Origin of the sequence: Marinobacter santoriniensis NKSG1 (assembly GCF_000347775.1) — a bacterium.
Taxonomy (GTDB): domain Bacteria; phylum Pseudomonadota; class Gammaproteobacteria; order Pseudomonadales; family Oleiphilaceae; genus Marinobacter; species Marinobacter santoriniensis.
The window spans coordinates 288358-344766 of the sequence record NZ_APAT01000013.1 but is presented as its reverse complement, the minus strand read 5'-3'; the positions used below and the strand labels follow the sequence as shown (position 1 = coordinate 344766).

Below are 56409 nucleotides of genomic sequence, written 5' to 3'. Positions count from 1 at the left end.
ATTTCCCTCGATTTTGTTCCTCCAGAACTCAGGCCTTGTCTTCGGCCATTTGAACAATCGACATTGATGGCCATGCCAAAAACATCCGTTGATCAAAATCACCGCTAGATGTTTGGGTAATACTATATCTGGCGAGCCGGGTAGATCCTTCCGGTGTAGCCTGAATCGATACCCGCGAGCGTGCAGCCTCTGTCTGATAACTATCTCTGGCTTGGTATTCTTTCCCTTGATGCCAGACATCATTCTTGAACGTGTTTTCGAATCGACTGTATCGGTCATACTGCAATTGAGACCTGGAAAAATAAGTGTTACCTGGTATGCTAGCTGCCAACAAGATTTTGGCGAAGCATCAATGACTGACACTATCAGAATAATCGACCTTTTTGCGGGCCCGGGAGGCCTCGGAGAAGGGTTTTCGGCCTACCAATCCGAAACTGGCTCCTTCCCCTTCAAAATCGTCGCCTCTGTTGAAAAAGAAGAGAGTGCGCACAAGACGCTAACACTCAGGGCCTTCTATCGTCAGTTTCGCGGCCGAAAGGTTCCAGATGCTTATTACGAATACCTGAGGACCAATGAAAAGGTCAGTGCTGAAGAGTTCTTCTCCGAGGAATACCCGGAGGAATGGGCAGCGGCAAAACAAGAGACGTTGGGTGGTCCCAAAGCTCTGGGTAGCAAAGATCACAAACAGATATTCTCTGAAATTGAGCGCGCCATCGAAGGACATGACGGGCCTAAAGTTGTTATTGGAGGCCCACCATGCCAAGCCTACTCCCTAGTTGGTCGTGCCCGAAACAAAGGGATCAAGGGCTACATCCCAGAAAAGGACGATCGTCATTTCCTGTACGAGGAATACCTAAAGGTTCTGGACTTGGTGCAGCCCGACATTTTCGTCATGGAGAATGTGAAAGGACTGCTTACTGCCAAGGTGAATGGTGAGTCAATCTTCGACAAAATCCGAAAAGACCTATTGTGTCCTGCCCGCGCCGTTAAAAGCGATCGAGAGGAAATAGAATACGAACTACTCCCGCTGGCCTCTCCTCTCGAAGACCTGGGGGGACTGGGACATTTCCAAAATAAGGATTTTGTCATTCGTGCGGAAGATTTTGGGATTCCTCAAGCTCGTCACAGGGTGATTCTGCTGGGTGTTCGCAAGAATCTAAGAAAGAGCAATATTCAAGGAGAGTTACTGGCTAATTGGAGAAATGATACACACATCACCCCAAGTCAAGTTCTAGCCGACCTCCCAAGGCTTCGAAGCGGCTTAACAAGATGTAAGCCAAACGATTTCAACTCCTGGCGTGATAATCTATATAACGGGCTGTCAAAGGTATATGGCGCCTTATCGTTTTCTCAAGCAGCCCAAGATCTTGCCCAACGAGCCTATGAATCTGCCTCCAGAGACCCTGGGCAAGGCGGACGATTTGTACCGCTCTCCAGCGGTCTTGCGTCACAAATGCCTCGCTGGTTAAAAGACTGGTACAAAGATGATGCAATTAACGGCGTTATAAACCACGAGGCAAGGAACCATATGCCCGAAGATCTGCATCGATATCTGTATGCAAGTTGCTATGCTGCAGCCAAAGATGGCACCTCACCACGCTCTCGTGATTACCCTGAAAATTTGGCACCCAAACACAAGAACTGGACTACCGGAAACTTTACCGACCGCTTCAAGGTACAGGCAGAGAACCGAGTCGCCAGCACGGTAACCAGCCACATCTCAAAGGATGGTCATTACTTCATTCATTATGATCCGAGTCAGTGCAGAAGTTTAACTGTAAGAGAGGCGGCCAGAATTCAGACTTTTCCTGACAACTATTTCTTTGAAGGCAACAGGACTGAGCAATACGTTCAGGTTGGCAATGCGGTACCCCCGCTGCTCGCGAATCATATTGCCAAAGTTGTTTTCTCTCTGCTGAATCAGAAAAAAATGAAGAATACCTGAGCTCCGAATTAAAACCCCTTTCAATTGGGAGCTCAGCTAGCTCATATCACCTCTTAACCAGAGAAACCTTCGTCTTTTAATTTATGTAGCGCAGCAAGCGCCACCGCACATTGACGCTCAGACGGCATCTTTCTGGGAATTGCGGAGCAGGTTTCCAATACCCCGAGCTCTTTAGGGCTCAAGAGCGCTCGCTCACGAGCCCAATCCCGTGCAGCTTTCCAAAACTGACTACCCAGCGTGTGAACTTCAATCTCCGCGTTCACACTATGATCCAATGCAGCCTCAGATTTTGCTTCTCTTGCCCTGCTTTTGGCAGATTCTAAGGAAATGGTCACCCGATCAGTTTTTCCCGGATAAACAACATCTTTTTCAGAGAGCCATTTCCAGCATATCTCTTTCTTAGCCCATTCACTGGCATTTCGAACTCCCGCAGGTGGGCTATTAATAACAAGTTGGGCAACCTCTCCGGCTGCCAAAAGCATCGATTTCAGTTCGGGAGCGATAGATTGATTCCTCCACACTAGGTCAAGATCAATAACTTTCCCTTTTTGCGAGGCATCGTAAACGACTTTTGCAATACCATATGTCACGATATTCGCCCTATACCCTCCCTCATACCATTCAGCACCGGAAACTAATCTCTCCATCGTTCTAAAAACAATGTTCTTTGCGACCAGTCGCTTGTACCAGAGTTCATCGAATATAGAGCCATCCTTGCCCCATTGCCTTCCAATATTCTTCGCAAACTCGGCGAAATTCTTCTGCGCTCCTCGACTTACAATATGAGGAAGGCATTCGAAGGTGTTTTCATATTTTGCTAGATCCGTTTTGGTGAAGAATTGCCCTCGAGGGTATTCAGCATCAAATTTTTTCCTCTCGGCTGGCGTCCGTCTTCCTCTCTCATCTGCGAACTGACCACGGGCACGTTCGTAAAACCACTTCGTCTCACGGTAGCCATCCTCTCCCGCTGGTGCCAGTAACCGTCTGGAGTACTCTTCTATACGAATATGGAATGGGTGGTTCGCAAAGAAATCTGCAGCATTAACTTTATTCTGGCTATTTGCGTACTCTGAAATTCGAGGTACAACCTCCTCTGATTGACTACGGGGTACAATAGTCAACTTCATTTGTACATGAATTTGATCTAACTGTTCTTCAAACAACTTTTTTGCCGCATGTAAAGATGCGGTGGTCTGACCGCCATTCACGATTTGTAGATTATCTGCACGCACTAGCTCCAAACCAGATTCTACCTGCTTTATTGCAATTCCATCTGCTGTTGCACTCAAACCGTTGTTATATGAAAAAAACATATGCGGTTCATCGCGAATCGTATTTCTGATGCCTTGGTTTACCTTTCCCCTGGCCTGCAGAAAACTCCGGACATTTGCTTCTAAGAGCCTGGGTCCCCATTTCTCATAAATCCCGGCAAGCTGCTTTCCAGGAATGACAGCTAAGTAGCTCTCAAGAGCTCCATCTCCTGCGGACGCTTTCAAGAGAGGTATTCCTCCCCCAAAGTCCTGCTCAAAATCGATCTGAAGATTAGCTCGCGCCTGCCCCTGATCCATAAATTGTTTGAGCCGCTTAAGATCCCAAACACTTAACGTGATTGGCTTGCCATCAATTGGGTCAAGAGGCTCCGCATCAGACCTAGCACTGAAGTTGCCATTCGTCGCAACTACCAGCTTGACCTTCTCAATCATGTTCCAACGAGTCGAAATAAGGTCAGCCAATCCAAAACCAGGACTTGTCTCTTCCAGCTGGCTTTTGAAGTCTGGCTTCATACTGGATACAAGAAACCGGAAAAGTCGATTCTGCAATCGCTCCACATGCGGTCTGTTCAACACCCGAATCTCTTCACTCAGACCAAAATCACAGATGATTAAGGTTAAGACGCCAGAATTATCACTAGGATCTCCACCGTAGCCATCTACCTGCATCTGATGAACTGAATATTTACCCTCATAATATGCTCGATCTGCCTCATCGACTTCACCCGCTTCAGATAGCAAATCAGCTACTTTCTCAAAAAAGGCTTCTGCCGTTACTAATCCCATTGCATCCGCATCACCTTGAATATCAGCAATGAGTTGATGGTGAAATTCGAGTAGTTCAGTCATTACGAGGACCATCCTTGATTACTTTGATTAAGTCGACGTTGGTTTCGAAACTCGAGCAAGCCTCAAGAGATAATGAATACCTTACCATCCCGACACCAACAGGAAGTGGCACAGCAACCCGCGGGAACCCCTCGACAACCTCAAAGGTTTGGGACTCTCCGAGATGCCAACGTCTCTCCGAATAATCATTTTCCGGATCGTATCCAGTTGTGAAGATCGCATCTTCCCACTGGTCGAACACACTTATCGAATCTTCAAAATGTGTAGCAGTAAGTTTTACATGATCATGCAAAGTCAGCCCGTCCGGCGAAATTGCAGACGAAATATTAAATACTTTAAGAAACAGTCTGCAGCCTTCTACATCGGCTAGTTGCTCTTCGGATGAGATCGAAACATATGGTTTTGCCGCAACCCTACGTGCCTTAATTTCGATGCAACATCCAATAAATTCAAAGTCCTTCGACGATTTTGATGGGCCTTTCCACGCCTCTATTGCAGAATCAGCACCTAGTCCGACCGCCAACTCTCTAAGAAAAGCTAGTTCTCCCACCAAACCCCGCTGCTCTTCGACGGAAAGGCCTCTTTTACTCCCCCCCCTCAACAAATAGTGCCAACGCTGGGTCCGCTGAACCGATCGAACCAAGGCGTCATCAACATTAGTTGCAGCCTCACCAGCAGCGACCACATCTCTACATAGCGTTTCAAAAATTTCGATCTGACTACGCTCATTCAAAGCAATTACAAACGCCGGCGAAGAACCAGCGTTTCTAAAAGATAGCGTCAGATTTTTTAGTTTTGGTAGCTTTGGAGGCGATAGTGGCAACTGTGGAAGTCTTAGCATCAATCCTGGTGTTCGCTTCTCAAGAACAACCCAAAAGAAGTCAAAGCGGCCAGCCATATTTACCCGTCGCGCTTCATCATTGGCCAGCTTGTTCCAAGGATCAGTTTGCGCTGTCATCATCAGCCTCCTGATCCTCATCCTCATCCTCATCCTCATCGCCAAAGAGTTCTTTATATCTCACGGCATTTACTACATATTCTACGGTCTCCTCTGCTCGAGAAGATCTAGGCAGACTTATTCCCCATCCGATTACAGGTTCGCTTGGTATAAAATCCTGCTGACGTTCGTTTTTTTGCTGCTCCCGTATTTTTGGGCTAACAAGATGGAGTATGAAAAGCCCCCTTTTCCTGACCTCTCGGTAGATCTTGTCGGCAAAGTTCACCTTCCCTTTCCCAGGCTTAGCTCCATTTTTATTCAAGTAACTAGATTCCGCCTCAATGATCTCAGATTTGCTAAGGCCAGCCTTTTCTATTCCTCTTGACGCAAGGCGCATGCCTTTACCGCTAAAGGCCATATAGTGCAGCTTTGGCTCTCCAAAGCTTACTGTTCGTTCTGCCGGTATTATTGGCAAACCTAAACAGTTATCTTCTTCGCCACTTTGTTTGCTCGTCACCAATACATCCCAAAAAGCTAACTCACCTTGTGATCGCGCATTGATGTACTCACGAACTGGGGGGGTATCTGTCGTTACACTTTGGTCCGCATTTCGCCAGCCTGCTAAAAATTGATCAATCTCATTAACAGGAACATCACTGAACAAATACCCCCAATTGTTTTTCTGGTAACCTTTTCCAAGTTCCAACAAACTATCAACAAAAATCTTGGCATTTCTCTTATTTGCATCTATGTCTTTTTTATGAGTACTAACTTTAGCCGTCTCAATAAACTGATTTGATAAACCAACTTTTGTTATTACCTTGGCGCTAGCGCCCATCTTATTTCTTGCAGTAACCAATAGAGATGCGGGATGGCTCCTGACCGCTAGACCAAACATTCTCGGCGTTGCCTTCGCCTGTTCCATAATTTTGAGCTCATCGTGCAGCTCATCTGCCGCTTCAGCAATAAATGCATACCAATCTATTGCTTCCTCCGGCATCCATATCCTGCATAAATCTTCATAACCGTCTCTGTATCCGAACCATCGACCCATCTGCATTAAGGTGTCATACATCATGGTGTTTCGAAGGAACCAGGTTACAGTAAGACCCTCAAGTGTTAGCCCCCGGGATAATGAAAACCCCCCTACCGCGATGACTGTTTGGCCTCTTTCACCGCTGTAAGAATAATCAAGATCATTGGCTCTACTATTGACTTCAACGACCTTCGCTGCCGCGATTGCTTCGAACAGCGCCGCTTGCACGTCTGGCCATTCAAATTCTGTTTCTGAGTACTCCCTTTGCCAAACCTTTTTGAGCTCTGAAAGCTCGGGGTCGGACAAGCCAGAAATACCAAGAGAGGCATTAATCCTCACCGAATCTTTGATGCGATCTAAAGCTTCATGTATTCGGTTTCTTAGCTTGCTTTGTACAGCAGTAAAGCGGCTTGCATTCACTAGCATAGAGCAATGTGCCGACTCGTTCCCTCTCAAATTCCTTATTGTCCGGGATAGCAAAAAGGTTCTCAAAGCTGTCAAAAGAGACCTTGGAAGACTGTCTAGAGCATGATCGATTTTATGTTTAATTGGCAAGATGTCTTCATTATCGCTTATATATCTCAGCCATTTCGGCTCACCATCATCAGGTAAACCATCGATAAATATTTTCGAAGGACCAAAATAATTTGTGGGAGCATCCAAACCGATAATAAAGTCTCTCGGGAAAAGATCCTCATTAAACATCTTGTCATCTTCATCGGGATCTATAAATATATTAGCAAACGGAGTGGCAGTGTATCCCACGTAACAACTCCGATGAAACATGCTCAAAAGATCTCGAATTTGACCATTGATTTTTGTTATTAGCTTTTTACTGTATGCCGTATTTATAGATGCATTATCAGCTTCATCATCAATAAGTAGCATGGGCTGATCAATCATTTCTCGATCACCCCTCGCGCTATTGTCTCTCAGCCAATCTAAAAGGTTTTCCAGTGTTCGGTGATTTTTCTTGATAACCAACACTACAGGAACTTGGTAGGAGCCGATCTCACTTGTATTCGTCGATGCAGTCTCTTTGTTAAAGTCTTTAATCGTATTTGTTAGGCTTACCGGCGTTCTACTGAAATCAAAGTGCCCCACACCAATTTTATGCCTAGCGCCCCCATTTCCTCGTTCTTGGCTGCGCCCTGTGTCGCGGCCAATGAAGCCCTCATCTATTCTCGCCTGGGTTTGATTTCTAAGATTGTTGTGAATTCCCGCAATCACAATAATCAGTCGATATCCCGCATCTGCGGCCTTGCAAATCAACCCAGTGTAGTTTGCCGTTTTTCCACTTTGAACATGTCCAACAACCATGCCCCTACGATCCCAAGGCACCTGCTTTTCGGGATTACCTAACCGACCCAGGATTTTATCGGTAACTTTATCCGTAGCAGTAACGACATCTCTGGGTAGACCATTTTGCAGCAGAAGCTTCTGATATCTTTGCCAATAGAACGGTTCGATCTTGACCTTTGCATCGTCTAGCCAAGGCTCAAATTCGTCTCCATCAACAACGGCTCCCAAACCTGCTTTAATACCCTGCTTCGTTTCTATCTCACGAGCGACTTGCTCCAACGTGTCGGAGTTTAAGCCCGGAGCAACAGCCTTAGCGAGAGCACCAATCAGATCTCGTAGTTCCTCTTCCGTTTTTCGCGGTTGATTGAATAAAGCAGACTCGACAACGTTAACTAGTTGAATATAACTACTGACCGTCATGCTAAACCCTTGTATCAGGAAGATCCGGTTGACCTAGGTAATCTTCGATCAACTTTTTAACCAAATACCAGTTGTCACGTAAAACTGGATGGCTCTGCATTACACCGGGCATAGCGTCAGGCGGGATACCTGAGCCGGCCAATGCCTCCAGCATGGAAGTCACCAATTGTCGAAGATCTGATTCGTCAGCGTGGTCTGCAATCACCGACTCAGCATTGCCGACCAACTCGGCATGCAAAGTCTCAATCGGCAACCCTGATCCAACAATTCTCATACAACGATAGAATCCTTCTCTCAGGTGGTCTGGTAGCTGAGTTGCATATGCTTCAAAAACCGGATGGTCGATGTTTGGACGGAAAAAAACTTGCCCATCTTTCTGAAGCCGGTTCCAAATAGGCTGCTTGGTCTCGTCTACCAGCTGTTGGCCTCGCCGTCGATATGTGCGCTTTGAAGTACCAACAAAATGTTCAACTACTTTTTTCAGACGCTCGCGTACTTGGGGGGGTAACTGGGCCGATGCCTTTTTGACATCAATTTTCCAATCAGAATCCATGGTATTGGGGATATCAACAGCAATCCGGCACAACTTTGTCAGCTCAGTCTGTCGGGCTAGTCCAAGCCAACCTCCGGATATGATGAGCCGATTCTCCCGATAAATATACAGACCTTGGGACTTCAAATGGCCCTCGGGACCTCCCGTTTCGTCCCATTCTTCGCGAGTCATCTTTTTATGGTGTGGCAAGGTATAGCAACGAATTCGCACCTTGCCCTTGCTCAACATCAAGACTTCTTCCGGTAGTTTTTGAGTCGAATGATGTGTAGAAGCCATTGGGTCTATTGGTTTAAGCTCTCTACCATTCAATGAAATGCGTATCTTTGGCTTTTTTCCTTCGAGAAATCGATGAAACACCAATCTCAAATGGCGTTCTGCCAATCGTAGCGCCTCATTCAGGTGTCCAACGCGCTTTGCACGATCGTCTCCATACCCTCCAACCAGACGATCTAGCTTCTCCCACACAACGACTGTCCCATCACCAGACAACAATTCAAGCCCGGGGACAGCCGAATGATCATCCAGCAATTCGAGAGACCAGTCATTGCGCCTAGAAACCCGATCCAGATCCCAGCGCGCACAGGAAGTCCTAGAATCCTTAACAGATATTACTGTGAGTGATCGACACTGGGAGAAGCTGGCGCTTTTCAGACCAAGACCAAAGCGCCCAAGGTCTTCCGAAGATCTTTTGTCTGAAGGGTTTTTTGACCCAAGACGCATAGCTTCGACAAGCTCGGTCTCAGACATACCTGAACCATCATCTGCGATGATAATCGATGGTTCGTCCGCGGTAGTATTTGCAATTAGCTCGACAGAAGTCGAGCCTGCAGAAATTGAATTGTCGATAACATCTGCCAACGCTGTCTCAAGGCTATAACCGAAGTCCCTGTGTCCCTCAATAAGTGAAGCGGCGTACGGAGTTGCATCGACTTCTCGTATGGGCAAGGCCTGCTCTACTTCTCGATCCATATCACTACCTACAACCTATCCATGACTCACTGCGTTTTATCGAGCGGCTCTCCCTACGTGATCAGACCCCATTCAAGCTCTGGCCGCCAACAAAAGATTAGCCTGCGTCGTACTTTTTATTACCTCAATACTGCAAGAGAAAGATACAGTTTCCAAGGTCTTTAACTAATTCGAGCACAGGTTTCACTAATTGACGTCGAAAGGGTTATACCGTGCGCACCTGGATCCACGATGCTCGATTGCCAGCTCTCGAAGAACAATAAGGACAAAATGGTTCCTATGATGCTCTATTCCGTCAAACCAGAGCCCTCATCCGGAATATTTCTATCCTCAGGAACTTGCGGAAGGAGTTCCAGGTAAAGCTCTTCCATGCGGACTTGATCCGTTGATTCCACAAACGCATCGGCGTTCTTGTTGTAATAGGCCAGCGTATACCGCATTCAATGCTTCCTATGCGGGTAATTAACCTGAAGTCCATTTAAACCAGGCTACCAAGCGGACAAGTCGCGGCCAACAAACTTTTGGGTGCTATCCACACCAATCAAGATACAGGGATTAAGCCCCCTGCTCCTTCGATGCCTGAATATCCAAAGGCGGCACCCCGAGGTCCTGCCACTTCTCCGGATGGCAGGTAAACAGCAGTATCTGATGCCGGCTGGCCGCATCAAACAGGATGCGCTTCATGTCTTCCAGGCGGTCGCTGTCACTGTGCACCAGGGTGTCGTCCAGGATGACCAGCGTTGGCCTGCCGGCTTCCCGCAGCAGATCGGCATAGGCCAGGCGGCTGATCAGGCCCATCTGTTCCCGCGCACCAAAACTCAGTTCAGTGATTTGCCCCAGTTCTGTGCCGCGGCTGAATTTGCCAGGCCGTAGCTGTTCGTCCACTTCCAGGGAGGCTTCGGGGAACAGCACCGACAGGTAGTGGTTGAGGTGCTTTTGCAGCGGTGCCTGCAGGCGGCGTGTGAGGGCCTGGCGTTTTTCCGTGAGCAGGGTTAGCAGCAGATCCAGCGCTTGGGCACGGCGGTGCAATTCCTGATAGCGGCGATTGCATTGGTCGAGCTCCGCCTCTTTTTCGTTGAGCTGTTCTTCCAGCCCTTCTGCACCCCAGGCTTCCAGCCTGACTTTGATATCGCGGAGTTCACGGCCGCGATTCTCCTGGGCCTGGCGCAGGTGATTGACCGCATTCTGGTAGCGTTCGATGTCCTGCTTGAGAAAATCCGGGCGGGCTTCGCGGATTTCCCGTTCGCGGCGTTCGAGGCTGGCTTGCAGTTCGGCCTGTTGTTTTTCGAGGTTCGCGAGGTCGGTGTTTATCTGCTGAAGTTGCTGCTGCCGTTCCGGGCTCTGTTCTTCATCCGCCAGCCGCTGCCATTCGGTTTTGGCATTGTCCCGGGCCTGTTTCAGAGTCGACAGCGTTGACTGATGTTCACGCTCATCGGATTCGGCCTTATCCAGTTCGTTGCCCGCCTGAACAAAAGCGGCTTCTGCCTCCTCCAGGGCGGGTACGTTCTCTTTCTGTTCCGGTTCGGGCGTGGCCTGCAATTGGCTTCTGGCTTTCTCCAGTCCGCTTTCCGCCTCGCTTTGTTCGGAGACAAGCTGCTCAATGCCGGCCGGTGCCACAGATTTCAGCAAATCTTCCGCGTGTTTCTGGGCTCTTCCGGCACTTTCAAACGCTGAAAGCCGGTCTTCGGCCTGTTCCACGGATGTCACGCTGAGGGTCTTCAGCTGTTCAGCAAAGCTGTCCTCAAGGGTTTTGAGCTTCCGGCGGGTGCTTGCCAGCTCCTCGCCGCCGGGGGTTATACCCAGGGTACCCACGCCGGGGATAACCAGTGTGGATTCTTCCAGAAGCTGCTGTTCGCCTTGCCCGGTGAGTGGCTCGTTGTTCAGCGTTAACGACGCGCTGGCTTCCAGCTGCCAATTCAACCGGGTCGCGATGGTCCGTGAACGGATGGTTTCTTCGTTCAGCTGGTTCGCGGTCGCTTTCAGCTTTTTGACGGCACCGGAATCAATCCGGTTGTCTCTGGCCTGCTGCCTGGCCTGCTCCAGCTGCTGGTGGTAGTCCTTTGCTTTGGCGAGGTTCTGGGTCAGCAATTGTTTCTGTTGCTCGAGCCGTCGGGCATCCTGCTCCAGCCGTTCCCGGGTTTGCAGCAAGCCGGCGAGCTTGCGTTGCTTTTCGGCTTGCTCGTAGGCGGTTCTGGCTTCTTGCAAACGGCCTGCAATCATCGGCGTTTGCGCTTGTGCGGTGGCAAGATCTCGCTCCGCACGGTCCAGTTCGCCTTTTCGACCCTCAAGCTGGCGACTCAGGCCTTCCAGGTGTTCCTTGTTCTGTTGCAGCAACCGGTGGTTCTGCTGCAGCTGGGCGAACGTGGCCTTTTCCTGGGCTTGCTGTTGTTCCAGGCGTTCTACCTGCTGATACCGGGTGCGTGCTTGCTCCAGCTGTCGCTGGGCCTCTTCCCAGGGGCGCTCGGCCTCGGCCTGATCATAGTCCTGGGCGAGTTTGCCAAGCCGGTCGACCTGTTCCTGGTATTTATGCACCCGCTCCTTCAGCTCTTGGATTTCGGCCTCGTACTGGGCGCGGTCTTTCTCCAGTTTCAGGTAGTCTCCCCGGGGCTTGCCGGTGCCGGTCAGCAGGGTGTCGCGCTGGCTGCGAACGGTCTCGATCAGGTCATCGCCGCCGGAACTGGCCACCTCGCCTACCATGGAATTCAGGGCGGACTTCAGATGGTCGCCGGCGTGCTCTATGGCCTGTTCGATGTCCTGGCCGGTGCCCTGCTCGACCCACAACAGTCCCGGTATACCCCAGTGTTCGGCTTTGCTGGCGCCGCGTTTCGGGTACTGGTAGCCCAGCAATTCGGCCAGTTTTTCTTCCGCGTCGTCTTCGCTGTAGGTCTCGGTGCCGACGGTCAGGTCACAGCGTTTGCGCTGCAGGAAGCTCTTGGTGAGATGCCAGTTCCGGTTCTCGTGCTCGAAATCCAGTTCAACGGTGGGCGCCGCGGCGGAATCGCCCCAGGGCCGAAGGTCGTCAACGGCGGTTGAGCGATAGCGCTCGAAAAACGCCGCCCGGATGGCACGTACCAGGGTGCTCTTGCCGGACTCGTTGGGGCCATGAATCAGGTTCAGGCCGGGTTGCAGGTGGTCCAGAACAAAGGGTTTGCGGAACTGGCGTAGCTGCTCAATGCGCATGCGCTGCAGTTTCATTGGCTGGCCTCCTGTTCCCGCTCTCTGAGCAAGCCAGCCAGAATCGCCAGCGCATCCCGGGCGGCGTCATCCTGCGCGCCCTCTTGTTGGCGCTCGCGCAGGCTCTCGACGACTTCGCCCACGTACCCGTCCGCTTTCAGGGCTGCGATATCCTCGTCGGTCGGCGCAAGCTGAAGCCCGCTGCGTTCGCATCGAAGGCTACGGAATCGGGCTTCAGCCACGGAGAGCGCTTTCAGCAGTGTTTCTTCCCCGGCGAGGGTTATCGAACCCTCGAGCCGCAGGTCTACAACGGCGAATTCGGGCAAGGCGTTCAACCGCTCCAGCAGTTGGTCAAGATCGGATTGCACAGCCAGGGTTTCCCGCCACTGGTGCCATTGATACCGACCGGTGGGTATTCGGGTTACCGTCGGCGTTGCCCCTGCCTCGGGCACTTCAACGATCAGGGCGTTGCCGGCTTCGTTATTCCGAAAGCGTTCGGGCTCGGGGGTGCCGCTGTACCAGGTGCGCTCATCAATCTGTTTGGTGCCGTGCCAGTCGCCCAGGGCGAGATAATCGAGCCTGCTGGCTTCGGCACGGTTCGGCGCGATGGGGTTGGTAGAATCAATCTCGTCCGGCAACAGGCCCTGGACACTACCATGGGCCAGGCCGATTCGGAGGAAGCCTTCCGGTGACTCGTAGCCGGTGAACGGCTCGGTAAGATCACCGTAGGTATGCCTTTGAGTGAGCGGCGCGCATAGGATGCTGAGGCGCTGCGGATCCAGATTGATAACGCCGGGCTGCAGCGACAGGTGTACGTTCTCAGGTACTGCACCGAGGCGCTGGGCTCGCGTCCATACGCTCTCTGCCAGGGCGGCATCGTGGTTGCCGGGCAGCATGACCCAGGGGCCGGCAAATCCCTTTGTGGCGTTGAATACCCGCCGGATGGTGCGATCAGACACTGTTTGTGCGTCAAAGACATCACCCGCGACCAATACCGCATCGCACTGGTGTTCACTGGCCAGTTCGGCAAGTTTTTCAATGGCCTCGAACCGGGCCTCGACCAGAGCCGCGCCGTCCTCGGTGTCGAAACGGGTAAACGCCCTGCCCATCTGCCAGTCTGCGGTATGCAAAAACGTCGGCATTTTATGTACCTGAGAGATCTGGGAATTTTCGCGTCATTCTAGACTACCCGCGAAAACTTTACAGATGCCAGGCGACAACCAGGGTCGCTAAAGGCTCAGGAAAACAGGTCAGGATTTAATCAAACGTGGACAGACGCAAGCAATTGACGGAATGCCTGGTGAAGTAACTGACTGGGGAAATAATGGAGGCGCGGGTCGGAATCGAACCGGCGTACACGGAGTTGCAGTCCGCTGCATAACCACTCTGCCACCGCGCCGGGAAAGCCTTTGGAATTTCGGCCTTTTGCTCTCAGGAGGCATTGAGAGACTTGGATATTGGAGCGGGAAACGAGATTCGAACTCGCGACCCCAACCTTGGCAAGGTTGTGCTCTACCAACTGAGCTATTCCCGCTCTTTGTTCAGAGGCGTTGCCTCGTCAACGGGAGCGTATTCTACGGATTCCGGTTCGGGCGTCAACACTTTTTTAACAAGCGACTGTTTTTTCAAGGTTTGTGGACATTTTTTGGTCAACCGTGTGGGCGTGCGAAACCTTATATCGGAGGGCAGGTGTAAATGCCTATGCGAAATAGCTGGGCTTTATCCTGCAGTCGGGTTACAGTGAGTCCCGTTGGAAAGATTAGCAAAGCAGTTCATCAATAAGACGCATCAGTGCTGTAACACGTAGTACGTCCTGTTTTTGATACCGTCCGTTTTTTATTTCCCGCATTTCGCCGATCAGCGATCACAACGATCCCGACGGCACATTCAAGATTGAATTCAGGATTATTATCTATGTCTACTGTTACCGGCACCGTCAAGTTCTTCAACGAATCCAAAGGCTTCGGCTTCATCACTCGTGAAGGCGGCCCCGATGTATTCGTTCATTACAGCGCTATTCAGGGCGGCGGTTTCAAGACTCTGGCTGAAGGCCAGCAGGTCGAGTTCACCGTTACCCAGGGCCAGAAAGGTCCCCAGGCGGAAAACGTACTTGGCCTGTAAATAACAGCCAACGTACTGAAAAAGGCAGCATTTGCTGCCTTTTTTTTGTGCCTGCAAAAAAGTTACCGTCCCTGCCCCCCTTTCTCGTCCCACCGCTCGTCCAGGCGCCCTATCTCCGTACATCGCCTCATGGTTGCATTATTTCCTGCACCCGATATTTTGTCTCACGTGCATGAAATAAAAGAAAAAGTAACTATTGCACATAGTGCAACCAACAAGAAACAACAGGTACAACCATGAAAAGCGTGAATCCAACCTCAGACAGCATCAAGACCGTTCTCGAAAACACCCCACGTAACAGACCCATCGTGATGCTGAATTTGCTGAAATTTCGCCAGCAGGCGGATTACGGTGATGGCAGTTCTGGTCGAACCGGGCAACAGGCCTACGCGGAATACAGCAAAGGGGCCATCAAGTGCGTCAAATCCGCTGGCGGCGAGCTGGTCTGGGCCGGCGCCCCGACCGCGACCCTGATTGGCCCGGAAACCGAACACTGGGACCATGTGTTGCTGGTCCGGTACCCTTCCATCGAGGCGTTCTTCGCGATGGTAGAGAGTGACGAGTACCAGGCGATCGTTCACCACCGAACCGCGGCCATCGACGACTCCCGTCTGGTGCCAATGGTCGAAGGCTAGTTTCCTGGCAACGTGAATCCTCTGATCAATGATATACTCCCCCTAACTCAACGGGGTGCCCACGCGGAATCGGGGCTGAGACCATACCCGCCGAACCTGATCCGGCTCATACCGGCGAAGGGATTGAGCGTTTGCCATCAGCCCGAAACCGCAGCGTGGCCCCCTCCGGATCCAGAGGACTTCAACCATGCTGTTTCGCAGCGTTCTTCTATTGGCGGGCCTGGCCTCGTCAGCTGTGGCTGTCGCCGACAACCACACCACCCTGACTGTATACACCCAACCCTCTTTCGCGGCCGAATGGGGCCCTGGCCCTGCGATCAAGCAGGCTTTCGAGACGCAGTGCGACTGTACGCTTCACTATGTCGCGCTCGAAAGTGGCGGAGATATTCTGCAGAGGCTTCGCCTTGAGGGCGCATCCACCAACGCGGATGTCGTGCTCGGGCTGGACACCGGCACCATGGAAACGGCCCGACAGACAGGCCTGCTCGCCCCGCATGAAATCAGTCTGGACAACCTGGATTTGCCTATAGACTGGACGGATCCGCTGTTCGTGCCCTACGACTATGGCTACTTCGCGTTCGTTTACGATACTCAGAAATTGCCCAATCCTCCCACCAGCCTCGAGGCCCTCATCAACGCCCCCGATGACCTGAAGATCATCATCGAGGATCCGCGTACCAGCACACCGGGACTGGGCCTGCTGCTCTGGATGCGGGCGGTATACGGGGACAAGGCCGGCGAAAAGTGGCAGAAGCTGAGCCACAAGATTCTGGCCACCACAAAGAGCTGGAGCGACGGTTACTTCTCACTGTTCATGAACGGGGAAGCGCCGATGATTCTCTCCTATTCCACGTCCCCGGCCTATCACATGGCGGTGGACAAGACGGACCGTTACCAGGCAGCGCGTTTCGATGAAGGCCACTATCTGCAGGTCGAGGTGGCCGCGCTCGTGAAATCCTCCGAGCATAAGGATCTCGCAAGGGACTTTCTGAAATTCATTTTGACGCCCGGTTTCCAGCAGCACATTCCCCTGAAAAACGTGATGTATCCGGCGACCGACCTCGGCGATGACCTGCCGGCCGTTTTCGACAGGCTGATCGACCCCGGAAAAACCCTGTTCATTGATCCGGCGGTCGTTGCACAAAACCGGAAAGCCTGGCTGAACCAATGGCTCAACGCCATGATCCAGTAATGGCTGCATTCCCGGCCACCACCAACCGCGCGCCCCTGAGCCGGCCGTTCTGGCACACGTTACCCGGACTGCTCGTGGCTGGGGGGCTCATCGCCCTCACGCTGGCGGGCCTTGGGGCGCTGATCTGGCAGGCGCGCCAGCCGGATGTCTCTGAGTTGTGGAACAGTCCGTACCTTCGCAACGTGATTGCCTTTACGCTCCGGCAAGCGGTGATTTCAACGGCCATCAGCCTTGCCCTGGGGATTCTGGTGGCGCTGGCACTGCTGCGCCAGAGCGCCTTCCCTGGCCGGAAGGCATTGCTGAGAGTCATGGAACTGAGTCTGGTGTTGCCCACCATTGTGGCCGTGTCCGGACTTGTCGCGTGTTACGGCCGCGAAGGAACTGTGACCCAATGGATCGGGCATTGGCTTTCCTACGAGTGGAACCTCTATGGCATCAATGGCATTGTGCTCGCCCACGTCTTCTTCAACGCCCCGCTGGCGGGCCGGATCCTGCTGCAGAGTCTGGAGTCGGTCCCCGCCCCCCGGCGCCGGGTTGCCAGCCAGCTTGGCCTCAGGGGCTGGTGGCATTGGCGCGCCGTCGACTGGCCTGCCATTCGGCCCGTATTGCCAGGCGCTGGTGCGCTGGTATTCACCCTCTGCTTCACCAGCTTTGCCATCATCATGACGCTGGGTGGCGGGCCCGGCGCAACCACCCTTGAGGTGGCCATCTATCAGGCACTCCGATTCGAATTCGATTTCGGGCAGGCGGCCATGCTGGCGGTCGTTCAGCTGATCATCTGTGGCCTACTCTGGGCGTTCATGGCACGCGGTGACTTCTCTGCCAACCTCTCGCCCCAACGCTCATTTGCGGGTGCCATCCCGAGACCCGATTGCGGAGTGATTCATCGAATAACAGACCGCCTATTGCTGCTGGCCTTCAGCGTTTTTCTGCTGCTGCCGCTGATCGCCATCCTGGCCCGCGGGCTTCCATCACTGTCAGAGGTGGTCTTCGGCGATGGTAACGCCCTGCAACAGCTGCTGACGGCCTCTCTAAGGAGTTTCAGCATCGCCCTGCCCGCTGGCGCGCTTTCTGTCGCGGCGGCACTGGCGATTCTTGGCCTGGGCACGGTCCGCATTCCGGCCGTGAAAAAGCTGTCTAACCTGACACCGGCGATTCCCCTGATGGTCCCTCCGATCGTGCTGGGGACCGGGCTTTTTCTGTTGTTGCGCCCAGGCCTGGGCGATATCTCCCAGGGCCTGGCGCTGGTCGCCCTGATCAACGGCCTGATGGCCCTGCCCTTTACCCTTCAGCTGCTGAAGGAACCCTTCAACGGCCTTGATCGCGCCTCCCTGAATCTCGCGGACCAGCTCGGTGTGCTCGGCTGGTATCGCTGGCGGTGGCTCCACTGGCCAAGAATGCGAGCCCCCCTGTCTCTGGCAATGGCTTACGGAACCGGCCTTTCCTTGGGGGATTTTGGCGTCATCGCCCTGTTTGGCTCCCCGGCAGAACCGACCCTGCCCGTGTTGCTTTACCAGCAGATGGGTAGCTATCGAGTGGAGCTGGCCGCTGCGACAGCCCTCTGGCTTATCGCCAGCCTGGGCCTCGTATTCATTGGGTTCAATGCATTGGGCCGATCAAAAGCACCATCCGGTGCGCAACAGCTTTCCCTGGAACGCCTTGCGGAGATGCGTCATGCTTGAAGTCCGACAGCTCGAATTCCGCTATACCGGCGACCAGCCCGGATGGCGATTCGATTTCTCTCTGGCGCGGGGCGCCTGTATCGCCATTAACGGCGCCAGCGGATCTGGAAAATCCACGTTGCTCAACCTCCTCGGGGGCTTTCTGGCAGCGGATTCCGGTACCATTAGCTGGGACGGCCAGCGAATCGATTCACTGCCGCCCTGGCACCGCCCCTTCACCAGTGTTTTTCAGGAACACAACCTGTTTGAACATCTGGACGTGCAGACCAACATCGGACTGGGCATGCACCCAGGGCTCCGCCTGACGAAGGATCAGAAAGCCCGGATCTCCGATTCGCTCGCCTCGGTGGGGCTGGCCGGCTATGAGAGGCGCCTGCCCGGTGATCTGTCTGGAGGCCAACGGCAGCGGGTGGCCCTGGTACGCACCCTGTTGCGATCCCAGCCGGTGCTGCTGCTTGACGAACCGCTCACCGGCCTGGATGACCAGGCCCGGCAGGGACTGCATCAGCTTCTGCTGGAACAGAAAGCGTCGGGATCAGCCATTGTGCTGGCGAGCCACGATTCACAAGATCGGGAGGTACTGGCGGACAGTCAATTGAATCTCTAAGCTGTTATAAGCTTGATATTCAGGTTTTTTTCTTCGACACCGGATCTGATAATGCAACACGGCTCCGCCCGACAGGAAACGTCAGTACCGCCAAACACCACGCCGGGCAATGTCACATTTAACCGTGGCGCACTGGCCATCACTGGCGACTGGACCCTGCCTGCCTATCAGGCCATCGAGCAGCAGCTTTCCCGGCTGCCCCTTCACTCCCGCAAGCCCGATACGCTGGATCTTGCCAACCTGGGCCGAATCGACACAGCAGGCGCCTCCCTGCTGGCAGATTTCCTGGGACCAGACCGCCTTGAGGGCTTTGTGGAAAACGACCCTGTCCTGGAACGGGATACCGCAGCCTTGCTGCGGATCGTTGCCCGCTCACTGGGGCAATGGAAGGAGCCCGACATAGCCGAGGCTCCCATCCTGAGCCGGTGGCTATCCCATATCGGTGAACGGGTCGAGTCTCTGGGATTGCTTCTGTGGCAACTGCTCGGATTTATGGGACAGACCCTCGCAACCCTGTTCAGTGTGCTTCCTCATCCCGGGCGCTGGCGAGTGACCGCCTTCGTGGCAGCGGTTCAGGATACCGGCCTGAACGCCCTGCCGATTGTCGCATTGCTGACGTTTCTGGTGGGCGCGGTTGTCGCTTTTCTGGGCGCCACGGTACTTGAGGATTTTGGGGCCACGATCTACACCGTCAACCTGGTCGCCTTTTCCTTCCTTCGCGAGTTCGGCGTGCTGCTTGCAGCCATACTGCTGGCCGGGCGCACCGCCAGTTCGTTCACGGCTCACATTGGTGCCATGAAGGTAAATGAAGAGCTCGATGCCATCCGGACACTGGGTCTCAACCCTGTTGAGCTGCTGGTCCTGCCCAGGGTGCTGGCCATGATGGTCAGCCTCCCCATCCTGACGTTTGTCGGCATGATTGCGGGCATGGTGGGCGGTGCCCTGGTGTGTGTGCTCTCTCTGGATATCAGTCTTGGTCAGTTTCTGGCCATTGTGGAACGTGATATTGCGCTCCGGCATTTCCTGGTCGGCCTGTCGAAAGCGCCGGTACTCGCGTTCCTCATCGCCGTTATCGGTTGCCTGGAAGGGTTCAAGGTAGGCGGAAGCGCGCAATCCGTGGGCGAACACACCACGTCAAGTGTCGTGCAATCGATCTTCACAGTCATTCTGCTCGATGCCATCGCCGCCCTATTTTTCATGGAAATGGGGTGGTAATCCATGACATCGATCATCCAGGTTCGGGAGCTGTGCAATCGTTTCGGGGATAACGTCGTGCATCTGGGCCTGGACCTTGACCTGAGACGGCGTGAAATCCTGGGCGTTGTCGGCGGATCCGGAACCGGTAAATCGGTGCTGCTTCGAAGCATTATCGGTCTGCATCGGCCCACCTATGGCCAAATCCGGATTTTTGGCAAAAACCTGTTAACGCTCCCTCCCCCTGAACGCTCAAAACTGGAACAGCGGTTTGGCGTTTTGTTTCAGGGCGGTGCCCTGTTCACCTCCCTGAACCTTCAGGAGAACGTTGCTATCCCGCTGATGGAACACATCGGGCTCTCCCGTCCGGATGCCGAAAAACTCGCAAGGGTCAAACTGGCGCTCACCGGATTGCCCGCAAGCGCCGCACGGAAGTATCCCTCCGAGCTCTCCGGTGGCATGGTCAAACGGGCCAGCCTGGCCCGGGCCCTGGCGCTGGACCCGGAAATCCTGTTTCTCGACGAGCCAACCGCCGGTCTCGATCCGATCGGAGCTGCGGCTTTCGATCAGCTGCTCGTGACACTCAGAAACGCCCTCGGGCTCACGGTCTTTCTGGTCACCCATGATCTGGACACCTTGTATGCCACCTGCGATCGGGTGGCGGTCCTGTCACAGCAACGTGTCATTATAGCCGATACACTGGAACGGGTCGCGGCCGACCCCGACCCCTGGATCCAGGATTACTTCCAGGGCCCTCGCGGGCGCGCGGCCAGCCGGGCCGCTGACGATGATCGAGCAAACCCGCACGGAGATGGAAACTGATGGAACCCCGCGCACACCATGTGATCATTGGACTGTTTACCGTCATCGCCGTGGGCGCAGCGCTCCTGTTTGGCCTGTGGCTTGGCAAATCTTCCACGGATCGCGAGTGGACCTATTACGAAATCGGGTTTGATCACCCCATTTCCGGACTGTCTGAGGGCAATCCGGTGCTTTACAGCGGTGTGCCTGTCGGCGAGGTGCTGAACCTTCGTCTGGACCCTGAGGATCCGCGCCACGTCCGTGTCCGGGTGCGGGTCGACAAATCGATTCCGATTCGTCAGGACACCCACGTCGGCCTCGTCCTGGCCAACATTACCGGCAGCATGAACGTTCAATTCCGGGGAGGAACCCCATCCAGCCCTCTGATCCAGGGCAACCTGGACGATCCTCCCCTGATCATGGCGGATCCCTCGCCATTCAGCGATCTGCTCAGTAACGGGGCAGACCTGCTCGAGAAAGCAGATCGGTTCCTGACGCGGGCCAACGACCTGCTGAATGACGAAAATGCACAGAATCTGGAGGCCCTCCTGGCCAATGGCAGAGAGGCAACGGAATCGCTTCTGGAACAACGGGACAACCTGTCGGCGCTGCTGGCCCGGTTCAATGCAGCGGCGGTTCGAGCTGAACAGGCCGCCAACAAGGTATCCGCCACCTCCGACAGAACCAATACCATTCTGGTCAAGAAGGTCAGTCCTGTCCTGGACTCGATGAGCCAGTCACTGGAGACCCTGCAGCCGAGTCTTGAGCGGCTGGACCGATTGACCAAAAACAACGAGGGCGCGATGAATGCCGGTTTGCAGGGGCTCGGAGAACTGGAACCCACCATCAGAGAACTGCGGAGTGCTTTGCGCAACCTGAACCGGTTTGCCCGTCGTCTTGAGGCGGATCCCTCCGGCACGTTGCTCGGCAACCCCAACTTCAAGGAGGTTCAGCCATGAAGAGAGTTCTTGTCACCTTGTCGTTGGCCACGCTGTTGACAGCCTGCACGGTGTTCCCGGCGTCGGAGCCCCCCAGAGTGATGGATCTTGCCCGTGCCCCCGACATAGCGGAAATGCCCGGGAAAGTCCGACCCTCCATTCGGGTGGACACGCCTCTGGCGTCCGACCCCATCAACAGCACCCTTATTCTGAGCAAGCCGACTCCGCTCGAATTCCAGTCCTATCCGGGCGCCCGCTGGCGCGATACCGCTCCGGTTCTGGTCCGGGACCACCTGGTCGATAGCCTCCGCCGCAGCCAGGGCTTTCAGCACGTTGTGACAGATACCAGTCCCGCGAGCGTGGATCTGACGCTTATCTCGGAACTGTCCGACTTCCAGTCCGAAAAAACCGACACCGGGATGACGGCAGTGATTGGTCTGCATTCAGAGGTTCTGGACAACCAGTCGCGGAAGGTTCTGTGTGTTCATGACGAGCGTGTGAAGGTGCCCGCCAGTGGCACGGAACTGGAAGCCGTCGTGGCCGCCTTCGGTGAGGCCGCCCGGAGACTGTCGACGGAAACGCTCAACTGGCTGGGAGGGTGTCAGACCACCCCCTGACGATTGACTGCGTCAGAAGGGCCCGTTGTGCTCGGGAAACAGGTCTGCCCAGGATGCTTTCAGATAGAGGATCATGGACCAGAAAGTCAGACCCGCCGCGATGTACAGCAAGGCGACCGCGACATAAGCCCAGAAGTTGCCCGGAGGGAACGCCAGGAGGCCGACAATGGCCGCCATCTGGGCCGTGGTCTTGATCTTCCCGATGTAGGAAACGGCCACACTGGCCCGACTGCCGATTTCGGCCATCCACTCACGCAACGCGGATATGACGATTTCCCGCCCGATAATCACCGTTGCGGGAATGGTCAGCAGCGGAATGGAATATTCTTCGATCAGAACCGCCAGTGCGACGGCCACCATCAGTTTGTCGGCCACCGGATCCAGGAAGGCGCCAAACGGCGTGCTCTGGTTGAGTTTTCGTGCCAGGTAACCATCCAGCCAATCGGTCAACCCCGCCAGCGCAAAGATCGCCGCACTCAACATGTAACTCCACTCAACCGGCAGATAGAATACGATCACGAATACCGGAATCATGACGATTCGAGAGAGTGTGAGCAGATTTGGCAGATTCATGGGCATCCTATTGGTCGTGCAACGCCGCGTAGATGGATTCGGCCAGAGCCTTGCTGATGCCCTGAACCTTTGTCATCTCATCCACACTGGCCTTGCGGATTTCCTGAATACCGCCGAAATACCGAATCAGTTCCCGACGGCGTTTGGGGCCGACCCCTTCAATTCCTTCCAACGTTGATTGACGGCGCTTTTTATCCCGTCGGGCGCGATGACCGGTTATGGCAAACCGATGCGATTCGTCCCGGATATGCTGGATAAGATGCAGCGCGGGCGAATCGGCCGGAACCCGGAAAACATCACCCGTCATGGCGTCAATCAATTGTTCCATCCCGGCGCGTCGGGTGACCCCCTTGGCCACACCGATCAGCGGGATGTCCGAAATTCCAAGTTCATCAAACACTTCCCTAGCAATGTTCAATTGTCCTTTACCACCGTCAATAAATACCAGATCCGGCCGCTTACCCTCACCTGCCACCATCCGGCGATACCGACGGGTCAGAACCTGTTGCATTGCCGCATAATCATCTCCGGCTTTCACTCCTTCGATATTATAGAGCCGGTAATCGCTCTTCAGCGGCCCGTTCTCATCGAAAACCACACAGGAAGCGACGGTATTCTCCCCGTGACTGTGGCTGATATCGAAGCATTCCATGCGCGCGGGCGTCTCAGCCAATTCCAGGAGGTCCCGCAGTGCCAACAGACGGCGGTACACCGTCTCCTTGCTCGCCAGATGGGTTAACAGCGTTTGCTGCGCATTGGTCATGGCCAATTCGAGCCAGCGTCGCCGCTCGCCCCGAACGTTACCACGAATCCGGGTTTCACGGTTAGCCGCCTCACTCAAGGCACTGGCCAGCAATGCCTGCCCCTCCACCTCCACAGGCACCAGGATATCCCTAGGAATCTCCCGCCGGGTGTTGCCACCGAAATAATACTGCCCGAGAAAGGCGCTGAGCAGTTCGCCCTCGGTCTGCTCGATCGAGTACCTCGGAAAGTAATCCTTGGTTCCCAGGACCCGCCCGCCCCGGACAATAATCACCACAATACAGACAACCCCGGCATCCTGGGCAATGGCTATCACGTCCGCATCGCCACCGGCACTGTCCACCGATTGCTGCTCCTGAACATGGCGCAGGTGGTTTATCTGATCACGGTAGGCGGCCGCCTTTTCAAATTCCAGTTTGGCGGATGCCGATTCCATGGCGTTCATGAGGTCGTGGATGATGGCCGGATTCTTCCCCTCCAGAAACATCGTGGCACGCCTGACATCCTCCTGGTACTCCTCCGGCGTGACATAACCCACGCAAGGGGCCGTGCAGCGGTTGATCTGATATTGCAGACATGGCCGGGTTCGATTCCTGAAATAGCTTTCACTACAGGATCTTATCCGGAAAACCTTTTGCAGAATATTAAGACTTTCCTTGACGGCACCGGAACTCGGAAACGGCCCGAACCAGGTGCCACCACCCTTCTTGGTCCGGCCACGCCGGAACGTCAGGGACGGGTAATCACTGTGGGACGAGAGGTAGATGTAGGGATAGGATTTATCATCCCGCAACAGGATGTTGTAAGGCGGGCGTAGCGACTTGATCAGGTTCTGTTCGAGCAGGAGCGCTTCCGTCTCACTGCCGGTGATGGTGACCTCGATGGACTGAATCCGGGACACCAGCGCTTCTGTCTTCGGCGCCAGACCGGACTTTCGGAAATAGCTGCTGACGCGATTCTTGAGATTGCGCGCCTTTCCGACGTACAGAACCTCACCGGCAGCGTCGTACATCCGGTACACGCCCGGTCGTTCGGTCAACTGTTTCAGGAAGCTTTTGCTGTCGAACTCCCTGCTTTCTTCAGAGCCGGGATCAGACTTTGTCGGCATCCAGCAACCCAAGACGGACAGCCATCAGCGCGAGTTCCACATCGCTGGAGATTTCAAGCTTTTCAAAGATTCGATAGCGGTAGCTGTTGACCGTTTTCGGGCTCAGACACAGTTTGTCGGAAATATCCTGAACCTTCTGGCAGTCAACAACCATCATGGCAATCTGCATTTCGCGTTCGGAGAGGCGCTCGAACAGTGAGAGCTCTCCGTTTTCATCGTCACCGCTCACCTGCTTCAGCGCCATTTTCTGGGCGATTTCCGGGCTGATGTAGCGTTGGCCGGAATGGGCCATGCGGATGGCACGAACCATTTCCTGGATATCGGCGCCTTTGGTGATATAGGCACTTGCCCCACTCTGCATGACCCGGGTCGGGTACGGATCGTCGGCACAGGCGGTCACGACGATGACGCGAATCGAATCGTCGATGCGCAAAATACGCCGGGTTGCCTCCAGCCCGCCAATACCGGGCATACGGATATCCATGAGGACGATATCCGGTCGTTTCTTGCGCACGAAGTCGATGGCGTCCTCACCCGAGGAGGCCTGACCGATGACCTCAATATCCGGGTTATCTGCCAGCATCCGGGTAATACCGGAGCGGACCAGCTCGTGGTCGTCGACAACCAATACCCTGATCAAGACTCACCTCGCAGAACACTAAAAAATACAGGGAGGGAACGTTACCTCAGGCAGGCACACCCAGGCCAGCGGTATTTTCCACCGGGTCAAACCAGACAACCAGGTCGCCCCGTCGCACCGCCGACAGCACACGCTCACGTTCCGCCATGGGATTCTCGGTATCATTCAGGCCGTGGTAGCGCGTGCAGTACTCTTCCACCAGTCCCGCCAGCTGATCCTCCGTCAGCAGCTCTGTGTCCACCACAAACTTTTCCTGGCGCGGATCCGGTTCTGGTTGGTGGGTGCCGTCGCTCGTCATCGTTCCTCCCGTTTATGGAGGATATGTTAAGGATTAAAGGGCCGGGGTAGAAGCCCTTTTATTCCGATGGCGTGCGAAATCCTGCAATCAGGTCCCATATGGAGCGCGGCCCTGGGCGTATGGATTCATCGAACCGGATTCTCTATCATGCCATGCTTTATAAGGTTTGGATGCTAATGAACCAGTCAGTTTTCAGGCTTACACTTCCCATTCTTTTCGGGTATCTGCCACTCGGAACCGCCTTCGGCGTCCTGTTTGCCACGCAACTGGACTACCCCTGGTGGGCCGCACCTCTCATGGGCGTTCTGATCTACGCCGGTGCCGGGCAGATTCTGGCAGTCAGTCTTCTGGCCGTGGGGGCCGGGCTGGTGGAAGTGGCTGTCGCCATGTTTGTCCTCAATGCCCGGCATCTCTTCTACGGGCTCTCTTTGTTAGGTCGTTTCCGGGGTGCCGGTTGGCGAAAGGCCTACCTGATTTTCGGCCTGACCGACGAAACCTACTCACTTCTGACCAGCCGATCCCGCGGCCCGGACCGGCACCACGAACAGCGGGTGGATTTCCGGATAACCGCGTTCAATCAGAGTTACTGGGTGGTGGGTTGCGCCATCGGTGCTCTGCTTGGTGAAAACGTGATGTTCGACAGCCGTGGTATTGAGTTCGCGCTGGTGGCCCTGTTTATCGTGCTTACGCTTGAGCAATACCATGCTCTCAAGGATCTCTTTCCGATCTGGACGGGCGCCGCAGCGGCAGGCGTGGCCATGCTGGTACTTCCTCCGGCACACCAGTTGATCGGGGCCATTGCCCTGGTGACCGTGGTGCTACTGGCTCACTATCACCGCCTCAGAACCTCAGCCAATCCGGTATCGCCGGAGCAACGTTCATGACCTACCTGCTGTCCTTCATTCTGGTGTCTGCGCTCGCCACCTTTGCCACTCGGGTGATTCCGTTCCTGTTCTTGGAACGACACACCGACCACCCGCTGATCAAACATCTGGGGCGCTATCTCCCCGCCGCCGTCATGGCCTTGCTGGCCACGGTTTTTCTGGTTCGCTCCGCAGACTGGCAAGCCAGCTTGCCCGGTCTTGATGCCCTGGTGACGGGCGTTCTCGTTGTCGGAATGCATCTCTGGCGCCGCAACGCACTGCTTTCCATTGTTACCGGAACGGCCGCTTACATGATCATCGTACAAACCGGAGTGACGGCGTAATGAGCCTGCTTGAGGTATTTTTACAGACTCTGGAAACCACCCTGCCCGTCTTCACCATGGTTTTTATCGGCCTGGGGCTGAGACGACTCGGATGGATCGACGCCGCCTTCGTGAATACCGCGTCGGCCCTGGTGTTCAAGGCCACGCTCCCGACCCTGGTCTTTCTCAGCATTATCCGGGCCGATCTGGAAACCGCACTCAATCCGAATCTTCTGTTGTTCTACCTGTTCGCAACCCTGGGTTCTTTCGGGATCGCCTGGATCTGGGCTCTTGCCCGGGTGGAACCGGCGGACCGGGGCGTGTACGTTCAGGGCGCGTTCCGAGGCAATTGCGGCATCGTGGGGCTTGCACTGGCGGCAAATCTTTACGGTGACTACGGCCTCTCGGCCGGCGGGATTCTTCTGGGACTCGTGATTCTTTCCTATAACACTCTGTCGGTGACGGTTCTGCTCGCCTACCAGGATGGCAAAAAAGCGTCGTGGAGAAGAATCCTTCGGGATATTGTCCGCAATCCCCTTATTCTGGCGGTGGTTGCAGCCATCCCTGTCGCCGCGTGGGATCTCCGGCTTCCGGGCTGGATCATGACCAGTGGTGACTACTTTGCCAGTCTGACATTGCCACTGGCCCTGTTGTGTATCGGCGCAACCGTCTCGCTCAGCGCTCTCCGGCAGGATCGGAGAACCGCGGTCGGTTCCAGTGTGTTAAAAATGATCACCCTGCCGGCACTGAGCACCGCTGCTGCATGGCTGGTCGGTTTTCGCGGTCAGGAGCTGGGCCTGATGTTTCTGTTCTTTGCCAGCCCGACGGCTGCGGCTAGCTTTGTGATGGTCAAGGCGCTCGGCGGCAACGACCGGTTGGCGGCCAACATCGTCGCACTGACAACACTCGCGGCCAGCGTGACCGTCACCCTCGGCGTGTTTGTCCTGCGAAGTACGGGCGTGATCTAGCGGACAACCCGGAGAATCGCGTCAAATCCTCGCTGACAGCCCCCAAGATAGCCACTTCCGAACAGATTGTAGTGATTGAGGTAATGATAGAGGTTGTAGATATCGCGTTTGCGCCCGTACTCCGGCGAGCGGGGATAAGTCCGATCATAGCCCTCGTAAAACGCCGCTCCGAAACCGCCGAACATTTCCGTCATTGCCAGGTCGGCTTCCCGGTCGCCGCAATAGACCGCCGGGTCTATCAGCCACGGGACCTGCTCATCAAACAAGGCGTTCCCGCTCCATAAATCCCCATGAAGCAGGCTGGCGTGCTCGCAGGCGCTATCCAGCCATCCGGCCAGTTTCTGGCCATAGCGATTCAGGATATCCGCGAACTCACCCTGGACGTCGTGATCCCGGATACGGCCGACCTGATAGGCCAACCGATCCCGGACGAAAAAGTCCCCCCAGGAATGGCTCCAGCGATTAGGCTGTGGCGAAAGGCCGATGTAATTGTCCTGGCCCCAACCATAGCTCTGCTGCTCCAGACGATGCATCAGGGCCAGCCCCTCGCCCAACATCGAAAACGTGCCCGGCGTTGCCGGCGCTGGCCGGATCCCGGTCATTTCCAACGTGGTCTCGTCCACATGAAAGACGTCTGGCACGCGCACTGTCGTGACACCAGCCCGCTCAAGAGCCTCCCGAAGACACTTGAGACCCTCAGCTTCACGGATCAGCGCATCGGCAAATCCAGTGGCGTTGCGTTTGATGAACATCTCGGCCCCCTGCCTTGAACTCTCTCCCGTCAGAGCGTTAGATTGAGACTAACATGACAAACAGCCGCAGGACCGCCATGGATACGACACGCTGGAAAATGGTGATCTCCGGAAAGGTGCAAGGGGTCTATTACCGGGCATCAACGGAGAAGGAGGCGAACCGCCTGGGCGTTTCGGGTTACGCCCGCAACCTGCCCGACGGGCTGGTGGAAGTGATTGCCGAAGGCACACCCGACGCGCTCCGGCAACTGCACCAATGGTGTCAGGACGGGCCACCGGAGGCCAGCGTCCGGGGAATTCAGGTGGAAGAGCAACCCGCCAGCGGGGAATTCCGTGCATTTGGTGTGAAGTACTGACAATAAAAAACCCCAGCAATGCTGGGGTTTCGTATTGGCGGAGAGGGAGGGATTCGAACCCTCGATACGCTATTAACGTATACACACTTTCCAGGCGTGCGCCTTCAGCCACTCGGCCACCTCTCCAATAAGCTGTTTCAAATCAGCGATGTCGTCGCTCATTTGAGGGCGCAAACTCTAATGCTTTTTCAGGCTCTTGGCAACACCCTCTGGCGAAATACCCGCAAAAAATTGCGCCCGGGCCAAAACGTGATTATCGATTAAACAGATTGAGTACAATGGGATCGACCCCACCTCGATGGATTTGCACACAGCGGGAGAAACCCAATGCTTATGAAAGCCGAGCAATCCGTTCTGATCCTGATCGACGTTCAGGAAAAACTGATGCCAGCGATCAGCGACGGAGGACACGTCGTCGATCGCTGCACGACCCTTGCGACCATCGCAGGGCTTCTCGGCGTGCCCTCACTGGGAACCGTACAGCTGCCAGAAAAACTGGGCGAAACGGTACCCAGCGTCGCAGAACTGCTCGAGCAGGAAATCTCAAAGACCCATTTTGACGCCTGTCCGGACGGACTCATTGACCAGCTTCCGGAAGGTCGCCAGCATATTGTAATTGGGGGATGCGAAGCTCACGTCTGCATGATGCAGACCGCACTCAGTCTGTTGGATGCCGGGTACAAAGTCTGGGTCGTGGCGGATGCGACCGGATCACGAAGCGATTTTGACCGGGACGTGGCCCTTGATCGGCTCAGCGAGAGTGGCGCCAAGCTGGTCACCGTCGAGATGGTGGCTTTCGAATGGATGCGCGACTGTAATCACCCGCGGTTCCGAGACGTCCAGGCGCTGATTAAATAAATCCGATTCCTGACAGTCATCCGTGACCGGATTACCGACGTAAATTTGCGCCTTCCCGTAGCCCGAGGTGTTTTATGCTCAATATGGATTTCTCTCAACGCGTTGTCATCAGAACGAGCGATATGGAATGGGCCTCCAGTCCGGCCGCGGGCGTGGAAAGGAAGCCCCTGGCCCGGGAAGAAGCAGAACGGGGGCATGCGACCAGCATTGTTCGTTATGAGCCGGGCGCTTCGTTCAAGCGGCACGAACATCCGCTTGGAGAAGAGATTCTGGTGCTGGAAGGTGTCTTTTCGGACGAAACCGGTGACTACCCCGCAGGGACATACATTCGCAACCCACCGGGCAGCGGCCACGCGCCTTTCAGCGAGCCCGGTTGCACGTTGCTGGTGAAATTACACCAGTTTGATCCGCGGGATTCAGCCACTGTCAGAATCAACACCCGTGAGGCGGAATGGCTTCCGGGCATTGGTGGGCTCCAGGTTATGCCCCTCCACGAGTTCGAACACGAGCATGTGGCATTGGTGAAGTGGCCTGCAAATGAGGTTTTCCAGCCTCATCGCCATTTCGGAGGGGAAGAAATCTTTGTGCTGTCAGGGGAGTTCTGTGATGAGCAGGGCCGATATCCGGAGGGCACCTGGATTCGTAGTCCTCATCTCAGCCAGCATCACCCCTTCGTCGATCAGGAAACGGTTATCTGGGTCAAGACCGGCCACCTTCCACTGACTTCAGGCCCAACCTGAAAAGGGGCCCCTGGGGCCCCTCGCTTCATGACATGGCGGAGCTCGTCCAGGCCGACTGGTTTGCCTGGCGATTACTCTCCTGATTGGCCGCCGGATTAAAGCGCAGGTTTTCCGCTTCCGGCACCGCAAACACATGAAACGCTTCCGGACCGAACGGGTCCAGTGCGGTATCCAGATACTCGTAATGGTCCGGCACGGGTTCCCCGGACATGGCCACACGGAACTGGCTCACGACCGTCGGCGTCTCCACATTCAGCGGCTGCTCAACCCAGAGGTAAACCGCCTTGTGGGGAACAATGTACTCGCAACGTACCACTCGGTAGCCGTCCTTGAGATGCAGGACGGTAGGCTCTTTACCGGATTCGAGGCGAAATTTATGGATCGTCTTCATGGCTACTCTCCTTCGAGTGCTTCCTGACCTGCCTTCGATTCTGGCGCCAAACCCGGATCGATAAAATAAGCTTTTGTAATCCAGAAAGATCGAATTATTCGATGTTCGAACCAAACATCCCGAAATCTGCGGGTGTGGTACAGATGGCCCGAACACCTTCGTGGGCGAGCTTCCGGCCCCGGGTGATGGCAAACATCTCGTCCTTCACCTCCTCAATCTTCCCGATCTCTTCCACTTCGTACTGCCGGCACACTTCATCCCGAATCACCGAAGGCGCCGCGAATACGCCAAAGCCCTGGCGACCGAACACCTTGATCAGCGCGCTGTCTTCTACTCGGGCGACCAGTTTCATACGTACCCCCTGCAGCGACAGCCAGTTCATCAGGCGGGTAAAGTAAGGGGCATCCGTCGCATTGGCCAGCAGGGCCTGCCCCTTGAGGGAGCCGGGGAAGCCCCCGCGCACGGCCTGAGCAATTGACGGAGCGGCAAACAGGCTGATACTGGATTCTGCCAGTGGGTGCACGGTAAACGGCCCGTAGGTGTCCATGTCCGGAACCCGGTCCGCCAGAACGACGTCCAGCTCTTTGCGCTTCAGATTGAGGATCAGATCCTCGGTACGTCCCGTTCTGCACTCCAGCTGCATGGGACGGGAGAGAGTCATCGCGGGCTGCAAAAGGTAATAGGCGAACAGTTTGTGGATCGACGCCGAGACACCGGCGTAGAGCGTAAGGGGTCGGTCCGATTCGGACAGCCTGAGCGTATCGGTGAGTTCCCCGGTCAGCTCGAAGATGTCGTCTGCGTATCCCCGGATCAACCGTCCGAGATCCGTAAGTATCAATCTGCGCCGTTCCCGAAGAAACAGACGGCCACCGACAGAGGATTCAAAGGTGGCGAGCTGTCCGCTCAGGGTCTGAGGGGCCAGCTCCAATACCTCGCTGGCTCGCGCTATCGATCCTTCACGGCTGATCACCCAGAAATAGTACAGATGACGAAGATTGAGCTGGTCCATGATTGACGCTCCCTGTCGAGTCTCAGGACGGGCGGGGGATCTTCAGCACCTCCCCAAAGGTGACATACTCACTACCGCCCAGACGTCCCACCGGATCGATGGCCGAGCCGTCAAACCGCAACCGGCCTTTTTCATCCTGCGTCGTCACCTCATCGGCGACGTAGACGCCGTTAATCTTTCCAAAGACCAGTGACTGGGGGCCAGGCCCAATCTCCTTGATGTCATAAAGCTCACAGGCGAAGGCTACGCGACAGTCCCTGAGCCTGGGCAAAGGGGAGCCTTCGAAATCTGCGAGTTGCAGATCGAGATTCGTGAGCTCGGACTCGCCATGGGGCAAGGTTCGTGCAGTTTCTGTCATGGCACCGGCGAGCTCCCGGTGGGCAATATGGACCACGAAGTGGCCGCGCGCCTCGATATTCACCCGGGTATCCTTGAACGATCCGTCCGTCGGCTTTCTGCCCACCGAGAACATCAACAGGGGTGGATTGCTGGTGATCGGCGTGAAAAACGAGAATGGCGCGAGGTTGTAGTCCCCGTCTGGGTTTTCGCTGAGGACCCACGCCACGGGGCGCGGAATCACCGTCTGCGTCAGGATATGGTAGATATCTTTCGGGTCCATCCCGTCGAATTCAATCTGCATCTGCGCCTCCCGGTTCCAATGTTTTTAAGGCCCGATCCCTGGCAAGCCACCTCAGGACCAGGGCCAGCTGAATCACAAGGAACGGAACCGCAACCATGACCAGACCGGACCACCCGAGCCAGGCAAACACCGCCCCGGCCGACAGTGAGGCCGTTGCCTGTGAGCCAAACACAAGCATGTCGTTCAGGCCCTGCACCCGGAATCTTTCGTTGTCGCGATACCCCTGGGGCAATAAAGCCGTTCCACCCACAAAGAGAAAGTTCCAGCCAACGCCAAGTAGCACAAGAGCCCAGAGATAGTGATGAAAACTGATACCACTGGCCGCCAGAATGACGCAGACCAGATAGGCCAGTAATCCGAGAATCATCATTCGCGGAAGGCCGATAACCCGAGTTACCCACCCGCTGAAGAGCGACGGAAGATACATGGCAACAATATGCAACTGTATGACACGTTTTGCGTCATCGAGGCTGTGGCCCGCCATCTCCGTCATGCTCAGCGGCGTCGCCGTCATCACAAAGCTCATCACCGCATAACCGATGGCCGCAGCGCCAACTGCTGCCAGAACCAGGGGCGATGCCAGTATCTCTCTCAGAGGCCGTCCGCCAGTGGCGTGTTGTTCGCGAACCCGTTCGCGCCCCGAGTGATAGCCGAGAAACAGCGTCATCAGTGCGCAGGCCTGAACGACCAGCAATCCCAGCCAGCTGGAAAGGAACGGATAGGTCTCATCCGGACCGGCACCTAGCGTGGCGATTTCCGGCCCTAACCAGGCTGCGCCCAATCCACCCAGAAGCACTCGAGCGGCGGCTGACGCGGCCAGACCGGGTTCAACCGATTCCATGGCGGCAAACCGATACTGGTGCACCACGGCCAGTCCGGCACCGCCGACCATCCCGGCCAGGCACAACACCGGGAACAGGCCCGTCCAGGACGCCAGAACCCCCAAACCGCCGGCAATCATCCCCATCAGGGCGCCAAGCAGCATGACCGGTTTCCGGCCCAGTCTTTCCATCAGCCAGGTCGCCGGCTTTACCGACAGAACCGTTCCGACGACAACAAGCCCTACCGGCAAGGTCGCGAGCTCTGGTACAGACGCCAGCGCCCTGCCCTGAATGCTCCCCATCACGATGATGAATGGCGCGGTACACATGGCCAGCGCCTGGGCCGCCACCAGAACCCATACGTTAAGGGGCATAGATTATTTTTTCCTGTAGATGATACCCGGGTGACACTGAACCATTTCATAAAGATCGGGCAGACCGTTCAGTGACTCCGATGCCCCGAGAATCAGATACCCGCCCGGGTTAAGGGCGGCGTGCATACGGGTGAGGATGTCCCGTTTGAGTTCGGCGGAAAAGTAGATCAGCACATTGCGGCACATCACAATGTCGAATTTGCCCAGCATGTACCGCTCCAGGAGATTGAGCTCCTTGAACTCAACCATGGTCTTGAGTTGCGGCTTGATCTGCCAGCCACCATTCGCAGACGGCGTAAAGAACTGCCGCTGGCGTTCGGGAGAGAGACCCCGGCCAATCGCCAGCATTTCGTACTCTCCACGGCGAGCAACCTCCAATACGCTTTTGGAGATATCGGTAGCGGTGATCCTCACATCCCTGAGCTTGCCCGGTTTTAACCGGCGAAACTCCTCGACGATCATGGCGATGGAGTATGGCTCCTGCCCCGTCGAACAGGCCGCCGACCAGATTCTCAGTGGCTGCGCAGACGACCGTTCCGCCATTTCCGGCAGCAACTTCTCCTGCAGAATCCGGAAGGGATGATTGTCCCGGAACCAAAGCGTTTCGTTCGTTGTCATTGCATCAATGACAGTTTCCTTGAGACCACTTCGCCCGAATCGTTTGAGCCGCTCCAACAGCTCTCCCAGGGAGTTCAGATTGTTTTCCTCAAGGATCCGGCGAAGACGGCTTTTCACGAGGTACTGTTTGTTGTCACCCAGCAAAATGCCGCACGCGTCCTGCAGGAATGCCTTGAATGCCTCGTATTCCTGTGGCGTTATTTCCGCTTTCATTGGCTCTCTATGGTCAGTGAATCTGTGGGCGTCAGGGCGCTATTATGCCTGATCGATGATCTCCATGACCCGCTCTGCCAACTCATCCGGGCTGAACTTCGCCATAAAATCATCTGCACCGACTTTCTTTACCATTGCCTGGTTGAAAACGCCGCTCAGAGAGGTATGCAGCATGATAAACATGTCTCCCAAAGCAGGGTCTTCCTTGATTCTGGTGACCAACGTGTAGCCGTCCATTTCCGGCATTTCCACATCCGAAATAATCATTGCCAGGTGATCGATGGCTTTGGACCCGTCGGCGGTAAGACTTTTCAGGTAATCCAGTGCCTGCTTGCCATCATTTTTAAGTACAACCTCCATGCCGATGGCCGTCAGGCACCGCTCAATCTGTCGGCGCGCCACAACCGAGTCATCCACCACCAGAATCGGCAAATGTCCCGGGACCCGATCGGCGCTCTTTTGAAGCACAGCCTCGGTGACGTCCTCTCCAAGCGGGGAAAATTCGGAAAGGATCTTCTCGACATCGATGATCTCGATCAGCTTGTCATCGACTTTGGTCACTGCAGTCAGGTATACGTCACGGCCTGTCCCCTTCGGGGGCGGCAGGATTTCCTCCCAGTTCATATTCATGATTCGGTCCACACCCGTCACCAGGAAACCCTGGGTCTTCCGGTTGTATTCCGTAATGATCACGAAACTGGTGGGGAGGCTTTCGGCCGGAATTCCCGGCAAACCTATCGCCATGCTCAGGTCAATAATAGGGATGGTCTCACCGCGAATGTTGGACACCCCACGAACGACACTCCGACTCTGTGGAATAGACGATAACTTCGGGCACTGGAGCACTTCTTTGACCTTGAAAACGTTGATGCCGTAGGTCTGGCGCCCCCTCAAACGGAACAGCAGAAGCTCCAGTCGGTTCTGCCCCACCAGTTGGGTGCGCTGGTTGACACTGTCCAATACCCCTGCCATCTGTCGATCTCCTGGCTGGCCGGTAAAATACCGGCATATATCTTGCGTCTGATTCATTTACCGAGGCGAAACGACGGATTCATGACGTCTTGCCTGTCTCAAGATTATTTAACGGCCGAAAACCGCGATTTTTTAGAGGAAATCCGCATTTTCGCGCCATCGGTTACAGCATAGGACAAACTGCCGCCCATGCGCACCACCATTTTGGCTTTGATACTCCTTATGTCTGCCCCCGTCTGGGCCGAACAAACCCCGACCACGGCGACACAGATCCGGGCAGCCACCTCGGACTTCCTTGAGCACTTCGCGGAAGAACAGGCGGCTAAAGGTTATAAGGTCACCTTTGAGCCTTCGGACATCGATAACCGGCTGGCCCTGGCCCCCTGCAGTACAGAGCCCGAGGTATCGTTTACCGGGGATCCGTGGCAGAGCCCCCGTCCTTCCCTTCAGGTAACCTGCAACGGTTCGAGGCCCTGGCGGATGTACACGACACCTTCCGTCAGCATTGAAGGGCCGGCTGTCGTCGCATCCCGGGCCATTGCACGCGGTGAAAGAGTGCAAAAAAGCATGGTGCAGGTCGACACAATCACGCTGAATGACAGCCACCGGGGCTTTGCCAGAAAAATCGGTGACGTTGCCGGCATGGTCGTGCGCCGCCCCATCAATGCCGGCTCACCGGTTACTCCGGACCTTCTCGAAGCACCAAACGCTGTTTCCCGGGGCGATCATGTTATCATTGTCGCCAAAAGTGGATCCTTTTCAGTCACTTCCCGGGGCAAAGCGCTTGCCGACGCTGCCATCGGAGAACAGGTTCTCGTGGAAAACCTCCGCTCATCCAGAACCATAAAGGCCAATGTCGTGGCCCCGGGTCGGGTTGAAGTACCCATGTAGCCAGCAGCCCCGGCGATCAGCGGCAATTTGCTGCCGCATCGGCAAAACCCGGCCGGCCTGAACGGGGCCGACAACCGGAATGTAAACAGATGTTAATAAAAAATCCGTTCAAGGATTAAAGATTCCGGCTCCCATGCCGTTAACCAAACCAGAAACTCGAGTCCGCGCCCGGCAGGGCGCACAAAAGTAGCAGGTACCGATATGTCAGTTGACTTTAACGGAATTGGACGCGGCCAGGTCAACATCCAGAATCCGGCGGCCGACAAGGCTTCCAACGCGGAAAACAAGCCCCAGGCGACGCCAGCACAGGCACGCCCGCAGGCCGAGCAGGCCCGTGGTGAAAACGTCAGCCTGAGCAACCAGGCCAAAAACCTCAAGCAGCTGGAAGAAAAGCTGGGCGATTATCCCGAAGTGGACGACGATCGCGTTGCACAGATTCGCTCGGCGCTTGAAAACGGCACTTACAAAATCGACGCGGAAAAGCTGGCCCAGAAAATGCTTGAGATGGATCAAAGCATTTTCGGGTGAGTAAGTTATGGCCGCAATCGATGATCTGAAAAATCTGCTTGTCGAGGATGTTCGTCAGCTGGACCAGCTGTCTGAGCTTCTCGAACAGGAGAAGGCCCTTCTGGGTGAATCGGATATACGTTCGCTCCAGGCCGTTACGGAACAGAAGAACGCAGCACTGATGGATATTCGCGAGCGCGCGAAACAGAAAATCCATTTGCTGGTTGCCATGGGTTACAGCCCAGACCAGGGAGAACCCTCACGCTTCATTCTGGGCGCAGGGCTGAAAGACACCTACGCGCTCTGGCAACAGGCCAGTGAAAGGCTCAAAACCTGCCGCCAACTTAATGAAGGCAATGGCAAGGTCGTCCAGCATCTGCAAAAACGTCTGGCGCGCCTGACCGACGTGTTCCGGGGAACCTCTGGCCAGCAGAAGCTCTACGGTTCAAAGGGAGAGCAAACCGGCATGAACAACCGCAGCATTCTCGCCAGCGCCTGACCAGCAGGTTTGCGATCAATCCTGAAAAACGCCCGGCCAAGGCCGGGCGTTTTTTCATTGGATTATCTCAACGGGTATAGACGGTCATGCTCGACCGGGGGTCGAAGCGGATATCCTGCATGCTGATGTTCCCCATCGAAGGCCCGGAAGTTCCGCTGACCCGGATATTATCCATCCGGATTTCCTCGATACGCTCTGGAAGCGCCATGACCAACGCACCATCGTCACGAACGGTGTATCGCGGTTCATTGTCGCGATAGTGAACGCCGGAAATGGTCAGGTCCGAATCCAGGAAATTAAGCACCGGAACAAACACATTGGCCGCCAGCTTGATGCCCTCGACGGCGTCCACGGGAACCCCATCCTGATCGCCTTTTTCTCCGGCCGGATTGGATGCCATTGCCGATAAAAGATTGGCACGGTCAACAAGCGTCGGGTCCGCCTGCCCTGCCACACCGGCCAATTCGGTATCTGACAGAGACCGAAGCGACAGTGAGGCCCGGGAAAGCAATTCGCCGGATGTCGGACTGATGGGCGATGCCTCTGCGGTGCCCGTCGCCGCGAGCGATACTACCGGCTGAAACGGCAATGCAACCATGGTGAACAAGGCTGCCGCATTACGGTACCGGCTCTGATGCTTGAGCACACGGTGCAGTTCTTTCTCGGTCAGCCATCCCGCCTGGATCAGGATCTCCCCCAGACGCTGGCCAGTTTCACGCTGCAGTCTCAGGCCTTCATCAACCTGATGCTCCGAGAGATACCCCCGGTTGACCAGCAGCCGACCAAGCCGCGATTTCTCTTCAAATCCCTGACGGATTCTCACCACACTCCTCCTTAAACTCAGTGACTACCGTACATCGCGGCCCGGAGTGGTAAGTTATGACGATTTGACCGACTCAGGTTAGAAGATTGTTAATCTCTATTCTTCAGGGAATTGCCCGTATTTCTGTATCAATCTGCTAACATCGGTCACCGGATATTGCGCGTCTGCCTTGTTCGGCAGAAATCTTTCAACATGCTAACAGCGAGTAACACCACGAAATGAAAACTACGGTAAAAACTCCGGGCATTGTGACTTCTGTTTTCCTGGTAGCGCTGACTGCGTTTACCGTTTCCCCACTGACCCATGCCCAATCCACGACCCAGAACGATGCACTGCCCAAGGTCAGAATGGTCACCAGTGAGGGTGCATTCGTGCTGCAACTTCGCCCCGACGTGGCACCGGTAACCGTCAAGAATTTTCTGCAATATGTGCGGGACGGATTTTACGACGGCACCGTTTTTCACCGCGTCATTCCCGGTTTCATGATTCAGGGTGGCGGCTTTACCCCAACACTGTCGCGGAAAACACCTCGCGACCCCATAGCCAACGAGGCCACTCAGAGCCTTCCCAATCTTCGTGGCACCATCGCCATGGCCAGAACCAACGATCCCGACTCGGCCACTTCCCAGTTCTTCATCAATGTCGCGAATAACGATTTTCTGAATGCGGGTGTTCGCGGTCCGGGATATGCCGTTTTTGGGAAGGTCATCGAGGGCATGGGCGTAGTGGACAGCATCGCCAAGGTCGAGACCGGATATTCCCGGGGAATGGCCGATGTTCCCAAAGATCCCGTGATCATCCAGGAAGCGTCGGTTCTGGATGACCAAGAGTGAGGCATGCGCGAATACAACCTAAAGCCGCCTGCCATTGAAGCCGCCGACCTGCAATGGCGTGACGGAATACCCGAGTCCCGACAGTTCGGGGATGTCTATTTCAGCCGTGATAACGGCCTGGAAGAAACGCGCTATGTGTTCCTCCAACAGAACGAACTGCCGGAACGCTTTCGGGCCCTGGAGGACAACGACGTTTTTGTCGTCGCCGAAACGGGCTTTGGCACCGGCCTGAACTTTCTTGCCACCTGGCAGGCCTGGCGAGAAAATCGCCCACACAATCATGCGATCCTCCATTTCGTGTCGGCAGAGCGCTTTCCGATTGCGCCGGAGGATCTTGCCAGGGCGCTTGAACTCTGGCCCGAGCTGAAACCACTGGCGGACGAGTTGCTGTCCAGCTATCCCCCCCTGTTCAGAGGAACCCACCGTCTGGTATTGGACGGAGGGCGGGTCCGACTCACGCTGTTTTTTGGCGACGTGGTCGATGCCTGGTCGACGTTGACGTTTCAAGCGGACGCCTGGTTCCTTGACGGCTTTGCGCCAGCGTGCAACCCGGACATGTGGCTGGATGAAGGGATTCGGTTGATCCGAAGGCACAGCAAGGCGGGCACAACCATTGCCACGTTCACCGCGGTTGGACGGATTCGAAGGGCCCTGCAAGGCCAGGGGTTTGCGATGCGAAAAGCACCGGGCTTCGGGCGCAAACGCGACATGATTGTTGGGCACCTTCCTCCAGAGGAAGCCGAACCCGCCCAGGCACGAACCTCTGGGCCGGTCGCCATCATCGGTGCCGGGCTCGCGGGCTCGCTGCTGGCAAACAACCTCGCTCAGCGAGGTATTGAGGTGGTCCTCATCGATGCCGCGCAAAAAGCAGGAGCGGGTGCTTCGGGCAATCTTCAGGGCGCAAGCTACGTCAAACTGGGTGTCGACTTCAACGCCCAGACCGAACTCGCCCTGACAGCCCTCAATTTCGCCTACCAGGCCTACGAACCATTCCGCGGACGGTTCTGGCATCCTACCGGACTTCTCCAACTGGCCTGGAACGAGCAGGAGTCAGACCGTCAAACCCGCTTCCTGGACCGCAATCACTATCCCGAAACCCTGCTGTATCCGGTGAATGCGTCTACCGCCACGGATCTGACCGGGGTGCCCTGCCCGTTCGGTGGCCTGTGGTTTCCCCGCAGTGGCTGGCTTTCGCCGCAAACCATTTGCCAGCGTCTTATCGACCACCCCCGGATCCATCAGCGCCTGGGTGTCGAGGTGCGGCGTCTGACGCCGTGCAATGGTAAATGGCACATCGCCAGCGATGGCGGCCCTGATACCATCGTTGAGTCACTGGTGATTGCGGCGGGCCATCTGACTCCGCAATTGATACCGCTGCAGTCGTCGTTCCGTTTCAAAGCCATTCGGGGCCAGGTCACTCACCTGCCCGAAGGACTCCTGAAAGCGCCAAGGGCAGTCATCTGCGGCGAAAAATATCTGAATCCCATGGCCGGTGGCACTGCGGTTACGGGTGCGACGTTTGATCTGCACAATGCGGCCCCGCACCCCACCGAACAGTCCAATCAGGAAAATCTCGATAAGTTGCGGACGATGTTGCCGGACGCTTTCAACGATCACCCGGAGCCATCTGGAACCTTTGAAGGACGCGTCGGATTCCGTTGCACAACCCACGACTACCAGCCCGTGGCAGGGCCGGTAAAGGACATGGAAGGCCGGAAGCTTGATGGCATCTACCTCTTCACTGGCCTCGGGAGCAAAGGGATCAGCTACGCCCCCCTGTTGGCGGAATATTTGGCCGATCGGCTACTCGGCCATCCTGAAGCCATACCGGGACCACTCCAGAAACTGCTTGATCCGGGCCGGATGAATCGGGCCAAAACAAAGGACAATCGAAGAAACACTGAACTTTCTTCAAACGAAGCCGTTAAATAGTCAACGTCAGAAAAAATCCGGAGTACGCATCCGATGTCCATCTTCGTCAGTGAACCCGGCCGGCCGGTAGGCACGCGGCTCCCTGAGGCCTTGAGAAGCCGACGCGTTGGTGACGTGACGGAGCTGACCGAATCCCATCCTATCGTACCCGGCCAAAGTACGGTTACCGACGGGGAGTACCAGCAAGCTGCTCATTCGGGGCGTCGCCGCGCCCTACAGGAATACAGTGCCGCCAGTGCCGGCGAAGCCCGCGAACAACGGCCATACCTGCCGGTATCCGAGCTGTGCTCCCAGGTTCTGTTTTCGGTGCCGGCCACCGCCACGGTATCGGAGGCCCTGACGACAATGGATGATAACGGCGTTCATCACCTGATCGTGACAGCTGGGGAAAACGTCGCGGGCCTGATTGACCTGAAGTGGCTGCTCTCGTGGATTCATGCGCAGCCCGACAGCCCCCTGGAACAGAGCCTCACTCACATTGAGCTGCCGGCCTTTCTGACCGCTTCAACCGAAACCGACGCCCATCAACTGGCGCGCCTGATGCTGGCCCACCAACTGAATGCGGCACTGGTCATTGACGGTGAGGGCCAGCCCAAAGGCGTTGTCACCAGCACCGACTTTTTGCGGATCTACGCGGCCGGCGCCGGGGGGCAGGAAGGAGCCGTATAGATCTACGGCGACGTCAACAAAACGCCCTCCGGGCTGTACAAAACGACGCTCCACGTGGCGCCCAGTCTGGCCAGCGCGACAATCTCGTCGTCACGGTAATTCGCAAGTGCCGGAAAATCAGAATCATTGAAATTAAAGGGATAAAGCCAGCTATTCTGAAACTCCGGAGGATCAGCATCAGGATCGGCCAGGGAAACCCTCGAAAGAATTGCCTGGGCCCCACTATCGGTGCGCCCGCCAGCCACAAGGTCCCCGTCAAACTCGATCAGTGATTTGAACGTCTCATTGGCGATGTCACCGGGATCGTTAATTGTACGTGCGTCCTGAAAATCTCCCGACGTATTATAAGACAGCAGGAAACCGGCCTGACTGTTGAGGATTTCACGGCCCAGAGTCGTTACGTCAGCGGCATCCGTCTTGGTAAAATACCGCCCGTCGCTATTGCCCAGTAGCCAGAGGGTGCTTCCCAAAAGCAGCCCGTCAGTCACCGCTTCATCCCCATCGGTGCCCACCTGCTGAACGACCGGCGCAGTCGAGGTGCTTCCGGCCGAGTAGAAGAACGCATCTTCTCCGCCAATGACAGGCGCCCCCCCAACCGAGCCTATTGCTGAACCGAACGTCAGTGGTGTAATTCCTGCGACAGCACTGCCGGCAACCGAGTCATTGGAAACCGAGCCGACCTGTCGGGTCCACGCGACCTTCGGCACATCGTTACCCCCATCAACCACCGTGTCGATCCGCTGGAGGAAACTGTCGTATCCACCAGCAGAACGCTCGTCAGGCCAGACCCCGTTGGTTTCGCCTGACAGAATCACGTAGCCACTATCTCCATTGATCCCCGCACCCCGAACCCGGTCATTTCCTGAGGTGCCGGTTCTCGCGGTCCACTTCGGCACATACTCTCCACCGTTCGAGGCTTCGTCGAACCAGAAAACAGAGGTGATAACGTCCTCTCCACCCTGCTCCGTCGTACCGTCGATAGGCCCCGATGCTCCGTACGCGACAACAAATTCATACCGACTCACTTTAACGTTGCCTTCCGACACCTCGCGACGAACGGTACTGATCACGGGCGGCGCATCGGTAATTGCGGTAGTAGTGATGGAATCCACGGCCGGCGTGACGCCGACATCCTGTAGAGGATTCCCCTTCTGATCGTAGATACGCACCTTGACGCGGTTGCTATCCTGCGTGTCATAGCCTGCCACAAAGAGTCGGCCGTTGTGTCCCATGGCGATATCGGTGGGTACGAAACTGGTATCTGTACCGAGCGGCAGAGGCGCAGTCAGCTCATTGAGGCTTATTCGCAGAAGACTGTCGCTTTCCGGCCTGGCAAAATTTTCCCTGCCGGCCTGATATTGTTCATCAACCGCGAGTTCGACGAAACGGTCCGGCAGATCCGGATTGCTATAGGTTCCCCCGTTGGGCGGCACTGTCACCCGGAAGAGCAGTTGATTTACATCTTTCGGGAAAACCAGTTCCGGATCGGACACCCACACGCCATTTTGTACCTGTTCGATCTCAAATTCGGAACCAAGGCGGGCAGTGGAGTCCTCGGAATGGGTCAGGCGTGCATGGATCTTCTCATCATGAACACCGGTGAGTTTTGCCACATATTCCCTGGAAGTCCCGACATTGATGGTGTCCCTGGCCCCGCCAGCTTTTGTCATCAGCGATACAACAGGCTCATTGTCATCAATCGCCAGATTGGTTCGCACGCCATCGTTGTTTTCACCGAGTCCCGCCAGCCCGGAACGCACTTCCGTGAGGGTCAGCCGCGCCGCCTCGGACAGTTCGGCAAAGCTGTCATCAACCACTTCCAGACGGATGTAACACTCCTGGATACCCGGCTCCAGAGTCACCACACCCCGGGTAAGGAATCCGTCGTCATCTTTCTCATAGGAGAGGTAATCCAGTGGATCCCCGTTCACATCCACCGGCGACGGAGAATCACTTCCACGACCCACGATGTCCTTGCCTACGATGGCGTCACTGGCATTTGCCGCACTGAAATCACAGCGCTGGTGCGGTGTCGGCCCCTGGTAACTCGGATCACACTTGTTGGGGTCATATTCGGAACCCAGTTCGAACGCAACCTGGACGCGGGTAACCGATGGTTTGTCCAGCGTCAGCTTGACGTAGACCGGCTTGGTCGGAAATTTTACGGTCTTTTCGCCGCTGACACTGCCATCATCATTGTAGGTATTAATCTTGAATTCGTGCGCGCCTGCCTGGGACAGGTCCGGCGCCGCACAATGTGAAAGACGGGTGTCGGCAGGCTCCTCAGACGCACTGCCCTCGGTAAAGGTGGCAGTTTCGAGGGCCAGGGCATTGTATTTCACTTCAATGTCGAACGGCTGAACCCCTGACATGCCGCCATCGGTCGTCACCAGATTGATGTTACGGGCATTCCCGAGGTCCGCGTCACCACGCCCTCCACCGGTCAAACCGGGTACACCGGCCATGATGATGCCCTGCCTCGCCTTGTTACTGGTGTCCTCCAGGGCCAGCCACGAGGGTGCATTGGTGAGGGTGTAGTCGAGAATATCCTCGCCGCCATAGGCGCCCCAGTTGTAGTAATACTTGACCCCAAGGTACGCGGTTGTGGGAGGTTCCCCAAGCAACGTCGGCTGATCGGGATTTTTTTCGGTTTTGCAGCCCGCTGCAGCCAGTGCCAGAAGCACCAGGCCCAGCAAACGAAACGTCGAGACCGTATGGGAGAGACAACTATCGGCGCGCATGAAAAAATCCGTTTCAATACGTTGTTTTAAGAGTTATGAACCGGCCCCGGGGGACGATTACACACCGTTACACATGCTCGCCATGGTAGCCAATTTGGTGTGGAAGGGATCTGCGCGAGTTCTCAGAATCATTGCGCCCTGCCCCTCAGCATGAGCAGGAGCGCCATAATCAGGCCATCTGGCCTAATCGTAGAGGCCATGCTCCTTGAGGAGTGCCATCAGACCGGCTTCGTCGAGAACCGGAACGCCCAGTTGCTCCGCCTTGGCCAGTTTCGAACCGGCAGACTCTCCGGCAACAACGCAAGCAGTCTTTTTCGAGACACTTCCGGCGACCCGCGCGCCCAGCGCTTCGAGCTTTTCTTTTGCCTGGTCCCGTGTCAGCGTAGTCAGCGCCCCCGTCAGGACCCACGTCTCACCAACCAATGGCTGGTCTTTGGCTTCCACCGTTTCGGCCTGCCATTCGACGCCCGCGTCCTTCAGGGCCTGCAAGGTTTCCTGGTTATGGCGTTGATCGAAGAAGCTTCGGATATGGCCGGCGACGATCGGCCCTACGTCAGGTACCGTCTGCAACGTTTCGCTGTCGGCCTCGGAGATGGCCTCCAACGTTCCAAAATGACGGGCAAGACCTTTCGCCGTGGCTTCGCCCACTTCGCGAATGCCTAACGCGTAGAGGAAGCGCCATAGCGCCGGATGACGGGACTTGTCGATTGCCTCAACCAGATTACTCGCGGACTTCTCCCCCATACGCTCGAGACCGGTCAGATCCTTGACGGTCAGGTGATAGAGGTCAGCGACGGTCTTGACCATCCCCCGGTCCACCAGAATATCGATCCACTTGTCGCCAAGGCCCTCGATATCCAGGGCTTTGCGAGAGGCATAATGGCGGATTGCTTCCTTGCGTTGGGCCGGGCAATACAGGCCGCCGGAACAACGGGCCACCGCCTCACCTTCGATTTGTATGACATCCGAGTCACAGACCGGGCAGGTCCGCGGCAGATGAACCTCCTCGGCATTGGTTGGTCGCTTTTCCGGAACGACCTTGACGACCTGGGGAATGACATCACCGGCCCGGCGAATAAAGACGGTATCCCCGATGTGAACATCGAGGCGTCGAATTTCATCCATGTTGTGCAACGTTGCATTGCTGACGGTCACCCCACCGACAAAAACCGGCTTTAGGCGCGCGACCGGCGTCACCGCTCCGGTTCTTCCGACCTGGAATTCCACATCCTCAATGGTGGTGAGTTCCTCCTGTGCGGGAAACTTGTGGGCAATTGCCCAGCGAGGTGCGCGGGACACAAAGCCCAGAGCCTGCTGGAGATCCAGTCTATTGACCTTGAAAACAATGCCGTCGATTTCATAAGGCAGGCTGTCGCGTTTGTTCATCAGGTCGCTATAGGCTTCCAGACACGCCTCAACGCCCCGGGCCATTCGCATCTCAGGATTGATGCGAAAGCCCCAGCGTTTGACCTGCTGCAATGAATCCCACTGCGTCTCGGGCAGCTGACTTTCGTCCGTGACTGCCACGCTGTAGGCGCACATTTCCAGTGGCCTTTTTGCCGTTACCGTGGACTTTTTCTGTCGAAGACTGCCCGCTGCGGCATTGCGTGGATTGACAAAGGTCTTCTCCCCCTTGTCCGCCAGCTTCCGATTCAGAAATTCAAACCCTGCCTTGGGCATGTACACTTCGCCCCGGACCTCGACCATGGCCGGCACATCGTCGCCCCTGAGCTTCAGAGGTACAGAGGGGATGGTGCGAATGTTCGCGGTAATATCTTCACCGCTGTATCCGTCGCCACGGGTAGCAGCGACCGTCAGAGAACCATTCTCATAATGCAGACTGACGGCAAGCCCATCGAGTTTGGGTTCGCAGACATACTCTATATCGTCCCCGATACCGAGCCGCTCCTTCACCCGACGATCAAAGTCACGCATCTCTTCCTCGCTGAACGCATTGTCCAGGGAGAGCATCGGCAAACGGTGAACAACTTCGGCAAAACTGGTTTCAACACGGCTGCCGACGCGGCGAGTCGGCGAATCATCACTGGCCAGCTCGGGATACTGCGATTCCAGTTCCTGAAGTTCCCGGAACAGGCGGTCGAATTCCGCATCCGGAACTCTTGGATCGTCGAGAACATAATAGCGGTAGTTATGGTCCTCAATCAGAGACCGAAGCTCCTCAACGCGCTCGATGACCTCGGAGGTGGCTGTGCTCATGGATGGGTACTCTTGACCTTCAAAAAAATGCCCGGTGGAGTACCGGGCATCGTGCCTGTTTTACCCGGGACCATCAGGCCCGCTGGGATCTTTGTTTGCGCTCGAACTCTCGGATTCGTTGACGGCAATGCTCGATCGTCTGGGGGGTCATGACGCTACGACGTTCGTCCTTCAACTCGCCACCCAGATTCCGGACAACCGCCTGCGCCGTTTCCAGCATGAATTCAAACGCCTGCAGGGGTTTTGTGGGGCCCGGCAAACTCATGAAAAAGCTGATACCCGGCGTCGAAAGCCCAGGCATATCCACGGGCTTGAAGGTGCCCGGTTCCACCGCATTCGCGACGCTGAACTGAACCGGACTGGTCGTGTCCGCTTCCTCATGCCGGTGGTAGATATCCATATCACCGTGTTCGAGGCCGCAAGCCTCAAAGAGCTTCTTCAAAGCTTCACCACGGAATTCGTCAGACTGACGGGCCAACACATTGATAACGATAACCTCGCGAGCCTCGGGACGGTTCGCTCCCGCCAGAGGCTGCCCGCTTGCCCGGGCAGGTGTTTCGCGGCGTGCCGTGTCCTCCTCTACCTCGCTGGTAACCAGCGGTGGTGACGTCTCCTCCTCAAGCGGTGCCGGCTTCTTTTCAGGCTCCGGTTCGCGACGGGCAATCCGGGGCTCACCGACGATCCCGTCGTCCACATCCGGGTCATTCCGGTGGGCGGTCCATCCGGACTCCGGCTCTACAGGATCATCCGCAACAGACAACGCCGGATCGGACGCCAATTCGGGGTCAGGTTGAGCTTCGTGCTCCTGACCGGACTCCGCCTCAGGCGCAGGCTCCTGGTAGACCGGCCGGGTCGGCTTTGGCTCGGTTTTACTGAAACGACTGGGTCGCTCGGAACGCACGTACCCACGCTCTTCCAGCACATCCCGTGAGACGGTTCTTGCACCGCCATTGGGCAGCTCCGGATTGTACTCATCGTCCAGTGGGGATTCGTCAAGGTCGTCAGCCCCCATACCCGATGAGATCGCCATGGATTCCTTCCGGGCTCGCCTCATTCGGCGAATCCCGTCGATCACGATGCCGAGGATAACCAGGGTACCTATGGCTATCAGCCATTCCCTAAGTGACATATCGCTGCTGTCCTGTCTGCAGATGCTGTAATGTTGCTACTCTAAAAAAAGCCTGTAATGAATACAACGCGCGCCGGGCCAGATGGCAGTTTTGTCATTCTTGACCCTTTTTCATCCAGACCGCCCGTTACGCCTCGGCAAGTGCGGCCGCCTCATCCACGTCAACCGATACCAGTCGCGAACAACCCGGCTCGTGCATGGTAACCCCCATCAACTGATCCGCCATCTCCATGGCAATCTTGTTGTGAGTAATGTAGATAAACTGTACCTGTTTGGACATTTCTTTCACCATGTTGGCGTAGCGGCCAACGTTGGCATCGTCAAGGGGAGCATCTACCTCGTCCAGCATACAGAATGGTGCCGGATTCAGCTGGAAAATTGAAAAGACCAGAGCGATCGCAGTCAGTGCCTTCTCGCCGCCTGACAGGAGATGGATCGTGCTGTTCTTCTTCCCCGGCGGTCGCGCCATGATGGCCACCCCCGTTTCCAGCAGGTCTTCCCCGGTCAACTCCAGATAGGCGTTGCCACCCCCGAACACCTTTGGAAAGAGCGCCTGCAGTCCATTGTTCACCTGATCGAAGGTTTCCTTGAAGCGCTGCCGGGTCTCCCGATCTATCCGGCGAATCGCATTATCGAGGGTTTCCAGGGCTTCGATGAGATCATCGTGCTGGCTGTCGAGATACGTCTTGCGCTCGCTCTGAACCTGATACTCCTCAATGGCCGCCAGGTTGATAGCACCCAGACGCTGGATCCGATTGCCAATCTTCTCCAGCTCCTCGGCCCAATCCTTCTCGTTGGCCCCCTCCGGGAGTTGTTCAAGGACTTCCTGAAGTTTTACGTCCAGCTCTTTGAGCTGCTCGATATGGTTACCGGACCGGATCTCGAGCGCCTGTGACTCCATCTTGAGCTTTTCAAGACGGGAGCGGACGTCCTGGATGTCATGATCGATGCGGCTACGGGCCTGTTCCTTTTCCCGAACCTCGCGATCAATCTCCTCCAGTGAATCACGGGCAGCGCCAAGCTTCTCTTCTTCCGCCAGCCGGCGGTCCAGAAGCCCTTCAAGCTGCATTTGCAGATCTTCCATTGGCTCTTCGGCGCTTTCACGGGCTTCCCGGAGCATTTCCAGTCGTTCGTCGAGCCGTTCCTTCTGCATCTGCATCCGGTCAATCGTCTGCCGGAGACCATCGCGCTGGCTGGTCAGAGTCTGTAACTGGAGCTGCAATTGATGGGCATGGTCGCGGTCGTGGCGGGCTTCCTGCCGGAGGCCGTCGAGCCGTTCCCGCAGCATGTCGCGTTGTTCCAGAAGACGTTCTTTTTCTTCATCGCTATCTTCTGTGGACGCCAGCGCCTGCTGCCATTCCTCGCGGGCCATCTGCAGGTGTTCATCCTGGTCCCCGATACTGGCCGTCACGTCTTCAAGTTCTTCACTGATATTCTGAAGGCGGGAGTCGATCTGTTCCGCCCTGGCGCGGATGCCGCTGATCCTGGAAGTCAGCGTACTGAGCTCCCGTTCAGTGGTCGTCTGCCGTGCCTGGACATCATCGCGGGCGGCTTCTGCCCGTTCAAAGCGTTCCTGAAGGTGCTCCAGACGATCCGTGGCAGCCGCCATGGCTTCTTCGGCAGTCTCAAGCTGATCCGTCAGCTCGGTCACCTTTTTCTGGCGCTCGATAACACCAACCTGGCTGGCATCGGACTCCGGCATCAGTATCCAGTCTCGGGCAATCCAGGCACCCTCCGGAGTGATGACGCTCTGACCAGGCGCCAACTGCTCTCTTGAGGCAAGTGCAGCTGACAGGCTTTCAGCAGTATCAATACCGTCGAGCATATCTTGTACCGCGGAGACACCAGACACTTTGGCCTTGAGCCCTGAAGTGGCAGGACGATCGCCGCCCTTCGAATTCACCACCGCAAGTCCGCTGGGTGCATCGTCCATGGCATCGCCCAGGACAGCGAGGTCGGCAATGGCGAGCCCCTGCGTGAAACGTCCGATCACCTGCTCAACCGCGAATTCCCAACCATCCTCGATGGCCAGGTTCGATGCGATCCGAGGCGTATCGGCCAGACCCCACTCAGACAGCCAGGACTGGAGTGTGTCATTCTGGCTGCCCAACTGCTCGTCAAGCAGCGCCTGCTGGGATTCCAGGGAAGCCCGCAAGATCTGGACACGCTGTCTTTCCTCCGCCAGGGCCTGCTCTGCCTCACGCTGATCCTGCCTGGCGTCCTGCAGGGTTTCCTGAACCTCCGCGATCTGCGCGGCGTTTTCCTCGCGCTGCATTTCCAGAGTTTCCTGCTGTTCGAGCAGCTCCTCGAGCTCTGTGCGATCAACCTGACCGTCCAGCAGCTCTTTTTCATCGTTCAGTTTCCGACGACGGTTACGGAGTTGTTCGATGGCGTCTTCCAGTGACCGGATGCGGGATTGGGCCAACTCCGCCTGACGGCGGGCGTCGGAGGAGCGCCCACTGAATTCCTCCCAACGATGCTGCCAGTCGCCCATGTCGTCTTCAGCCTGCTGGAGCTTTTCACCGGATTCTTCGGACCTGAGGCTCAGCGACTCCTGCTCCGGCTCCAGCATGTCCAGTTCTTCCTGAATACCGGCAAGTTTGTCTTCGTCCTGGTCAAGCTCCCTGGCCAACTCTCTCTGATTCGCCATTGCCTGGTCCAGCTCCGCAGCCGTCTGACGGCTACGCTCCCGCTGATGCTCGAGACTCTGCTCGATCCGGGCAATGTCAGCGCCGGCTTCGTAATAACGGGCCTGGGCACGATTGAAGTGTTCGGTGCGTTCCTGATGGCTGTCCCGGAGCGATTCCAGACTGGTTTCAAGGCTCACCCGTTCGGTCAGCTGCTTTTCGAGCTCCAGTTCGGTATCACGAATCCGTTCCCGCCAGGTCTGCAGGTCGTTGTCGAGGGACTGCCATCGGAGTACCGTCAGCTCGGCCTTCTTGACCCGTTCCTCCTGTTTGAGCGCCTTGTATTTCTCGGCCGCAGCCGCCTGGCGCTCAAGATGTTGCAACTGCCGGGACAGCTCGTCCCTCAGATCGGTGAGACGCTCAAGATTCTCCTGCGTCCGGCGGATTCGGTTCTCGGTTTCCCGGCGACGCTCCTTGTACTTCGAAATTCCCGCAGCCTCTTCGATATAGACTCTCAGCTCTTCAGGCTTTGCCTCGATCAGTCGGGAAATCATTCCCTGCTCGATGATCGCGTAACTCCGGGGGCCAAGGCCGGTCCCGAGGAACAGGTCCGTAATATCACGCCGACGGCATTTTGAACCGTTCAGGAAATATTCAGACTGTCCTTCCCTGGAAACGCGCCGGCGGACGGAGATTTCATTGAATCGAACAAACTCACCGGGCGCTGTTCCATCGCTGTTATCAAAAACCAGTTCGATCGAGGCCTGCCCGACCGGCTTCCGGGCACTGGAGCCGTTGAAAATAACGTCCGTCATCGATTCACCGCGCAGGTATTTGGCGGAACTTTCGCCCATTACCCAGCGAACGGCGTCAATGATGTTGGATTTCCCGCAGCCGTTTGGTCCGACCACGGCGGTCATGTTGGAAGGGAATGGGACGGTCGTGGGATCGACAAACGATTTAAAACCGGAAAGTTTGATCGACTTCAGACGCATCAGGCGGTTTCCTCTTCCCGGAGGATGCTCAGAACCTGTTCACGCTGATGTTCCCCGAACGCCTTGATCACCGTTTCGAGTCGATTCGTGTCGCCACTGCCCGCCGCTTCGGCCAACTGTCGGAAAAAGGTTGCGGTCTCCCCGATCTCGTCGCGGAAGTGCTCCAGGGCCACAAAATAGGTTCGACTGATTGCGGGGCGGAAATTCTCGAGGGTCTCCTCCAGGAATGGGTTTTCCACCAATCCATAGGCGTAGCGCATCACCCCGAAACCCGCGTCTATGACCTGCTCTGCTGCATCGGGTCCGTTGGAGTTCAGTGCATCGATCACCGCCTGGAGCTCCCGTACCTGGCCCATCACGCCACTGAGCTCCGGCCCGGACCAGCGCTCGAGGACTTTGCGCCCGAGCATACAGAGCAAATCAATGTAGATGTCGTAAAGGTTGTTGACGCTTTCACGGGTCAGCGCTGACACAACGGCTCCCCGGCGCGGAAAGATCTCAACCAGGTGGCGACGTTCCATGATGAGCAGCGCTTCACGGACCGACCCACGGCTGACATTCAGGTCCCCGGCCACTTTCAGTTCCTGAATGCGTTCGCCCGGTTTGAGGTCACGGGTAATAATTCGCTGCCCAAGATGTTGGGCAATCTGCTCGGACAAACTTTCGGGAGCCTGAAACCTCATAGCTACTGACGCTCACTTCCTTCATGGAGACAATCGTAAACGCAGAAGTTTATCACACGCTTTCGCCTGCCCCATCCCCCGACCGGGAGATTTTGCCTCTCACCAACAAACTGGCCCGGCAAACGCCTGCCAGTTTTTTGGCACGACCTGCATAAAACCGGATTTTTTCCGCCAAACGACTTCAACTAATAAGCTTATCCATCTGTTTTTAAAGTTATTAACAATTCCGGCACGGTATCTGCTTTTACCTGAATAACGATTCGGTAAACAGAGCGATTTAACGTGAAACACACGCCCTTTGTCTCTAAATCTGCAGACCAGCCCCAGAAACTGGCAGCCCTGAAACAAGCCTGGCAGGAATGGACCACGTCGCCCGACATCCTGGCGCGACTGACGCGTCGGCTGTCGACGACTCTCTCGCTGGAAACGCAGCTGACGGTCTTCGCCGAAGAGGCAGCAACTGTGGTGCCATTTGATTCGCTGCAATACCGGAACCACATTGCCAAACAGGACTTCGTGTTTTCCACAGGTCTGGGCGGGCCCCACCGAGCAGAGTACCGACTGAATCTCGAGGGCGCTCATTTCGGCACCCTCACGCTGCTTCGAAGGAAGCGATTTACCGAGGAAGAGCTGGGTGGAATCGAAATGCTGATCGGCGCCGCGATCTGCGCGATCCGGAATGCCTGTCAGTTCATTGCACTGGAACAGACAGCGCGAACCGACTCACTCACGGGCATTCCCAACAAACGGGCATTGGACGAGGAGCTGGCCAGGACCAGCCACCTGTCAGACCGTCACCAGGAAACCTACTCCCTGATTCTGCTGGACCTCGACCACTTCAAGTCCGTCAATGATGTTCACGGCCACCTGGTCGGTGATCAGATTCTGAGATTGACTGCTGAAAGCATGGAGCGGACGCTGAGGGTTTCCGATAGTATTTTCCGGTTCGGCGGTGAGGAATTCGCGGTATTGCTGCCCCACACTGCAAGTAACGAAGCGCGTGAAGTGGCGGACCGCCTCAGAGAGGCCGTCACCAATACAATCTTCGAACGTGGCGATATTCGCGTCGGCGTGACCGCCAGTTGCGGCGTGTCGACACACTTGCAGGGAGAATCTCCAGAGCAATGGCTGACCCGGGCTGACGAGGCTCTGTACCGGGCAAAACGGGAAGGCCGCAATCAGACCCGGATTTCAGCCACAATCGGTGGCGGTCAGTGACCGCCGCGCTTCGGTGCTCTGGGCTTCGCCCTGCCTGACGGCGCATCATCAACCTGCCACTTCTTTGCGCCCTTCGCCTGCCCGGGCCTTGCAGGTGCCTTTCTACGCTGGCGCTCGTGAGCAGCCTTCTGTGACGGCGTCTTGGCAGGGATAGCCACGGAGTCCAGGCCTACGCTCTTGCTGAGAAGATCCACGGCCTTCTGGTCCAGCTCCTCCCATTTACCCATGGTCAGCCGGCTTGGAAGAAAGATCGGTCCGTAGCGAACACGCTTGAGCCGGCTCACTTTCACGCCCTGGGACTCCCAAAGACGACGCACTTCCCGGTTGCGCCCCTCCAGCAGGGTGACATGAAACCACCGGTTCAGGCCGGACCCGCCCGCCGGGCTGATATCGCTGAATTTCGCCATGCCATCCTCCAGCAAAACCCCTTCCAGGAGCCGCTCGATCATGGCGTCATCGACTTCCCCGAACACCCGAACCGCATACTCACGATCGATTTCATTGGAGGGGTGCATCAGGCGATTTGCCAAATCACCATCGGTGGTGAAGAGCACCAGCCCGGTCGTATTGATATCGAGCCGGCCGATAGAAATCCAGCGATGATCCTTCAGACGTGGCAGATGATCAAAAACGGTGGGCCGGCCTTCCGGATCTTTACGACTGGTCACCTCACCTTCGGGCTTGTTGTAGATCAGCACCCGCCGTAGGGTTTCAGCGGCACCGGTGACATCCAGGCGCTTGCCGTCGAGCTCGAACCGGTCGCCGACGGTTGCTTTGTCACCGGGGCTGACGGCATGGCCGTTGACCCTGACACGGCCGGACTCCATCCAGCCTTCAATTTCCCGGCGGGAACCGACGCCTGCCCGGGCAAGCAGTTTCTGAATCCGCTCCGGTGTGTCCTGGCCGGCTTTGTTTCGCTGATTTGCCGAACCGGCACCTGGTTGGTCTGACGCCATCTTTGAATCCTTGATAAAAACTGCGCGAACGGTAACGCGTCAGTGAAGTGTTTCCTGACTGGAGGTTTCGGGGGACTCAAACTCGATCTCCCCCTGCATGTTCCTTTCAATCTCACGACCGATCTCTTCAAGATCGCGAATTTCCGACAGAGGCGGCAGCTGATCAAGCCCGGTCAGATTGAAGTAATCCAGAAACTGTTTGGTCGTCGCATACATTGCCGGCCTTCCCGGTACGTCACGATGGCCGACAACCCGCACCCACTCTCGCTCAAGCAGAGTGCGAATGATATTGCTGCTTACCGTGACACCACGAATATCCTCGATTTCACCACGTGTGATCGGCTGGCGATAGGCGATCAAAGCCAGCGTCTCCAGCAGCGCCCGGGAATAACGCTGCGGCTTTTCCTCGAACAGCCGTCCAACCCAGGGCGCAAACTCTTCCCTGACCTGCAACCGATACCCGCTTGCCACCTTCTTCAACTCGAAGCCCCGCCCCTCGCAGGCGGCCTCCAGTTGAACGAGGACATGCTCCATTACCTGGCGGGCCGGTCGCTCGTCTTCGGTGAACAGCTCCCGCAATTGCTCAAGGGACAGAGGTTTGCCTGCCGCCAGCAAGGCTGCCTCTGCGATGGCCTGGATCCTGAGGATATGTTCTTCATTCATGATCGGAGTCCGGTTTCTCGTACATTCAGGCTCAGCAGCCTCCGTCACCGTGCAGCACGCGCTCTGACATGGATCGGTCCGAGCACGTCACCCTGCACGACCTCGATGAGCTGTTCCTTGACCAGTTCAAGCGTCGCCAGAAACGTGACCACGACACCCAGGCGGCCCTCTTCCAGGGTGAAAAGGCTCTCGAAGGTCACAAAGCGATCATCCTGGAGCACCGACAAGATGTGTGACATGCGCTCCCGGGTTGAGAGAATCTCCCTCTCAACGTGATGACTGGTGAACAGATCCGCCCGTTTCAGGACCCCCTGCGTCGCCAGCAGCAACTCCCGCATCTCGACGTCCGGGTGCGGCTGGCTTGAGGGTAATCTGGGCAGCGCCGCGGATGCACTGAACGTATCCCGCTCCATGCGCGGCATCTCGTCGATATCCTCTGCAGCCTGCTTGAATCGCTCATACTGCTGAAGACGGCGAATCAGCTCGGCCCGGGGGTCCACTTCCTCCTCGTCTTCCGATTCCTGGCGCGGCAACAGCATTCGGGATTTGATCTCCGCCAGTGTCGCCGCCATCACCAGATACTCGGCAGCCAGTTCAAAACGCATCGCCTCGACCGCGCCGATGTAGTCCATGTACTGACGGGTAATTTCGCTGACGTCGATATCCAGAATGTTCATGTTCTGGCGCCGGATCAGATACAGCAGAAGATCCAGCGGCCCTTCAAAGGCTTCGAGAAAGACGGCCAGAGCATCCGGCGGGATATAGAGATCCTTGGGCAGGTCGACCACCGGCTTGCCTGAAACCACAGCCAACGGCGATTGTCCCTCTGCCTCCTGGGGCGTCTCCGTTGCCGTGGTATTGGACTCGTCCGTCATTCACTGCCCTCGGATGATTTCTTCAGATCAGGCGAGCTGCCGCGCTCAGCGGTAGCTCAGCCCCATCGCAGCGCGCACTTCCTCAAGAGTGTCCCGCGCAGCGTCCCGGGCGTGCTCCCGGCCTTCCTGCAGGATGGAGTGCACCAGATCCGGATTGTTTTCATATTCACGGGCACGCTCGTGCAGAGGCCGTTGCTCTTCAACAATCGCGTCGATCAGCGGCTTCTTGCAGTCGAGACAGCCAATGCCAGCGCTCCGGCAGCCGGTCTGCACCCATTCCTGAGTATCCGCATCGGAATAGATCTTGTGCAGGCCCCAGACCGGACACTTCTCCGGCTCGCCCGGATCGGTCCGGCGAACCCGTTGCGGATCCGTCTGCATGGTCCGAACTTTCTGGGCAACCGCATCCGGTTCCTCACGCAAACCGATGTAGTTGTTGTAAGACTTGGACATTTTCTGTCCGTCCAATCCGGGCATTTTGGATTCCGGTGTCAACAACGGCTGCGGTTCCGGCAGGATCACCTTGCCGCCACCCTCGATATAGCCATACAGACGTTCGCGGTCACCCAGAGAAATATTCTGCTGCTCCATGAGCAGCGCCCGGGCAGTCTCAAGCGCCTCCATGTCGC

At 56.2% G+C, this 56409-nt stretch carries 52 protein-coding genes, 3 tRNA genes and 1 riboswitch (2 of these 56 cut by a window edge); of the genes, 23 read left to right on the top strand and 32 right to left on the bottom strand.

Going from position 1 to position 56409, the window contains the following annotated elements; genetic code table 11:
- Nucleotides 1-240, bottom strand: the 5' portion of a protein-coding gene (locus tag MSNKSG1_RS18890) for a very short patch repair endonuclease (RefSeq protein WP_008938241.1). Its footprint begins 195 nt before the window's first position; 240 of the gene's 435 nt are visible here — the first part of the coding sequence; the start codon lies at nucleotides 238-240; its stop codon lies beyond the left edge, outside the window.
- Between MSNKSG1_RS18890 and MSNKSG1_RS05435 the strand changes: the two genes are divergently transcribed.
- On the top strand, nucleotides 230-1945 hold the full coding sequence (locus MSNKSG1_RS05435; protein ID WP_227497958.1) for a DNA cytosine methyltransferase: 1716 nt from the start codon (nucleotides 230-232) through the stop codon (nucleotides 1943-1945). The genes MSNKSG1_RS18890 and MSNKSG1_RS05435 overlap by 11 nt on opposite strands.
- 53 nt (nucleotides 1946-1998) lie before the next feature.
- On the opposite strand, the gene MSNKSG1_RS05430 is transcribed toward MSNKSG1_RS05435, so the two are convergent.
- The 9 genes from MSNKSG1_RS05430 to MSNKSG1_RS05395 form a co-directional block, all read right to left on the bottom strand.
- A complete protein-coding gene (locus MSNKSG1_RS05430) occupies nucleotides 1999-4065 on the bottom strand; it encodes an AIPR family protein (protein ID WP_008938239.1) in 2067 nt (688 codons plus the stop codon).
- Nucleotides 4058-5026, bottom strand: coding sequence for a PD-(D/E)XK motif protein (locus MSNKSG1_RS05425; protein ID WP_227497957.1), 969 nt, complete (start codon nucleotides 5024-5026; stop codon nucleotides 4058-4060). The genes MSNKSG1_RS05430 and MSNKSG1_RS05425 overlap by 8 nt, the downstream gene beginning before the upstream one ends.
- Complete coding sequence (locus MSNKSG1_RS05420) at nucleotides 5007-7760, bottom strand: Z1 domain-containing protein (protein ID WP_008938237.1); 2754 nt, start codon at nucleotides 7758-7760, stop codon at nucleotides 5007-5009. Before MSNKSG1_RS05420 ends, MSNKSG1_RS05425 begins: the two co-directional genes overlap by 20 nt.
- 1 nt (nucleotide 7761) lies before the next feature.
- Nucleotides 7762-9282 (bottom strand): ATP-binding protein, encoded by a 1521-nt coding sequence (locus tag MSNKSG1_RS05415; RefSeq protein WP_008938236.1) that lies wholly within the window; start codon nucleotides 9280-9282, stop codon nucleotides 7762-7764.
- Nucleotides 9283-9569: 287 nt separating this feature from the next.
- Nucleotides 9570-9722 (bottom strand): hypothetical protein, encoded by a 153-nt coding sequence (locus tag MSNKSG1_RS19215; protein ID WP_008938235.1) that lies wholly within the window; start codon nucleotides 9720-9722, stop codon nucleotides 9570-9572.
- A 115-nt stretch (nucleotides 9723-9837) separates the two neighbouring features.
- Nucleotides 9838-12477, bottom strand: coding sequence for an AAA family ATPase (locus MSNKSG1_RS05410; protein WP_008938234.1), 2640 nt, complete (start codon nucleotides 12475-12477; stop codon nucleotides 9838-9840).
- A complete protein-coding gene (locus tag MSNKSG1_RS05405) occupies nucleotides 12474-13598 on the bottom strand; it encodes a metallophosphoesterase family protein (RefSeq protein WP_008938233.1) in 1125 nt (374 codons plus the stop codon). Before MSNKSG1_RS05405 ends, MSNKSG1_RS05410 begins: the two co-directional genes overlap by 4 nt.
- Before the next feature lie 183 nt (nucleotides 13599-13781).
- Nucleotides 13782-13855, bottom strand: a tRNA-Cys gene (locus MSNKSG1_RS05400).
- Nucleotides 13856-13914: 59 nt separating this feature from the next.
- Nucleotides 13915-13990: transfer RNA gene (locus MSNKSG1_RS05395), tRNA-Gly, on the bottom strand.
- Between the two features lie 380 nt (nucleotides 13991-14370).
- Between MSNKSG1_RS05395 and MSNKSG1_RS05390 the strand changes: the two genes are divergently transcribed.
- The 9 genes from MSNKSG1_RS05390 to MSNKSG1_RS05350 all read left to right on the top strand — a co-directional run bounded on the left by MSNKSG1_RS05390 (nucleotide 14371) and on the right by MSNKSG1_RS05350 (nucleotide 22243).
- Nucleotides 14371-14577, top strand: coding sequence for a cold-shock protein (locus MSNKSG1_RS05390; RefSeq protein ID WP_008938232.1), 207 nt, complete (start codon nucleotides 14371-14373; stop codon nucleotides 14575-14577).
- A gap of 236 nt (nucleotides 14578-14813) precedes the next feature.
- Entirely contained in the window at nucleotides 14814-15212 is a 399-nt protein-coding gene (locus MSNKSG1_RS05385) for a DUF1330 domain-containing protein (protein ID WP_008938231.1), read from the top strand.
- A 41-nt stretch (nucleotides 15213-15253) separates the two neighbouring features.
- Nucleotides 15254-15352, top strand: a riboswitch (TPP riboswitch).
- Between the two features lie 47 nt (nucleotides 15353-15399).
- Complete coding sequence (gene thiB, locus MSNKSG1_RS05380) at nucleotides 15400-16404, top strand: thiamine ABC transporter substrate binding subunit (protein WP_008938230.1); 1005 nt, start codon at nucleotides 15400-15402, stop codon at nucleotides 16402-16404.
- A complete protein-coding gene (gene thiP, locus MSNKSG1_RS05375) occupies nucleotides 16404-18086 on the top strand; it encodes a thiamine/thiamine pyrophosphate ABC transporter permease (RefSeq protein ID WP_008938229.1) in 1683 nt (560 codons plus the stop codon). The genes thiB and thiP overlap by 1 nt, the downstream gene beginning before the upstream one ends.
- Nucleotides 18079-18693: an ATP-binding cassette domain-containing protein gene (locus MSNKSG1_RS05370; protein WP_008938228.1), complete on the top strand. Its 615-nt coding sequence runs from the start codon at nucleotides 18079-18081 to the stop codon at nucleotides 18691-18693. The genes thiP and MSNKSG1_RS05370 overlap by 8 nt, the downstream gene beginning before the upstream one ends.
- A 51-nt stretch (nucleotides 18694-18744) precedes the next feature.
- Entirely contained in the window at nucleotides 18745-19908 is a 1164-nt protein-coding gene (locus MSNKSG1_RS19110; RefSeq protein WP_008938227.1) for an ABC transporter permease, read from the top strand.
- A 3-nt stretch (nucleotides 19909-19911) separates the two neighbouring features.
- Entirely contained in the window at nucleotides 19912-20709 is a 798-nt protein-coding gene (locus MSNKSG1_RS19105) for an ABC transporter ATP-binding protein (protein WP_008938226.1), read from the top strand.
- Nucleotides 20709-21647: an MlaD family protein gene (locus MSNKSG1_RS05355; RefSeq protein WP_008938225.1), complete on the top strand. Its 939-nt coding sequence runs from the start codon at nucleotides 20709-20711 to the stop codon at nucleotides 21645-21647. The genes MSNKSG1_RS19105 and MSNKSG1_RS05355 overlap by 1 nt, the downstream gene beginning before the upstream one ends.
- Complete coding sequence (locus MSNKSG1_RS05350; RefSeq protein WP_008938224.1) at nucleotides 21644-22243, top strand: ABC-type transport auxiliary lipoprotein family protein; 600 nt, start codon at nucleotides 21644-21646, stop codon at nucleotides 22241-22243. Before MSNKSG1_RS05355 ends, MSNKSG1_RS05350 begins: the two co-directional genes overlap by 4 nt.
- A 12-nt stretch (nucleotides 22244-22255) precedes the next feature.
- On the opposite strand, the gene pgsA is transcribed toward MSNKSG1_RS05350, so the two are convergent.
- Genes pgsA through MSNKSG1_RS05330 form a run of 4 tightly spaced genes read right to left on the bottom strand, consistent with a single transcriptional unit; the run spans nucleotide 22256 to nucleotide 25624 of the window.
- On the bottom strand, nucleotides 22256-22816 hold the full coding sequence (pgsA, locus tag MSNKSG1_RS05345) for a CDP-diacylglycerol--glycerol-3-phosphate 3-phosphatidyltransferase (protein WP_040886656.1): 561 nt from the start codon (nucleotides 22814-22816) through the stop codon (nucleotides 22256-22258).
- 7 nt (nucleotides 22817-22823) lie between these two features.
- The gene (gene uvrC / locus MSNKSG1_RS05340; RefSeq protein ID WP_008938222.1) at nucleotides 22824-24686 is read right to left on the bottom strand and encodes an excinuclease ABC subunit UvrC; all 1863 of its coding nucleotides are present in this window, start codon (nucleotides 24684-24686) and stop codon (nucleotides 22824-22826) included.
- The gene (gene uvrY, locus MSNKSG1_RS05335; protein WP_008938221.1) at nucleotides 24670-25326 is read right to left on the bottom strand and encodes a UvrY/SirA/GacA family response regulator transcription factor; all 657 of its coding nucleotides are present in this window, start codon (nucleotides 25324-25326) and stop codon (nucleotides 24670-24672) included. Before uvrY ends, uvrC begins: the two co-directional genes overlap by 17 nt.
- Nucleotides 25327-25372: 46 nt before the next feature.
- Nucleotides 25373-25624: a hypothetical protein gene (locus MSNKSG1_RS05330; RefSeq protein ID WP_008938220.1), complete on the bottom strand. Its 252-nt coding sequence runs from the start codon at nucleotides 25622-25624 to the stop codon at nucleotides 25373-25375.
- Between the two features lie 176 nt (nucleotides 25625-25800).
- Here MSNKSG1_RS05330 and MSNKSG1_RS05325 point away from each other — a divergent pair, with 176 nt between their 5' ends.
- From MSNKSG1_RS05325 to MSNKSG1_RS05315, 3 genes are read left to right on the top strand one after another with little or no spacing between them, the layout of a single operon-like run.
- A complete protein-coding gene (locus tag MSNKSG1_RS05325) occupies nucleotides 25801-26508 on the top strand; it encodes an AzlC family ABC transporter permease (protein ID WP_040886679.1) in 708 nt (235 codons plus the stop codon).
- Nucleotides 26505-26831 carry a branched-chain amino acid transporter permease gene (locus tag MSNKSG1_RS05320; RefSeq protein ID WP_008938218.1) on the top strand — a complete coding sequence of 109 codons (327 nt, stop codon included), beginning with the start codon at nucleotides 26505-26507 and terminating at the stop codon, nucleotides 26829-26831. The genes MSNKSG1_RS05325 and MSNKSG1_RS05320 overlap by 4 nt, the downstream gene beginning before the upstream one ends.
- Complete coding sequence (locus MSNKSG1_RS05315; protein ID WP_008938217.1) at nucleotides 26831-27778, top strand: AEC family transporter; 948 nt, start codon at nucleotides 26831-26833, stop codon at nucleotides 27776-27778. The genes MSNKSG1_RS05320 and MSNKSG1_RS05315 overlap by 1 nt, the downstream gene beginning before the upstream one ends.
- Here MSNKSG1_RS05315 and MSNKSG1_RS05310 read toward each other — a convergent pair.
- Nucleotides 27775-28563, bottom strand: coding sequence for a fructosamine kinase family protein (locus MSNKSG1_RS05310; RefSeq protein ID WP_264622959.1), 789 nt, complete (start codon nucleotides 28561-28563; stop codon nucleotides 27775-27777). The two genes, MSNKSG1_RS05315 and MSNKSG1_RS05310, sit on opposite strands and share 4 nt — an antisense overlap.
- Before the next feature lie 44 nt (nucleotides 28564-28607).
- Between MSNKSG1_RS05310 and MSNKSG1_RS05305 the strand changes: the two genes are divergently transcribed.
- Nucleotides 28608-28886 (top strand): acylphosphatase, encoded by a 279-nt coding sequence (locus tag MSNKSG1_RS05305; protein ID WP_008938215.1) that lies wholly within the window; start codon nucleotides 28608-28610, stop codon nucleotides 28884-28886.
- Between the two features lie 35 nt (nucleotides 28887-28921).
- On the opposite strand, the gene MSNKSG1_RS05300 is transcribed toward MSNKSG1_RS05305, so the two are convergent.
- Nucleotides 28922-29012: transfer RNA gene (locus MSNKSG1_RS05300), tRNA-Ser, on the bottom strand.
- A gap of 201 nt (nucleotides 29013-29213) precedes the next feature.
- Here MSNKSG1_RS05300 and MSNKSG1_RS05295 point away from each other — a divergent pair.
- Both MSNKSG1_RS05295 and MSNKSG1_RS05290 read left to right on the top strand, forming a co-directional pair.
- A complete protein-coding gene (locus MSNKSG1_RS05295) occupies nucleotides 29214-29744 on the top strand; it encodes an isochorismatase family protein (protein ID WP_008938214.1) in 531 nt (176 codons plus the stop codon).
- Between the two features lie 74 nt (nucleotides 29745-29818).
- Complete coding sequence (locus MSNKSG1_RS05290; RefSeq protein WP_008938213.1) at nucleotides 29819-30484, top strand: cupin domain-containing protein; 666 nt, start codon at nucleotides 29819-29821, stop codon at nucleotides 30482-30484.
- Between the two features lie 25 nt (nucleotides 30485-30509).
- On the opposite strand, the gene MSNKSG1_RS05285 is transcribed toward MSNKSG1_RS05290, so the two are convergent.
- The 6 genes from MSNKSG1_RS05285 to MSNKSG1_RS05260 form a co-directional block, all read right to left on the bottom strand.
- Entirely contained in the window at nucleotides 30510-30875 is a 366-nt protein-coding gene (locus MSNKSG1_RS05285; protein ID WP_008938212.1) for a DUF7352 domain-containing protein, read from the bottom strand.
- A gap of 94 nt (nucleotides 30876-30969) precedes the next feature.
- Nucleotides 30970-31884: a LysR family transcriptional regulator gene (locus tag MSNKSG1_RS05280; RefSeq protein ID WP_008938211.1), complete on the bottom strand. Its 915-nt coding sequence runs from the start codon at nucleotides 31882-31884 to the stop codon at nucleotides 30970-30972.
- Between the two features lie 22 nt (nucleotides 31885-31906).
- Complete coding sequence (locus tag MSNKSG1_RS05275; RefSeq protein ID WP_008938210.1) at nucleotides 31907-32524, bottom strand: flavin reductase family protein; 618 nt, start codon at nucleotides 32522-32524, stop codon at nucleotides 31907-31909.
- Nucleotides 32514-33719: an MFS transporter gene (locus MSNKSG1_RS05270; protein WP_008938209.1), complete on the bottom strand. Its 1206-nt coding sequence runs from the start codon at nucleotides 33717-33719 to the stop codon at nucleotides 32514-32516. The genes MSNKSG1_RS05275 and MSNKSG1_RS05270 overlap by 11 nt, the downstream gene beginning before the upstream one ends.
- Before the next feature lie 3 nt (nucleotides 33720-33722).
- Nucleotides 33723-34550 (bottom strand): CheR family methyltransferase, encoded by an 828-nt coding sequence (locus tag MSNKSG1_RS05265; RefSeq protein ID WP_008938208.1) that lies wholly within the window; start codon nucleotides 34548-34550, stop codon nucleotides 33723-33725.
- Between the two features lie 42 nt (nucleotides 34551-34592).
- Nucleotides 34593-35522 (bottom strand): chemotaxis protein CheV, encoded by a 930-nt coding sequence (locus tag MSNKSG1_RS05260; RefSeq protein WP_008938207.1) that lies wholly within the window; start codon nucleotides 35520-35522, stop codon nucleotides 34593-34595.
- A 222-nt stretch (nucleotides 35523-35744) separates the two neighbouring features.
- Between MSNKSG1_RS05260 and flgA the strand changes: the two genes are divergently transcribed.
- The 3 genes from flgA (at nucleotide 35745) to MSNKSG1_RS05245 (ending at nucleotide 37419) form a co-directional block, all read left to right on the top strand.
- On the top strand, nucleotides 35745-36413 hold the full coding sequence (gene flgA, locus MSNKSG1_RS05255; RefSeq protein WP_264622955.1) for a flagellar basal body P-ring formation chaperone FlgA: 669 nt from the start codon (nucleotides 35745-35747) through the stop codon (nucleotides 36411-36413).
- Between the two features lie 201 nt (nucleotides 36414-36614).
- A complete protein-coding gene (gene flgM / locus MSNKSG1_RS05250; RefSeq protein ID WP_008938205.1) occupies nucleotides 36615-36941 on the top strand; it encodes a flagellar biosynthesis anti-sigma factor FlgM in 327 nt (108 codons plus the stop codon).
- A gap of 7 nt (nucleotides 36942-36948) precedes the next feature.
- Complete coding sequence (locus MSNKSG1_RS05245) at nucleotides 36949-37419, top strand: flagella synthesis protein FlgN (protein WP_008938204.1); 471 nt, start codon at nucleotides 36949-36951, stop codon at nucleotides 37417-37419.
- 67 nt (nucleotides 37420-37486) lie between these two features.
- Here MSNKSG1_RS05245 and MSNKSG1_RS05240 read toward each other — a convergent pair whose 3' ends face one another.
- Nucleotides 37487-38242: a hypothetical protein gene (locus tag MSNKSG1_RS05240; protein ID WP_008938203.1), complete on the bottom strand. Its 756-nt coding sequence runs from the start codon at nucleotides 38240-38242 to the stop codon at nucleotides 37487-37489.
- A gap of 218 nt (nucleotides 38243-38460) precedes the next feature.
- Here MSNKSG1_RS05240 and MSNKSG1_RS05235 point away from each other — a divergent pair, with 218 nt between their 5' ends.
- From MSNKSG1_RS05235 to MSNKSG1_RS05225, 3 genes are read left to right on the top strand one after another with little or no spacing between them, the layout of a single operon-like run.
- Entirely contained in the window at nucleotides 38461-39075 is a 615-nt protein-coding gene (locus MSNKSG1_RS05235; RefSeq protein WP_008938202.1) for a peptidylprolyl isomerase, read from the top strand.
- Nucleotides 39076-39078: 3 nt separating this feature from the next.
- Complete coding sequence (gene mnmC / locus MSNKSG1_RS05230; RefSeq protein WP_008938201.1) at nucleotides 39079-41007, top strand: bifunctional tRNA (5-methylaminomethyl-2-thiouridine)(34)-methyltransferase MnmD/FAD-dependent 5-carboxymethylaminomethyl-2-thiouridine(34) oxidoreductase MnmC; 1929 nt, start codon at nucleotides 39079-39081, stop codon at nucleotides 41005-41007.
- A 33-nt stretch (nucleotides 41008-41040) separates the two neighbouring features.
- A complete protein-coding gene (locus MSNKSG1_RS05225; protein WP_008938200.1) occupies nucleotides 41041-41676 on the top strand; it encodes a CBS domain-containing protein in 636 nt (211 codons plus the stop codon).
- 2 nt (nucleotides 41677-41678) lie between these two features.
- Here MSNKSG1_RS05225 and MSNKSG1_RS05220 read toward each other — a convergent pair whose 3' ends face one another.
- The 5 genes from MSNKSG1_RS05220 to MSNKSG1_RS05200 all read right to left on the bottom strand — a co-directional run bounded on the left by MSNKSG1_RS05220 (nucleotide 41679) and on the right by MSNKSG1_RS05200 (nucleotide 52044).
- Nucleotides 41679-44417, bottom strand: coding sequence for a hypothetical protein (locus MSNKSG1_RS05220; RefSeq protein WP_008938199.1), 2739 nt, complete (start codon nucleotides 44415-44417; stop codon nucleotides 41679-41681).
- 183 nt (nucleotides 44418-44600) lie between these two features.
- Nucleotides 44601-46634, bottom strand: coding sequence for an NAD-dependent DNA ligase LigA (gene ligA / locus MSNKSG1_RS05215; RefSeq protein ID WP_008938198.1), 2034 nt, complete (start codon nucleotides 46632-46634; stop codon nucleotides 44601-44603).
- 73 nt (nucleotides 46635-46707) lie between these two features.
- A complete protein-coding gene (gene zipA / locus MSNKSG1_RS05210; RefSeq protein ID WP_008938197.1) occupies nucleotides 46708-47763 on the bottom strand; it encodes a cell division protein ZipA in 1056 nt (351 codons plus the stop codon).
- A 127-nt stretch (nucleotides 47764-47890) separates the two neighbouring features.
- Complete coding sequence (gene smc / locus MSNKSG1_RS05205; RefSeq protein WP_008938196.1) at nucleotides 47891-51385, bottom strand: chromosome segregation protein SMC; 3495 nt, start codon at nucleotides 51383-51385, stop codon at nucleotides 47891-47893.
- Nucleotides 51385-52044 (bottom strand): GntR family transcriptional regulator, encoded by a 660-nt coding sequence (locus tag MSNKSG1_RS05200; RefSeq protein ID WP_227497954.1) that lies wholly within the window; start codon nucleotides 52042-52044, stop codon nucleotides 51385-51387. Before MSNKSG1_RS05200 ends, smc begins: the two co-directional genes overlap by 1 nt.
- Before the next feature lie 306 nt (nucleotides 52045-52350).
- Between MSNKSG1_RS05200 and MSNKSG1_RS05195 the strand changes: the two genes are divergently transcribed.
- Nucleotides 52351-53286, top strand: a complete 936-nt coding sequence (locus MSNKSG1_RS05195; protein ID WP_008938194.1) for a GGDEF domain-containing protein — start codon at nucleotides 52351-52353, stop codon at nucleotides 53284-53286.
- Here MSNKSG1_RS05195 and rluB read toward each other — a convergent pair.
- The 4 genes in view from rluB to MSNKSG1_RS05175 are tightly spaced (at most 45 nt apart) and all read right to left on the bottom strand, a layout consistent with a single transcriptional unit that may run on beyond the window.
- The gene (rluB, locus tag MSNKSG1_RS05190; RefSeq protein ID WP_008938193.1) at nucleotides 53280-54242 is read right to left on the bottom strand and encodes a 23S rRNA pseudouridine(2605) synthase RluB; all 963 of its coding nucleotides are present in this window, start codon (nucleotides 54240-54242) and stop codon (nucleotides 53280-53282) included. The genes MSNKSG1_RS05195 and rluB overlap by 7 nt on opposite strands.
- 39 nt (nucleotides 54243-54281) lie before the next feature.
- Nucleotides 54282-54905: an SMC-Scp complex subunit ScpB gene (gene scpB / locus MSNKSG1_RS05185; RefSeq protein WP_008938192.1), complete on the bottom strand. Its 624-nt coding sequence runs from the start codon at nucleotides 54903-54905 to the stop codon at nucleotides 54282-54284.
- 44 nt (nucleotides 54906-54949) lie between these two features.
- Nucleotides 54950-55780, bottom strand: a complete 831-nt coding sequence (locus tag MSNKSG1_RS05180) for a segregation and condensation protein A (protein ID WP_008938191.1) — start codon at nucleotides 55778-55780, stop codon at nucleotides 54950-54952.
- Nucleotides 55781-55825: 45 nt separating this feature from the next.
- A protein-coding gene (locus MSNKSG1_RS05175) for a tryptophan--tRNA ligase (protein ID WP_083870969.1) crosses the window boundary here: on the bottom strand, nucleotides 55826-56409 show its end. It continues 631 nt past the right edge of the window; the window shows 584 of its 1215 coding nt (coding positions 632-1215); its start codon lies beyond the right edge, outside the window; its stop codon occupies nucleotides 55826-55828.

Bases quoted from the DNA above. Each gene is read 5' to 3' on its own strand.
- MSNKSG1_RS05435 (WP_227497958.1), top strand. From the start codon at position 230: ATGCCAGACATCATTCTTGAACGTGTTTTCGAATCGACTGTATCGGTC.
- MSNKSG1_RS05430 (WP_008938239.1), bottom strand. From the start codon at position 4,065: ATGACTGAACTACTCGAATTTCACCATCAACTCATTGCTGATATTCAA.
- MSNKSG1_RS05425 (WP_227497957.1), bottom strand. From the start codon at position 5,026: ATGATGACAGCGCAAACTGATCCTTGGAACAAGCTGGCCAATGATGAA.
- MSNKSG1_RS05420 (WP_008938237.1), bottom strand. From the start codon at position 7,760: ATGACGGTCAGTAGTTATATTCAACTAGTTAACGTTGTCGAGTCTGCT.
- MSNKSG1_RS05415 (WP_008938236.1), bottom strand. From the start codon at position 9,282: ATGGATCGAGAAGTAGAGCAGGCCTTGCCCATACGAGAAGTCGATGCA.
- MSNKSG1_RS19215 (WP_008938235.1), bottom strand. From the start codon at position 9,722: ATGCGGTATACGCTGGCCTATTACAACAAGAACGCCGATGCGTTTGTG.
- MSNKSG1_RS05410 (WP_008938234.1), bottom strand. From the start codon at position 12,477: ATGAAACTGCAGCGCATGCGCATTGAGCAGCTACGCCAGTTCCGCAAA.
- MSNKSG1_RS05405 (WP_008938233.1), bottom strand. From the start codon at position 13,598: ATGCCGACGTTTTTGCATACCGCAGACTGGCAGATGGGCAGGGCGTTT.
- MSNKSG1_RS05390 (WP_008938232.1), top strand. From the start codon at position 14,371: ATGTCTACTGTTACCGGCACCGTCAAGTTCTTCAACGAATCCAAAGGC.
- MSNKSG1_RS05385 (WP_008938231.1), top strand. From the start codon at position 14,814: ATGAAAAGCGTGAATCCAACCTCAGACAGCATCAAGACCGTTCTCGAA.
- thiB (WP_008938230.1), top strand. From the start codon at position 15,400: ATGCTGTTTCGCAGCGTTCTTCTATTGGCGGGCCTGGCCTCGTCAGCT.
- thiP (WP_008938229.1), top strand. From the start codon at position 16,404: ATGGCTGCATTCCCGGCCACCACCAACCGCGCGCCCCTGAGCCGGCCG.
- MSNKSG1_RS05370 (WP_008938228.1), top strand. From the start codon at position 18,079: ATGCTTGAAGTCCGACAGCTCGAATTCCGCTATACCGGCGACCAGCCC.
- MSNKSG1_RS19110 (WP_008938227.1), top strand. From the start codon at position 18,745: ATGCAACACGGCTCCGCCCGACAGGAAACGTCAGTACCGCCAAACACC.
- MSNKSG1_RS19105 (WP_008938226.1), top strand. From the start codon at position 19,912: ATGACATCGATCATCCAGGTTCGGGAGCTGTGCAATCGTTTCGGGGAT.
- MSNKSG1_RS05355 (WP_008938225.1), top strand. From the start codon at position 20,709: ATGGAACCCCGCGCACACCATGTGATCATTGGACTGTTTACCGTCATC.
- MSNKSG1_RS05350 (WP_008938224.1), top strand. From the start codon at position 21,644: ATGAAGAGAGTTCTTGTCACCTTGTCGTTGGCCACGCTGTTGACAGCC.
- pgsA (WP_040886656.1), bottom strand. From the start codon at position 22,816: ATGAATCTGCCAAATCTGCTCACACTCTCTCGAATCGTCATGATTCCG.
- uvrC (WP_008938222.1), bottom strand. From the start codon at position 24,686: ATGCCGACAAAGTCTGATCCCGGCTCTGAAGAAAGCAGGGAGTTCGAC.
- MSNKSG1_RS05330 (WP_008938220.1), bottom strand. From the start codon at position 25,624: ATGACGAGCGACGGCACCCACCAACCAGAACCGGATCCGCGCCAGGAA.
- MSNKSG1_RS05325 (WP_040886679.1), top strand. From the start codon at position 25,801: ATGAACCAGTCAGTTTTCAGGCTTACACTTCCCATTCTTTTCGGGTAT.
- MSNKSG1_RS05320 (WP_008938218.1), top strand. From the start codon at position 26,505: ATGACCTACCTGCTGTCCTTCATTCTGGTGTCTGCGCTCGCCACCTTT.
- MSNKSG1_RS05315 (WP_008938217.1), top strand. From the start codon at position 26,831: ATGAGCCTGCTTGAGGTATTTTTACAGACTCTGGAAACCACCCTGCCC.
- MSNKSG1_RS05305 (WP_008938215.1), top strand. From the start codon at position 28,608: ATGGATACGACACGCTGGAAAATGGTGATCTCCGGAAAGGTGCAAGGG.
- MSNKSG1_RS05295 (WP_008938214.1), top strand. From the start codon at position 29,214: ATGCTTATGAAAGCCGAGCAATCCGTTCTGATCCTGATCGACGTTCAG.
- MSNKSG1_RS05290 (WP_008938213.1), top strand. From the start codon at position 29,819: ATGCTCAATATGGATTTCTCTCAACGCGTTGTCATCAGAACGAGCGAT.
- MSNKSG1_RS05285 (WP_008938212.1), bottom strand. From the start codon at position 30,875: ATGAAGACGATCCATAAATTTCGCCTCGAATCCGGTAAAGAGCCTACC.
- MSNKSG1_RS05280 (WP_008938211.1), bottom strand. From the start codon at position 31,884: ATGGACCAGCTCAATCTTCGTCATCTGTACTATTTCTGGGTGATCAGC.
- MSNKSG1_RS05275 (WP_008938210.1), bottom strand. From the start codon at position 32,524: ATGCAGATTGAATTCGACGGGATGGACCCGAAAGATATCTACCATATC.
- MSNKSG1_RS05270 (WP_008938209.1), bottom strand. From the start codon at position 33,719: ATGCCCCTTAACGTATGGGTTCTGGTGGCGGCCCAGGCGCTGGCCATG.
- MSNKSG1_RS05265 (WP_008938208.1), bottom strand. From the start codon at position 34,550: ATGAAAGCGGAAATAACGCCACAGGAATACGAGGCATTCAAGGCATTC.
- MSNKSG1_RS05260 (WP_008938207.1), bottom strand. From the start codon at position 35,522: ATGGCAGGGGTATTGGACAGTGTCAACCAGCGCACCCAACTGGTGGGG.
- flgA (WP_264622955.1), top strand. From the start codon at position 35,745: ATGTCTGCCCCCGTCTGGGCCGAACAAACCCCGACCACGGCGACACAG.
- flgM (WP_008938205.1), top strand. From the start codon at position 36,615: ATGTCAGTTGACTTTAACGGAATTGGACGCGGCCAGGTCAACATCCAG.
- MSNKSG1_RS05245 (WP_008938204.1), top strand. From the start codon at position 36,949: ATGGCCGCAATCGATGATCTGAAAAATCTGCTTGTCGAGGATGTTCGT.
- MSNKSG1_RS05235 (WP_008938202.1), top strand. From the start codon at position 38,461: ATGAAAACTACGGTAAAAACTCCGGGCATTGTGACTTCTGTTTTCCTG.
- mnmC (WP_008938201.1), top strand. From the start codon at position 39,079: ATGCGCGAATACAACCTAAAGCCGCCTGCCATTGAAGCCGCCGACCTG.
- MSNKSG1_RS05225 (WP_008938200.1), top strand. From the start codon at position 41,041: ATGTCCATCTTCGTCAGTGAACCCGGCCGGCCGGTAGGCACGCGGCTC.
- MSNKSG1_RS05220 (WP_008938199.1), bottom strand. From the start codon at position 44,417: ATGCGCGCCGATAGTTGTCTCTCCCATACGGTCTCGACGTTTCGTTTG.
- ligA (WP_008938198.1), bottom strand. From the start codon at position 46,634: ATGAGCACAGCCACCTCCGAGGTCATCGAGCGCGTTGAGGAGCTTCGG.
- zipA (WP_008938197.1), bottom strand. From the start codon at position 47,763: ATGTCACTTAGGGAATGGCTGATAGCCATAGGTACCCTGGTTATCCTC.
- smc (WP_008938196.1), bottom strand. From the start codon at position 51,385: ATGCGTCTGAAGTCGATCAAACTTTCCGGTTTTAAATCGTTTGTCGAT.
- rluB (WP_008938193.1), bottom strand. From the start codon at position 54,242: ATGGCGTCAGACCAACCAGGTGCCGGTTCGGCAAATCAGCGAAACAAA.
- scpB (WP_008938192.1), bottom strand. From the start codon at position 54,905: ATGAATGAAGAACATATCCTCAGGATCCAGGCCATCGCAGAGGCAGCC.
- MSNKSG1_RS05180 (WP_008938191.1), bottom strand. From the start codon at position 55,780: ATGACGGACGAGTCCAATACCACGGCAACGGAGACGCCCCAGGAGGCA.